46 protein-coding genes (1 of these 46 only partly in view) are annotated in these 57,671 nt (G+C 71.7%); 27 read left to right on the top strand and 19 right to left on the bottom strand.

Annotated elements, in window-relative coordinates; all coding sequences use genetic code 11:
• Nucleotides 1-118: 118 nt before the first annotated feature.
• Both ABT170_RS10795 and ABT170_RS10790 read right to left on the bottom strand, forming a co-directional pair.
• Complete coding sequence (locus ABT170_RS10795) at nucleotides 119-778, bottom strand: LuxR C-terminal-related transcriptional regulator (RefSeq protein ID WP_329942574.1); 660 nt, start codon at nucleotides 776-778, stop codon at nucleotides 119-121.
• Complete coding sequence (locus ABT170_RS10790) at nucleotides 766-1,995, bottom strand: sensor histidine kinase (protein WP_351865897.1); 1,230 nt, start codon at nucleotides 1,993-1,995, stop codon at nucleotides 766-768. The genes ABT170_RS10795 and ABT170_RS10790 overlap by 13 nt, the downstream gene beginning before the upstream one ends.
• 188 nt (nucleotides 1,996-2,183) lie before the next feature.
• On the opposite strand from ABT170_RS10790, the gene ABT170_RS10785 reads away from it, so the two are divergent.
• Together ABT170_RS10785 and ABT170_RS10780 are read left to right on the top strand one after the other, a co-directional pair.
• Entirely contained in the window at nucleotides 2,184-2,882 is a 699-nt protein-coding gene (locus tag ABT170_RS10785; protein ID WP_329942748.1) for an ABC transporter ATP-binding protein, read from the top strand.
• A gap of 206 nt (nucleotides 2,883-3,088) precedes the next feature.
• Complete coding sequence (locus tag ABT170_RS10780) at nucleotides 3,089-5,710, top strand: FtsX-like permease family protein (RefSeq protein ID WP_351865895.1); 2,622 nt, start codon at nucleotides 3,089-3,091, stop codon at nucleotides 5,708-5,710.
• A 173-nt stretch (nucleotides 5,711-5,883) separates the two neighbouring features.
• Here ABT170_RS10780 and ABT170_RS10775 read toward each other — a convergent pair whose 3' ends face one another.
• The 6 genes from ABT170_RS10775 to ABT170_RS10750 form a co-directional block, all read right to left on the bottom strand.
• Entirely contained in the window at nucleotides 5,884-6,792 is a 909-nt protein-coding gene (locus tag ABT170_RS10775) for a LysR family transcriptional regulator (protein WP_351865892.1), read from the bottom strand.
• Nucleotides 6,793-6,996: 204 nt separating this feature from the next.
• The gene (locus ABT170_RS10770) at nucleotides 6,997-8,190 is read right to left on the bottom strand and encodes a glycine C-acetyltransferase (RefSeq protein WP_266924994.1); all 1,194 of its coding nucleotides are present in this window, start codon (nucleotides 8,188-8,190) and stop codon (nucleotides 6,997-6,999) included.
• A 17-nt stretch (nucleotides 8,191-8,207) separates the two neighbouring features.
• Nucleotides 8,208-9,236, bottom strand: a complete 1,029-nt coding sequence (gene tdh, locus ABT170_RS10765; protein WP_329942570.1) for an L-threonine 3-dehydrogenase — start codon at nucleotides 9,234-9,236, stop codon at nucleotides 8,208-8,210.
• 226 nt (nucleotides 9,237-9,462) lie between these two features.
• Entirely contained in the window at nucleotides 9,463-11,670 is a 2,208-nt protein-coding gene (locus ABT170_RS10760) for a bifunctional serine/threonine-protein kinase/ABC transporter substrate-binding protein (RefSeq protein WP_351865887.1), read from the bottom strand.
• A gap of 1 nt (nucleotide 11,671) precedes the next feature.
• On the bottom strand, nucleotides 11,672-14,014 hold the full coding sequence (locus ABT170_RS10755; RefSeq protein ID WP_351865884.1) for a bifunctional serine/threonine-protein kinase/ABC transporter substrate-binding protein: 2,343 nt from the start codon (nucleotides 14,012-14,014) through the stop codon (nucleotides 11,672-11,674).
• 10 nt (nucleotides 14,015-14,024) lie between these two features.
• The gene (locus ABT170_RS10750) at nucleotides 14,025-14,870 is read right to left on the bottom strand and encodes a hypothetical protein (RefSeq protein WP_351865881.1); all 846 of its coding nucleotides are present in this window, start codon (nucleotides 14,868-14,870) and stop codon (nucleotides 14,025-14,027) included.
• A 480-nt stretch (nucleotides 14,871-15,350) separates the two neighbouring features.
• Between ABT170_RS10750 and ABT170_RS10745 the strand changes: the two genes are divergently transcribed.
• Both ABT170_RS10745 and ABT170_RS10740 read left to right on the top strand, forming a co-directional pair.
• Complete coding sequence (locus ABT170_RS10745) at nucleotides 15,351-18,359, top strand: 3-keto-alpha-glucoside-1,2-lyase-like domain-containing protein (protein ID WP_351865878.1); 3,009 nt, start codon at nucleotides 15,351-15,353, stop codon at nucleotides 18,357-18,359.
• 408 nt (nucleotides 18,360-18,767) lie between these two features.
• Nucleotides 18,768-20,102, top strand: coding sequence for an MFS transporter (locus ABT170_RS10740; protein WP_351865875.1), 1,335 nt, complete (start codon nucleotides 18,768-18,770; stop codon nucleotides 20,100-20,102).
• Here the strand turns inward: ABT170_RS10740 and ABT170_RS10735 are convergent.
• Together ABT170_RS10735 and ABT170_RS10730 are read right to left on the bottom strand one after the other, a co-directional pair.
• Nucleotides 20,072-20,692 (bottom strand): nucleotidyltransferase domain-containing protein, encoded by a 621-nt coding sequence (locus ABT170_RS10735; RefSeq protein WP_329942564.1) that lies wholly within the window; start codon nucleotides 20,690-20,692, stop codon nucleotides 20,072-20,074. The two genes, ABT170_RS10740 and ABT170_RS10735, sit on opposite strands and share 31 nt — an antisense overlap.
• 101 nt (nucleotides 20,693-20,793) lie before the next feature.
• Nucleotides 20,794-21,255 (bottom strand): ATP-binding protein, encoded by a 462-nt coding sequence (locus ABT170_RS10730; RefSeq protein ID WP_351865872.1) that lies wholly within the window; start codon nucleotides 21,253-21,255, stop codon nucleotides 20,794-20,796.
• A gap of 506 nt (nucleotides 21,256-21,761) precedes the next feature.
• Here ABT170_RS10730 and ABT170_RS10725 point away from each other — a divergent pair.
• The 9 genes from ABT170_RS10725 (at nucleotide 21,762) to ABT170_RS10685 (ending at nucleotide 33,695) form a co-directional block, all read left to right on the top strand.
• Entirely contained in the window at nucleotides 21,762-22,904 is a 1,143-nt protein-coding gene (locus tag ABT170_RS10725) for a MarR family transcriptional regulator (protein WP_351865869.1), read from the top strand.
• 152 nt (nucleotides 22,905-23,056) lie between these two features.
• Complete coding sequence (locus tag ABT170_RS10720) at nucleotides 23,057-23,923, top strand: helix-turn-helix domain-containing protein (RefSeq protein ID WP_351865866.1); 867 nt, start codon at nucleotides 23,057-23,059, stop codon at nucleotides 23,921-23,923.
• A complete protein-coding gene (locus tag ABT170_RS10715; RefSeq protein ID WP_351865863.1) occupies nucleotides 23,920-24,165 on the top strand; it encodes a DUF397 domain-containing protein in 246 nt (81 codons plus the stop codon). Before ABT170_RS10720 ends, ABT170_RS10715 begins: the two co-directional genes overlap by 4 nt.
• Nucleotides 24,166-24,338: 173 nt before the next feature.
• Nucleotides 24,339-26,762 (top strand): GTPase-associated protein 1-related protein, encoded by a 2,424-nt coding sequence (locus ABT170_RS10710; RefSeq protein WP_351865860.1) that lies wholly within the window; start codon nucleotides 24,339-24,341, stop codon nucleotides 26,760-26,762.
• Between the two features lie 128 nt (nucleotides 26,763-26,890).
• Nucleotides 26,891-29,167: a hypothetical protein gene (locus ABT170_RS10705; protein ID WP_351865858.1), complete on the top strand. Its 2,277-nt coding sequence runs from the start codon at nucleotides 26,891-26,893 to the stop codon at nucleotides 29,165-29,167.
• 153 nt (nucleotides 29,168-29,320) lie between these two features.
• Entirely contained in the window at nucleotides 29,321-29,881 is a 561-nt protein-coding gene (locus ABT170_RS10700; protein ID WP_351865855.1) for a hypothetical protein, read from the top strand.
• A gap of 100 nt (nucleotides 29,882-29,981) precedes the next feature.
• Nucleotides 29,982-30,530 carry a hypothetical protein gene (locus ABT170_RS10695; protein WP_351865853.1) on the top strand — a complete coding sequence of 183 codons (549 nt, stop codon included), beginning with the start codon at nucleotides 29,982-29,984 and terminating at the stop codon, nucleotides 30,528-30,530.
• A 218-nt stretch (nucleotides 30,531-30,748) separates the two neighbouring features.
• Nucleotides 30,749-33,037: a serine/threonine-protein kinase gene (locus ABT170_RS10690; RefSeq protein ID WP_351865850.1), complete on the top strand. Its 2,289-nt coding sequence runs from the start codon at nucleotides 30,749-30,751 to the stop codon at nucleotides 33,035-33,037.
• Between the two features lie 187 nt (nucleotides 33,038-33,224).
• Entirely contained in the window at nucleotides 33,225-33,695 is a 471-nt protein-coding gene (locus ABT170_RS10685) for a hypothetical protein (RefSeq protein WP_329942554.1), read from the top strand.
• Nucleotides 33,696-33,728: 33 nt separating this feature from the next.
• Here the strand turns inward: ABT170_RS10685 and msrB are convergent, their stop codons facing one another.
• From msrB to ABT170_RS10665, 4 genes are all read right to left on the bottom strand, one after another.
• Nucleotides 33,729-34,136 carry a peptide-methionine (R)-S-oxide reductase MsrB gene (gene msrB, locus ABT170_RS10680; RefSeq protein WP_329942553.1) on the bottom strand — a complete coding sequence of 136 codons (408 nt, stop codon included), beginning with the start codon at nucleotides 34,134-34,136 and terminating at the stop codon, nucleotides 33,729-33,731.
• A 10-nt stretch (nucleotides 34,137-34,146) separates the two neighbouring features.
• A complete protein-coding gene (gene murC, locus ABT170_RS10675; RefSeq protein WP_329942552.1) occupies nucleotides 34,147-35,541 on the bottom strand; it encodes a UDP-N-acetylmuramate--L-alanine ligase in 1,395 nt (464 codons plus the stop codon).
• A 73-nt stretch (nucleotides 35,542-35,614) separates the two neighbouring features.
• A complete protein-coding gene (locus ABT170_RS10670) occupies nucleotides 35,615-36,067 on the bottom strand; it encodes an indole-3-glycerol phosphate synthase (RefSeq protein WP_351866245.1) in 453 nt (150 codons plus the stop codon).
• Nucleotides 36,068-36,221: 154 nt separating this feature from the next.
• Nucleotides 36,222-37,007 carry a pyrimidine reductase family protein gene (locus ABT170_RS10665; RefSeq protein WP_351865844.1) on the bottom strand — a complete coding sequence of 262 codons (786 nt, stop codon included), beginning with the start codon at nucleotides 37,005-37,007 and terminating at the stop codon, nucleotides 36,222-36,224.
• Nucleotides 37,008-37,044: 37 nt separating this feature from the next.
• Between ABT170_RS10665 and zapE the strand changes: the two genes are divergently transcribed.
• From zapE to ABT170_RS10645, 4 genes are all read left to right on the top strand, one after another.
• The gene (zapE, locus tag ABT170_RS10660) at nucleotides 37,045-38,136 is read left to right on the top strand and encodes a cell division protein ZapE (RefSeq protein ID WP_329942549.1); all 1,092 of its coding nucleotides are present in this window, start codon (nucleotides 37,045-37,047) and stop codon (nucleotides 38,134-38,136) included.
• A 93-nt stretch (nucleotides 38,137-38,229) separates the two neighbouring features.
• Nucleotides 38,230-38,655 carry an OsmC family protein gene (locus ABT170_RS10655; RefSeq protein WP_351865840.1) on the top strand — a complete coding sequence of 142 codons (426 nt, stop codon included), beginning with the start codon at nucleotides 38,230-38,232 and terminating at the stop codon, nucleotides 38,653-38,655.
• 377 nt (nucleotides 38,656-39,032) lie between these two features.
• Nucleotides 39,033-40,409, top strand: a complete 1,377-nt coding sequence (locus ABT170_RS10650; protein WP_329942547.1) for an alkaline phosphatase PhoX — start codon at nucleotides 39,033-39,035, stop codon at nucleotides 40,407-40,409.
• Nucleotides 40,410-40,566: 157 nt separating this feature from the next.
• Nucleotides 40,567-41,424 carry a polysaccharide deacetylase family protein gene (locus ABT170_RS10645; protein WP_351865837.1) on the top strand — a complete coding sequence of 286 codons (858 nt, stop codon included), beginning with the start codon at nucleotides 40,567-40,569 and terminating at the stop codon, nucleotides 41,422-41,424.
• A gap of 56 nt (nucleotides 41,425-41,480) precedes the next feature.
• Here ABT170_RS10645 and ABT170_RS10640 read toward each other — a convergent pair whose 3' ends face one another.
• Together ABT170_RS10640 and ABT170_RS10635 are read right to left on the bottom strand one after the other, a co-directional pair.
• Complete coding sequence (locus ABT170_RS10640; RefSeq protein WP_351865834.1) at nucleotides 41,481-42,155, bottom strand: AIM24 family protein; 675 nt, start codon at nucleotides 42,153-42,155, stop codon at nucleotides 41,481-41,483.
• 96 nt (nucleotides 42,156-42,251) lie between these two features.
• Nucleotides 42,252-42,824, bottom strand: coding sequence for a CGNR zinc finger domain-containing protein (locus tag ABT170_RS10635; RefSeq protein WP_329942544.1), 573 nt, complete (start codon nucleotides 42,822-42,824; stop codon nucleotides 42,252-42,254).
• A 191-nt stretch (nucleotides 42,825-43,015) separates the two neighbouring features.
• Here ABT170_RS10635 and ABT170_RS10630 point away from each other — a divergent pair, with 191 nt between their 5' ends.
• From ABT170_RS10630 to ABT170_RS10615, 4 genes are all read left to right on the top strand, one after another.
• The gene (locus tag ABT170_RS10630) at nucleotides 43,016-44,599 is read left to right on the top strand and encodes an FAD-dependent monooxygenase (RefSeq protein ID WP_351865831.1); all 1,584 of its coding nucleotides are present in this window, start codon (nucleotides 43,016-43,018) and stop codon (nucleotides 44,597-44,599) included.
• A gap of 30 nt (nucleotides 44,600-44,629) precedes the next feature.
• Entirely contained in the window at nucleotides 44,630-45,415 is a 786-nt protein-coding gene (locus tag ABT170_RS10625) for an aminoacyl-tRNA hydrolase (RefSeq protein WP_351865828.1), read from the top strand.
• Nucleotides 45,416-45,626: 211 nt separating this feature from the next.
• Complete coding sequence (locus tag ABT170_RS10620; protein ID WP_329942541.1) at nucleotides 45,627-46,961, top strand: MbnB/TglH/ChrH family RiPP precursor modification enzyme; 1,335 nt, start codon at nucleotides 45,627-45,629, stop codon at nucleotides 46,959-46,961.
• A gap of 6 nt (nucleotides 46,962-46,967) precedes the next feature.
• A complete protein-coding gene (locus ABT170_RS10615; protein WP_351865825.1) occupies nucleotides 46,968-48,026 on the top strand; it encodes a TIGR04222 domain-containing membrane protein in 1,059 nt (352 codons plus the stop codon).
• 206 nt (nucleotides 48,027-48,232) lie between these two features.
• Here the strand turns inward: ABT170_RS10615 and hemQ are convergent, their stop codons facing one another.
• Both hemQ and hemG read right to left on the bottom strand, forming a co-directional pair.
• Nucleotides 48,233-48,961, bottom strand: coding sequence for a hydrogen peroxide-dependent heme synthase (gene hemQ, locus ABT170_RS10610; RefSeq protein ID WP_266924940.1), 729 nt, complete (start codon nucleotides 48,959-48,961; stop codon nucleotides 48,233-48,235).
• Entirely contained in the window at nucleotides 48,958-50,520 is a 1,563-nt protein-coding gene (gene hemG / locus ABT170_RS10605) for a protoporphyrinogen oxidase (protein ID WP_351865822.1), read from the bottom strand. The genes hemQ and hemG overlap by 4 nt, the downstream gene beginning before the upstream one ends.
• A gap of 127 nt (nucleotides 50,521-50,647) precedes the next feature.
• Here hemG and ABT170_RS10600 point away from each other — a divergent pair, with 127 nt between their 5' ends.
• Nucleotides 50,648-51,640, top strand: coding sequence for a DUF4349 domain-containing protein (locus ABT170_RS10600; protein WP_351865819.1), 993 nt, complete (start codon nucleotides 50,648-50,650; stop codon nucleotides 51,638-51,640).
• A gap of 43 nt (nucleotides 51,641-51,683) precedes the next feature.
• Nucleotides 51,684-53,066 (top strand): FAD-dependent oxidoreductase, encoded by a 1,383-nt coding sequence (locus tag ABT170_RS10595; protein ID WP_351865817.1) that lies wholly within the window; start codon nucleotides 51,684-51,686, stop codon nucleotides 53,064-53,066.
• Between the two features lie 30 nt (nucleotides 53,067-53,096).
• On the opposite strand, the gene hemE is transcribed toward ABT170_RS10595, so the two are convergent.
• Nucleotides 53,097-54,170, bottom strand: coding sequence for a uroporphyrinogen decarboxylase (gene hemE / locus ABT170_RS10590; protein ID WP_329942537.1), 1,074 nt, complete (start codon nucleotides 54,168-54,170; stop codon nucleotides 53,097-53,099).
• A gap of 92 nt (nucleotides 54,171-54,262) precedes the next feature.
• On the opposite strand from hemE, the gene ABT170_RS10585 reads away from it, so the two are divergent.
• From ABT170_RS10585 to ABT170_RS10570, 4 genes are all read left to right on the top strand, one after another.
• Entirely contained in the window at nucleotides 54,263-54,922 is a 660-nt protein-coding gene (locus tag ABT170_RS10585; protein ID WP_266924934.1) for a DUF3000 domain-containing protein, read from the top strand.
• A 208-nt stretch (nucleotides 54,923-55,130) separates the two neighbouring features.
• Nucleotides 55,131-55,793 (top strand): response regulator transcription factor, encoded by a 663-nt coding sequence (locus ABT170_RS10580; protein ID WP_266924933.1) that lies wholly within the window; start codon nucleotides 55,131-55,133, stop codon nucleotides 55,791-55,793.
• 115 nt (nucleotides 55,794-55,908) lie between these two features.
• The gene (locus tag ABT170_RS10575) at nucleotides 55,909-57,183 is read left to right on the top strand and encodes an HRDC domain-containing protein (protein WP_351865812.1); all 1,275 of its coding nucleotides are present in this window, start codon (nucleotides 55,909-55,911) and stop codon (nucleotides 57,181-57,183) included.
• Nucleotides 57,184-57,612: 429 nt separating this feature from the next.
• Nucleotides 57,613-57,671, top strand: partial view of a thiolase family protein gene (locus tag ABT170_RS10570; protein ID WP_266924930.1) — the start only. Its footprint extends 1,171 nt past the window's final position; 59 of the gene's 1,230 nt are visible here — the first part of the coding sequence; its start codon is at nucleotides 57,613-57,615; its stop codon lies off the right edge, out of view.

Genomic DNA, 57,671 nt, shown 5'->3' with positions numbered 1-57,671 from the left:
TCGTCGGCGCCGGCCGCCCGGCGCGCCGCACTGTCGCATGGCGCGCCGCACCGTCGTACGGCCCCGCCGCCCGGTGCGCCCCGGCGTCACCCGCCCCGCCGGCCGGCGCCCCGCCCCGTCAGTTCGCTCCTTTGCTCTCCAGGTACGCCAGGACCGCCAGCACCCGCCGGTGCACCGAGCCGTCGTCCGGTTCCAGGCCGAGCTTGGCGAAGATCGAGCCGATGTGCTTGCTCACCGCACGCTCGGAGACGACCAGTTCGGCGGCGATGGTGGCGTTGGCCTGGCCCTGGGCCATGTGCTCCAGGACTTCGCGCTCCCGCGCGGTGAGGCTCTGGAGAGGGCCCGCCGAGGACTTCCGGGTGAGCAGCTGGGAGACCACTTCCGGGTCGAGGGCCGTGCCTCCGGCGGCCACCCGCTCCAGGGCTTCGAGGAACTGGTCGACGCGTCCCACCCGGTCCTTGAGCAGATAGCCGATGCCCTGGGCGCCCTGGGCGAGCAGCTCGGCGGCGTAGGTCTCCTCGACGTACTGCGAGAGGACCAGGATCGGCAGCTCCGGCAGTTCGGCGCGGGCGGCGAGGGCGGCGCGCAGGCCCTCGTCACGGAAGGTGGGCGGCAGCCGTACATCGAGCACCGCCACGTCCGGCCGGTGTTCGAGCAGTGCGGGCAGCACTTCGGGGCCGGCGGCGGCGTCGCCCACCACGTCATGGCCCGAGCTGGTGAGGAGCAGGATCAGGCCCTCCCGCAACAGGGCGTTGTCCTCGGCGATCACGATCCGCACGGCAGCTCCACTTCGATGTCCGTAGGCCCCCCGGTGGGGCTGCTGATCCGGGTGGTGCCGTCCAGCGCGGCGACCCGCCGCCGGATCCCCACCAGCCCGCTGCCGGCGCGTTCGTCCGCGCCGCCGTGCCCATCGTCGCCGATCACCACCCGCAGGATGTCGGGGCCCCGGTCGATCCGGACACGCGCCGAGGTGGCACCGCTGTGCTTGCTGATGTTGGTGAACGCCTCGGCGACCACGAAGTACGCCGCCGCCTCGATCGCGGCGGGCAGCCGCCGGCCGTCCTCGACGCCGTCCAGGTCGGCCGTCACGGGTACCGCCACATCGGCGGCCAGCGCCCGTACCGCACCGGCCAGTCCGCGGTCCGTCAGGATGGGCGGGTGGATGCCGCGCACCACGTGCCGGAGCTCGGCGAGCGCCTCGTCGGCGCCGTCCTGCGCCTCGCCCAGGCGGGCCCGCGCGGCGTCGGGATCGCGGTCGATGAGCTGCTTGGCCAGGCCGATCCGCATCGACAGGGCGACGATCCTGGCCTGTGCGCCGTCGTGCAGATCCCGTTCGATACGGCGCAGCTCGGCACCGTGCGCCGCGACCGCTCCGGCCCGGCTCTCGGTGAGCTGCTCGATCCGCTCGGCGAGCGCGGCGGACGGCCGGGAGGAGAGCAGGGACAGGGTCCAGTTCGCCGACAGATCCGCGAACACGGGGATCCAGCGCAGCACCCAGCCGCGCCGCTCGGGCAGGGGTGTGCCGTACTCGTCCGCGCTACGCCGGTCCAGGAGACGCACGAGCGGCAGCGCGGCCCCGTCCACGAGGAGGCCGATCGGCCACAGCACCATCGTGAGGTAGCCCAGCCCCATGCCGAAGAGGGTCTGCACCGGCAGCCACAGCACGTCGCGCCAGGTCGTGGGGTCGGTGAGGACGCGTCTGACCCGTTCGGACAACTCCCCGCTGTCCAGCGGCAGATACCGCGTCGGCCGGAACGGGACTCCGAGCCGGGCGGATGCCCTGCGGCGCTCGAACTCCGCGAACGCGCGCAGCAGTTTGGCGGCCTCCGGCAGCGCGGGCAGCCCGATGACGACGACCGCGAACATCAGGACGGCCACCACCAGGAAGCCGCTCAGATAGGTGAGCAGGGCTACGGAGATGCCGAGGAAGAGGTACTGCGACGCTTCCCACGCGCGACGGATGGCGGCCGTCAACGGGCCGGGATCGGGGCTCATGACATGTCACATTACGGGGGTTGGTCCGCCACCGGACGGGTGCGCTCCCCCCGGCCCGTGGTGGAGCAGGCTGTACCCCCGGCCGGGAGCGCGCACCCTCGTCCGAGGATCTTCCCCCTCGTAGCATTTTTGCAGGTCAACGGTACGAGGAGAGGAAAGGTCCGGTGAGGGCAACGGTGAACACGGTCATGACGGCACAGGCGGCCGCGCTCAGTCTGGAGTCGGTGAGCCGGCGCTACGGGCGACGTGGCAGCGGCGATGAGGCGACCGCTCTGGACACGGTCAGCTGTGTGGTCCCGGCCGGGAGCTTCACCGCTGTGGTGGGTCCTTCCGGATCGGGCAAGAGCACCTTCCTCCAGTGCGCGGCGGGGCTGGACCGGCCGACCTCGGGAACGGTGCGGATCGGCGGCACCGATCTCGGCTCGCTGTCCGAGGCCGCGCTGACCCGGCTGCGCCGGGACCGGATCGGATTCGTGTTCCAGTCGCACGCGCTCAACCTGGTGTCCTCGCTCTCCATCGAGGAGAACGTGGTGCTGCCGCTGGTACTGGCGGGCGCGGACCCGGCCGGTGCTGAGGTCCTGGCCCGCGGCCGGCACCTGCTGGCCCGGGTCGGGCTGGCGGGGCGCGGCGGCGACGGTCCCTCGACGCTCTCCGGCGGGCAGCAGCAACGGGTGGCGGTGGCCCGCGCGTTGGTGACCGAGCCGGATGTGATCTTCGCGGACGAGCCCACGGCGTCGCTGGACCCGGAGTCGGCGACGCTGGTGCTGGGACTCCTGCGGGACGCGGTGCGGATCGACGGCCGGACGGTCGTCATGGTCACCCATGACCCGGTCGCGGCGAGCTGGGCGGACAACGTCCTGACGATGGACGGCGGGCGGCTGCGATGAGGCGAGCCGTGCGGGACACGAGGACAAGGAGCGCCGTGCACGACACGGGCCGGACGGGCCCTGACGGGTCTTCCGCCGCCGGGCACCCCGGCCCGGCGGCGGAAGGTCCGCACCGGTCCGGTGCGGGGCACGCGGGCGGCTCGGGCTCCCACGGGCCCGCCGCCGGGCGGCGCGGCGGAAGGAAGGGCACGCGCGAGCCCGCGTCCGTGCGGCACGGCTCGCGGCGGGCGTCCGCGTTCCTCGCCCGGCGCTCGCTGCCCGCCCATCGCCGGGCGTGGGCCGCGGTGATCACGGCGACGGCCGCCGCGGCGGCGCTGATCGGCGCGTTCGCGTTCGTGCTCGGTTCGCTGCTGGTGGCCCAGCCGCCGGTCGAGCGGTACGCGGGCGCCGACGCGGTGGTGGCGGCCGACCAGAAGATCTCCTACACCGCGAAACCCTGGGGCAGCGAACCGCGGACCGTGTCGGCCCACCTTCCGGAACGGGTCCGGCTCGACCGTTCCGTGCTGGCGAGGGCGGCCGGCGCCGAAGGCGTCGCGCGGGCCGTCGCGGACGACTCCGTGCCGGTGACCGTGGGCGGCGGCGGAGCTCCCGCGGTCGGCCGCTCCTGGCCGTCCGCTGTGCTGACCCCGTACGAACTGACCGAGGGCCGGGCCCCGAAGTCCGGGGGCGAAGTCGTCCTGGACACGGCAGTGGCGCCCGCCGGGAGCAGGCCGGGCGACCGGGTCACGCTCCGGGCCGACGGCACCACCGGGTCCTACACCCTCACCGGCATCGCGGACACCGGGCACCGGGGCGACGGCGCCCCGGCCGTGTTCTTCACCGAGCAGCGGCTGACCGGCCTGGCCGGGCACCCCGACACCGTGGACGCGATCGGGATCATGGCGCGGGAGGGCGTCTCCGCCGACGCGCTGCGGGACTCGGTGGCCAAGGTGCTGCCCGAGCGCGCCACGGCCGGGTCGGACCGCGGACTGCGGGTGCTGACCGGGGCGGAGCGGGGCGAGGCCGAGCGGCCGGACGCGCTCGGCGGGCGGGGCGATCAGCTGGCCCTGCTGGGATCGATCGGCGGCAGCGTGCTGATGGTGGCGCTCCTGGTCATCGGCTCCACGCTGTCCCAGGCCGTCCGTCAGCGGTCCGGGGAACTGGCCCTGCTGCGGGCGGTCGGGGCGACCCCCCGCCAGCTCCGGTCCGCGATCGGCCGGGAGGCGGGCCGGGTGTCCGCCGCGGCGGCGGTGCTGGGCGGCATCGGGGCCGTTCCGCTGGGGCTCGCGTTGCGGTCGCTGCTGACGACGGACGCGCTGCCGCTGCCGGTGCCCCTGTGGCTGCCGTTCGCGGCGGGCGGGGCCGCCGCGCTGCTCCTCGCGCTGCTCGTACGTCCGGTGGCGATGCTGTCGGCCCGGGGCATCACCCAGCTGCGGCCCGCCGCGGCCCTGGGGGCGGCGAACGCTCCGGAGCCGAGCGAGCCGGGCCGGTTCCGTACCGTGACCGGGCTGATCCTCGTCTGCGCGGGTCTCAGTTCGGCCGGTGTCGCCACGTCGCAGGGCGGCCAGGCGGCAGCTGCCGCGGCGTCGGGCGCGGCGACCTCGCTGGTCATCGCGGTGGCGCTGCTGGGGCCGTGGATCGCGCGGATCGCGATGCGGGTGCTCGGCGCACCGGTGCGCCGGATGGGCCGGGTCTCCGGATTCCTGGCCGCGCGGACCGCCTCCGCGCACACCCGGCGGCTCGGTGCCGCGCTCACGCCGATCGTGCTGGTGGTCGCGTTCGTCTGCGTACAGCTGGCGGCCGGTTCGACGATGGAGCGGGCCTCGGACCGGCAGGCGTCGGCCGCGCTGAAGGCGGACCTGGTGGCGACGGCCCCGGGCGCCGGGCTGCCGGCCGGGGCGGCGGAGGCGGTGCGCGAGGTACCCGGTGTCACGGCGGCGACGGGCGTGCTGCGCTCCAGCGTCGTCCTCGCCCACCGCGAGGTCGGCGAGCCGAAGCTGGACCGCTTCCCGGTACTGGGGGTGACGGCGTCCCAGTTGTCCGGCACGCTCGACCCGCGGGTGACGGCGGGCGACCTGGACCGGCTCACGGGCCGGGGGACGGTCGCGGTCGGCGCGGACCGCGCGGACGACCTGGGCGTGGGCCCCGGTGACACGGTGGAGCTGCGGCTGGGTGACGGTACGCGGGTGCGGCCGAAGGTGGTCGCGTTGTACGAACGGGCCCTGGGTCTGGGGGAGTTCCTGCTCCCGCGCGAAGCCTTGGCGCCGCATGTCACGGCGGCCCTGGATCAGAGTGTGCTGATCGGGACCGCACAGGGCGCCGGGAAGGAACGGGGTGCCGGGACGGAATCCGGTTCCGGGGCCGCTTCGGCGGCGGACGTACGGAAGGCGCTGGCCCCCTACGGCGGGGTACAGGTCCGGCCCGCGACGGCCGACGACATACGGATCGCCCCGCCCGTGTCGGACGAGGACAACGCCATGATCATCATCGGGGTGGGAGTGGTCGGCGGCTTCGCGCTGCTCTCCGTGATCAGCACCCTCGCCCTGATCACGACCGGCCGGCGCGGTGAGTTCCGGCTGCTCCGGATGGTCGGCACGGGGCGCGGGCAGCTGCGGCGGATGCTGGTGCTGGAGACCGGACTGGTGACGGTCGCGGGTCTGGTGATCGGCACGGTGGTCGCGGCGGTCCCGCTCACCGCGTTCGCGGTGTCGGCGACGGGTACGGCGCCCTACATGCCACCGGTGCAGTACGGGCTGCTGGCGGCGGCGGTGACCGTGTCCGCGCTGGCGGCGACGGTGCTGCCGGGAACCTCCGGGGGCCGCTTCGTCCTCAAGCGGCGCAAGGGCTGAACGGGCTGAGCCGGGGCGCGCGAAGCACGCGGCGCGCCAAGCGCGCGGGCGCAGGGCCACGGGCGCGGTGCGCGCGGAGTACGGGACCGGGCAGGACGGCGCGCAAGGTATACGGGACGGTGGCAGGACGACGCGCGAAGTACGGGGCGGTGGCAGGACCGGGCAGAACGCGGCTACGCGTCCCGCCCCGCCACCGCCCCCAGCGCGTCCAGCACCGGCCGGATGAGCGGATGCCCCTCGGCCCCCTGCCGTACCGCCGCGAAGACGCGCCGTGTCGGGGCGCTGCCCTCCACCGGACGGACGACCACCCCGCTCAGCTCCGTCCCGCGCAGCGCCGACCTCGGTACGAGCGCCACCCCGGCGCCCGCCCCGGCCAGCGCGATCACGGCGCGGAAGTCGTCCGAGGAGTGTTCGAGACTCGGTTCGAAACCGGCCAGCTCGCAGGCCAGGACCACCACGTCGTGGCAGGGGTTGCCGGGGTACGGGCCGATCCACGGGTCCTTGGCGAGGTCGGCGACCGCCACCTGTTCCTGACCGGCCAGCCGGTGCCCGACCGGGAGCACCGCGTCGAACGGCTCCGAGTAGAGCGGCACCCGCGTCAGCCGCCGGTCGTTCTCGGCGGGCGCGCCCCGGTACTCGACGGCGACCGCCACATCGACCTGCCGGTCCAGCACCATCGGCACGCTCGCGTCGCCCTCCGCGTCCTGCACGCGGATCCGGACGCCGGGGGCGGTGCGGGACAGTTCGCGGAGCGCGGGCGCCAGGACCAGGCCGATGCCGGTGGCGAACGCGGCGACCGTGACCGTACCGGCGACACCCGCGCTGTACGCGGCGAGCTCCGCCTCGGCCCGCTCCAGCTGGGCCAGCACCACATTGGTGTGGGTCAGCAGGATCTCCCCCGCCGCCGTCAGCCGGGCGCCGCGCGCGCCGCGCTCGACGAGGTGGTGGCCCGTCTCCTGCTCCAGCGCGGCGAGCTGCTGGGAGACGGCGGAGGGTGTCAGGTACAACGCGGCGGCGGCGGCGGTCACCGTACGGTGGTCCGCCACCGCACGCAGGATTCGCAGCCGCCGTGCATCGATCATGCGCCTATTGTCCCAGCTCGCGAGGGTTCCCCCCGACGCGGAGCGCGTCGGGGGGAACCTCGGCCGGGTGGACCCCCGGGAGCCGGCCGGCAGCCGCGGGCCGAGCGGGACCCACGAGCCGGGCGGTCGCCGCGCGCCGGCCCGTCCCTTCGAGTCGGGGCCGTACCTACGAGTCGGGGGCAGTCCTTACGAGTCGGGCTGTCCCTACGAGTCCAGCGCCGCCCGCGCGTCGACGAAGGCGTCCACGGCACGGTTCACATCGTCCGTGGAGTGGGCGGCGGAGAGCTGGACGCGGATGCGGGCAGCGCCCTGCGGCACCACGGGGTAGGAGAACCCGATCACGTACACACCGCGCTCCAGGAGCAGTTCCGCCATCCTGCCTGCCTTCGCCGCGTCCCCGATCATGACGGGGGCGATGGCGTGGTCACCGGGCAGGATGTCGAAGCCTTCCTCGGTCATCCGGGTACGGAAGAGCGCGGTGTTGGCGTTCAGCTGCTCGCGCAGGTCTCCGGCGGACTCCAGCAGGTCGATGACCTTGAGGGAGGCGGCGGCGATGACCGGGGCGAGGGAGTTGGAGAAGAGGTACGGGCGCGAGCGCTGGCGCAGCAGTGCGACGATCTCGGCGCGGGCCGCGACATAGCCGCCGGAGGCACCGCCGAGTGCCTTGCCGAGGGTGCCGGTGATGATGTCGACCCGGTCCATGACGCCGTGCAGCTCGGGGGTGCCGCGTCCGCCGGGGCCGACGAAGCCGACGGCGTGCGAGTCGTCGACCATGACCATCGCGTCGTAGCGGTCGGCCAGGTCGCAGATCTCGCGCAGCGGGGCGACGTAGCCGTCCATGGAGAACACGCCGTCGGTGACGACGAGCCGGCGCCGGGCTCCGGAGGCCTCCTTGAGCTGCTGCTCCAGGTCGGCCATGTCGCGGTTGGCGTAGCGGAAGCGCTTGGCCTTGGAGAGGCGGATGCCGTCGATGATCGAGGCGTGGTTGAGGGCGTCGGAGATGACCGCGTCCTCGGGGCCGAGCAGGGTCTCGAACACGCCGCCGTTGGCGTCGAAGCAGGAGGAGTAGAGGATCGTGTCCTCCTGGCCGAGGAACGACGACAGCCGTGCTTCGAGCTCCTTGTGGACCTCCTGGGTGCCGCAGATGAAGCGGACGGAGGCGAGCCCGTAGCCCCAGCGGTCCAGCGCCTCATGGGCGGCGGCGACGACCTCGGGGTGGTCGGCGAGGCCCAGGTAGTTGTTGGCGCAGAAGTTGAGCACCTCGCCGGGGCGTCCGCCGGAGGTGACGGACACGGTGGCGGACTGCGGGGTGCCGATCACGCGCTCGGGCTTGTGCAGCCCGGCGGCCTCGATCTCTTCGAGCGTGGTGCGCAGGTCGTCGCGTACGGAGTCGAACATGCGTGAGTCCTTAGGGTTCAGGAGGTCCAGTCGAGGATGACCTTGCCGCCGCGGCCGCTGGCCGCGTCGTCGAAGGCCGCTTCGAAGTCGCGGTGGCCGTACCGTCCGGTGATGACGGGCGCGAGGTCGAGGCCGCCCTCCAGCAGTACGGACATGGCGTACCAGGTCTCGTACATCTCGCGGCCGTAGATGCCCTTGATCGTGATCATCGAGGTGACGACGCGGGCCCAGTCGACGGCGAACTCCTCGGACGGCAGGCCGAGCATCGCGATCCGGCCGCCGTTCGTCATGTTCGCGATCATGTCGCGCATCGCCTCGGGCCGGCCGGACATCTCCAGGCCGATGTCGAAGCCTTCCCGCAGTCCCAGGTGCCGCTGCCCGTCGGCGATGGTCTCCTCGCCGACGTTGAGGGCCAGGCTGACACCGACCTTGCGGGCCAGCTCCAGGCGGGCCTCGCTGACATCGGTGATGACGACGTTGCGGGCGCCGGCGTGCCGGGCGACGGCCGCGGCCATGATTCCGATCGGACCCGCGCCGGTGATCAGGACGTCCTCGCCGACCAGCGGGAAGGACAGCGCGGTGTGCACGGCGTTGCCGAACGGGTCGAAGATCGCGGCGACGTCCAGGTCGACGGGGACCCGGTGCACCCAGACGTTGGAGGCGGGCAGGGCGACGTACTCGGCGAACGCCCCGTCGCGGCCGACGCCGAGGCCGAGGGTGGAGCGGCAGAGGTGACGGCGTCCGGCGAGGCAGTTGCGGCACTTCCCGCAGACCAGGTGGCCCTCGCCGCTGACCAGGTCGCCGACCTTGATGTCGACGACATCGGCGCCGAGTTCCGCGACCTCACCGACGAACTCGTGACCGAGGATGAGCGGGGTGCGCACCGCCTGCTGTGCCCAGCCGTCGTAGGCCCGGATGTGCAGGTCGGTGCCGCAGATTCCGGTACGCAGGACCTTGATGAGTACGTCGGTGGGGCCGATCTCCGGCTCGGGGACGTCCATCAGCCACAGGCCCGGCTCGGCCTTCTGCTTCACGAGTGCCTTCACGGCTGCGGCTCCCTGCACGTGGTACGCGGGTGGTGGATGCCCCGGGCCGGGGCAGCCTTCAGGAAGCCTGCGGCCCGGGGAGTCGAGTGGGACGGCGCAGCGGCAGGGTTGCGGAAAACCCCAGGTGGAAGGGCGCGCACCGGCCTGCAGCCGTCATGGAGAAATCTGCCGCACCATGCGGTCCCAGGTCCATCGAGGATTTCTTAAGCGCGGTCGCAGCTCCGCTTCACACCTCGCCGTAGGGGCCCAGGAACGTGGGCCTGCCGTTCTCGGTGCGGTAGAGGAAGATCCCGTTGTCGAACCGCACCAGCCGGGAGTCGTAGAAGGACAGGTCACGGACGATGCCCCGGTAGCGGGTGCGGAACAGCCGCTGGGCGATCCCGCCCCGGTCCGCTCCGGCGGCGCTGGTGGTCTCGGCCGCCACGGCGATCAGCCCGACCGCGTCGTACGCCTCGGCCGACCAGGTGGCGGGCGGCGCCCCGAAACGTGCGCGGTGCGCGGCGGTGAACTTCTTCGTGGAGGTCAGGGACAGCGGATCGGCGTACGCCTCGGCGAAGACCCATCCTTCGGCCGCCTTCCCCGCCTCCTTCAGGAAGCCGGGTGAGAGAACGGTTCCGGCGCTGAGTCGGGCGCCGGTGAACCCGGCGGCGGCGAGGGCGATGGCGCAGCGCGCTCCCCGGGAGGACGAACCGCCCGCGTACACCACGGCGTCCGCCCGCGCGCCGACGACCGCCCGCGCCACCGGGCCGAAGTCCTGCCCGGCGGCGACGGTGTGGGTGGTGGCGGCGGCTCCGCCGAACCGTACCTCGGTCAAGTCGTTGAGGATGGCCCAACTGCGCCGCGGATCGGCGTCGTCCGCGATGAGATGGGTCCGCTCGGAGGGCCGCGTGTGGACCAGGTAACTGATGAGTCCCACGCTGAGGTCGTCGTCCAGGGCCCGGGTGACGCACAGGACCTGGTGATCGACGAAGTCGGCGGCGGTGGAGCCCGCCGCGACGATGACCACGGCCATCCCGGCCTTCCCGTACCGGGCGACGATGTCCTCGGCGATCACGCCGCCGGTGGGCCCGATGACGGCCAGGACACGGGGGTCGGCGGTCAGCCGGCCGGCGGCCCGCCGCGCGCCGGCCGCGTCCCCGGCGTCGTCCTCGGTGCGCAGGGCGAGGCGGAAGGGCGCGTCGGTACGGGAGTTGTGGTCGGTGACGGCGAGCTGGACGCCCCGCCGGTGGGCGAGGCCGGTGGCGCGGCCGGGTCCGGTGAGGTCGGCGTGCAGCCCGATCGTGTACGTGGGGCGGCTCCCGCCGCCTGTCGCGGTGCCGTTCCCCTTGTCGCGCCGCCCGGCGAGCCACGCCGCGGTGCCGCCGCCCGCGAGGAGTACGCCCCCGGCCGCCGAGGCGGTCAGCAGGCGCCGCCGGGAGGGGCCGGGGCGCCCGGCCTGCCGGGATCCGGGGTCCGCCCCGGGGTCCCCGGCCGATTCCGGCCCGCGCTGTCGTGTCCCGGGACCGGCCGGGGTCCCAGGACCGAACGGCGTTTCGGGGTCGGGCAGCGCGAGGGCCGCGGCCGACCGTTCGGCGATCAGCGCGGGGAGTCCGGCGGGCATCCACCGGTCCGGATCAGCCGCCGGGTCGGTGTGCGCCTCGTCGGCCAGCGCCCGGTACACCTGCTCGGCGGTCGGCCGCGCCGCCGGGTCCTTGGCCAGACACGCGGCGGTCAGGGCCCGCAGTCCGGGCGGCAGCCCCTCCAGGTCCGGCTCCTCGTGCACCGTACGGAACAGCACGCCCGGCCCGGCGCCGTCTCCGAACGGGCGCCGCCCGGTCGCCGCGTACACGAGCACGCAGCCCAGCGAGAAGACGTCGCACGCGGGTCCGACGGGCCCGGCGGACGCCTGCTCGGGCGCGAGGTAGCCGGGCGTGCCGATGACCGCGTCGGTGGCGGTGAGCACGGTGGCGCCTTCCTGCCGCGCGATGCCGAAGTCGATGAGCCGGGGCCCGTCCAGGGCGAGGAGAACGTTGCCGGGTTTGACGTCCCGGTGGATCAGCCCCGCCCCGTGCACCGCTACGAGGGCCGCCGCGAGCCGGGCACCGAGCGCCCGCACGGTGACGGCGGGCAGGGTGCCCTGTACCGCGATCACCTCGGCGAGCGAGGGGCCGGGCACGAATCCGGTGGCCAGCCACGGTTCCCGGGCTTCCGTGTCGGCGCCGACGACCGGGACCACCCACGGCCCGGTGATCCGCGCGGCGGCCTCGGCCTCGCGGCGGAAGCGGGCCCGGAAGCCGGGGTCGGCGGCGTGCTCGGCACGGATCACCTTCACGGCGGCCAGTGCCCCGCCCGGGGACCTCGCCAGGTACACCACGCCCATGCCGCCCACGCCGAGCCGGACCAGGGTGCGGTAGTCACCGATGGTGCGGGGGTCCTCGGAGGTGAGCGGCCGCATGTCAGGAGGCGGGCTTCGGGGCCGGGCCAAGATAGCGGTAGCGGCCGTTCTCGACACGGTAGAGGTGGGCGTCATGGCCCACCAGCGACCGTTCCTCGTCGAAGGCGTAGGTGCGGGAGATCCCCTTGTAGGTCGAGGCGGCGATCTCGGCGACGATCGCGGCCCGGCCCGGCCGCACGACGCGTCCGGAGCGCGCGGTGGGCCGGACGCTCCCGGTGTCCTGGGAGGGTGCGGATCCTGGCGACGCGCTGTTCTCCGGTGACGCCGACCCGTTCTTCCCCTCGGCGCCCCCGGGCTTCCCCGTGGCGTCGTCCTTGTCCCCCTTGACGAGGGCGGCCAGTGCCTGGGCGACGAGCCCGGTCACGTCGTACGCCTCGGCGGCCCAGGCGGCGGGCGCGGAGCCGAACCGTTCGCGGTGCGCGGCGGCGAACGCCTTGGCGGCGGGCGCGGTCGCGTCCGTGTACGGGGTGATGAACTCCCAGCCCGTGGCGGCGTCTCCGGCCTTCGCGAGGAAGTCCGGTCCCATGACGGTGTGCTGGCCGATGCGCGGCCCCTTGAACGGGGTGCCGGCGAGGGCGAGGGCCGTACGCGCGGCTCCGGCCGCGTCACCCGCGTAGAAGAACGCATCGCTCCTGTGGGTGAGCATGTCGGTGATCACCGGTCCCATGTCCGTGATCCCGGCCGGCACCACGCGCGGATAGGTGGTCCCGCTGGTCATCGACGGCGTCAGCAGGTTGGCCGTGTACCCCATCTGGTAGGCGGACTGCCCGCCGGCCCGGTCCAGGAGCACCCCGAGGCGTTCGACGCCGGGGCGCAGGAGCAGGCGGTTGACGATCGGCATGGAGAGGACACCCCACGAGGGGGAGGCCTGGAAGAAGGACTTCTTGGACAGGGAGCCGTAGGTCATCGCCAGTGACGACAGCGTGATCACCGCGAGCATCGCCTCGTCGTAGGCGGACAGCGACGCGCTGGTCGTGGCGTCGTCCGTCGGGCCGATGACGGCGAGGACATCGCGATCACGGGCGAAGCGCTCGGCCACCTGTACGGAGCGGTCGGGCTCCCCCCGGTCGTCGAGGGCCTTCACCGTGAGCGTGAAGGGCTTGTCCTTACGGGAGTTGAACCGGTCGACCGCCAGCCGGACGCCCCTCTCCTGCGCCTTCCCCAACGCCATGTGAGGCCCGCTCAGATCGGCGTGCACACCGATGATCCAGCGCCGCCCGCCAAAGGCGCCCTGTCCGTCGCTGTCGGCGTCCTCGCCCGCCAGCCGCACGGCGGCGAAGGTCCCGCCTGCGAGGGCCACCGCCCCGCCGGCGGCGAGGAGGAGGAAACGCCGCCTGCCGGAACGGGCCGCCGGGGCGCCGGACTCACCGGGCTCACCGGGCTCTGCAGGAGCGTCGGACAGCGCGGGCTCCAGGGGCGTGGCGGGCTCCTCGGCCGCGGTGACGTCGATGTCCGGAAGCGCCAGCATCGCGGCGGAGCGGTCGGCGATCAGCCGTACGACGTCCTCGGGCAGCCACTCCACCGGCCTGCCCGGTACGTCCTCGGTGATGCGCCCGTCGATCTCGGCGGCCGTCGGCCGCTCCCCCGGGTCCTTGGCCAGGCAGGCGGTCAGCAGCGCGCGCAGTCCGGCGTCATCGACCCCGTCGAGGTCCGGTTCGTCGTGCACGGTGCGGTAGAGCAGCGCCTGCACGGCCCCGCTGCCGAACGGGGGCCGTCCGGTGGCGGCGTAGGCGAGGAGGCAGCCCAGCGAGAAGATGTCGCTCGCGGGCCCGGCTGCCGTACCGCCGCCGGAAGCCTGCTCGGGCGAGAGGAAGCCGGGGCTGCCGACGATGAGATCGGTGCTGGTCAGCGCGGTGGCGTCGGTGGCGCGGGCGATCCCGAAGTCGATGAGGCGGGGGCCGTCCGTGGTGAGCAGGACGTTGCCGGGTTTCACGTCACGGTGGACGAGTCCGGCCGTGTGTACGGACGTCAGGGCGCGGGAGAGGAGCCGGCCGAGCACCATGACGCTGCGGGCGGGCAGCGGGCCGCGCCGCGCCACCGCGTCGGAGAGCGCGGGCCCTGGCACGAACGCCGTTGCCAGCCAGGGGCGTTCGCCCTCGGTCTCCGCGCCGGCGACCGGGACGGCCCAGGGGCTGTGCACGCTGCGCGCGGCCTCGACCTCGCGGCGGAACCGGGTCCGGAAGTCGTCGTCCTGCGCGTACTCGGGCAGGATCACCTTGATGGCGGCGAGCGCCCCCGCGTCGGTGCGCCCCAGGTAGACGACGCCCATGCCGCCCGCCCCGAGGCGGCCCAGGAGTCGGTGCCCACCGATCCATGACGGGTCCGACGGCCTCAGTTCGTCCATCAGATATGCCTCAGCTCTGATTCTCGACGGCGGATTCGAGCCGGACCAGCATGGTGGCCAGGCCCTCGACCATCAGGTTGTCGATCTCCTTCTCGGTACGCCCCTTCGCGCCCTTGCCGGTCACCGCCACGGTGAACTGGAGGGTCTGCGCCTGCTGCCAGGTGTAGTGGTACGGGCCACCGAGCTCCGCGCTCTGGAACTGTCCGAACTCGGTCAGCGCGTCCTCGGAGTTCTTCTGGGTGCTCTCACCCTGGAGAAGCGCACCGGAGACCATCGAGCCGACGACTTCCCCCTCCCGCAGCTGCTGCGTGGGACAGCGCATCGTCTCCTCCAGCGACTCGGCCATCTCCCACCGCGCGTCCTCGCGGGTCCGGTGCACGGTGACGACGGCCCCCAGCCGTAGCGGCCCCTTGCCCTTGACGGCGGGCAGTTCGAAGGAGCGGGTGAGGGTGGCCAGAACGCTGTCGGCGGGCTTGCGCTGCTCCCAGGCGCAGTCGGCGCCCAGGACGGGCCAGGTGTCCGGGCCGCTCTCGTACGGACTCCGCTTCACCACCTCGGGGCCGAAACTGTCGGGATCGGCGATGACCTCGCCGATGAAGGCGAGCGCGGCACTTCGGGTCTTCGGCAGGCGGGCCGGGTCGGCGTCGAGGGACGCCGATGCGGACGCGGGTGAGGAGGCGGATGCGGATGAGGCGGGTGAGACGGAGGCTTCGGTGCCGGGGCCGCCCCTCCCCGGTGTCCCCTTCCCCCGGGTGTCCCCCTCCGCGCCGCCACTGGAACAGCCTGCCAGGAGAAGTGGCAGGAGCAGCAGCGGGGCACCGTACCGGAATTTGTTCAACGGCCCCTGAAATGCCACGAGTTATCACCCTCATCTCATCGACGCCGCAGCGATCATACGATCGGGCAACGACCCGGGGCGGGACAGTACCGAACTGTTGCAGCATCAGTACTCGGGGAGACATATGTGGCGGGAACATGACAGTACCGGTGGCCGGAACCGTGTCCGCGTGCCGCCGTCGCCCCTCAGGAACGCCGGCTTGTGCGCGGCGAGCACGAGCGGCTGCCCCTCCGGGATGAACGCGTAACCGTCGGACGCCAGAACCACCTCGAACTTCCGTACGGTTCCCGGCACTTGCCCCTCACGGACTTTGAACACCGCGATGACAAAGTATGGACGGCATGAGCAGAAGCCTCCTACTCTGTCCGGCGCAACCGTCGGAGTTTCGCTCAGGTAAAGCGCTGCTGAACCACTCCAGTCGAACGTTCGCCCCCCGGCGCGGGTGGCTCGCACCCACCGCCGCTAGGTGCTCCTCGCCATGAGGAGCCAGGAGGAAGAATGAATCCACGGCTGTACCGACGCTGTCGTACCCGTCTGGCGGGTCTGCTCGTCGCCTCGTTCCTGGTCGGCACGTTCTCCGCCTCGCCCGTCGCGGCTGCCGGGGAACCGCCCGGCCGGACGGCCGAGCTCCCCCCGCAGGAGCCCGGAGTCACGCTGCGCGTCTTCGATGTGCAGGTGCCGCTCAGCAAGTTGTGCGACATCAAGACCGGGCAGACCCCGAACGTCGACAGGCTGATGCCCGCCATCGACTGGAGTGCGGCGGGGGACTTCGGCTTCGAGGACCACTTCGTCAGCCAGGTGAGCGGGAACATCGACGTCCCGCGGACCGGCGCGTACACCTTCCGGCTGACCAGTGACGACGGATCACGGCTGCTGATCGACGGCAGTCCGGTCATCGACCACGACGGTCTGCACGGTGCGGACCCCAAGGACGGCACGGTCACCCTGGACGCGGGCTACCACTCCCTGCGCATCGATCACTTCGACCGCACCGGCGGCCAGCAGATCACCCTGGCGTGGCGGCCCCCGGGCGCCTCGGACTTCGCGGTCGTCCCGAACGCGGTGCTGAGCACGGACGCCGACGTCGTACGGGTGACGGCGCCGGGCCGCAAGGAGTGCGAGGGTGTCCTCGACTCACCGGGCGACGGACTGCCGCTCAACGCCGTGCACCCGGACTACGCGCTCACCGATCTCCGCCCCCCGGGCTTCGAGCCGCAGGTCACCGCGATGGACTGGCTGCCGGACGGCCGGCTGGCCGTGACCACCTGGGGCGGCAGCACCAAGACGGAGGGCGAGGTACACCTCCTGGACCATGTACGGGGAAACACCGATCCCGGCAAGGTGACCACCAAGAAGATCATCGGCGGCCTCAAGGAACCGATGGGCATCAAGGCCGTCGACGGAAAGCTGTACGTGTCGCAGAAGCATGAGCTGACCGAGCTGACGGACACCGACGGCGACGACGTCATCGACGAACGGAGGACCGTCGCCACCTGGCCCTACGGCGGCAACTTCCACGAGTTCGCCTTCGGCCTGCTCTACAGGAAGGGCTTCTTCTATCTGAACCTGTCCGTCGCGATCAACTACGGCGGCGCGACCACCGATCCACAGCCCGCGAAGAACCGGGGCTCCACGGTCAAGGTGAACCGGAAGACCGGTGAGGTGTCATATATCGCCGGTGGTCTGCGTACCCCGAACGGCATCGGCTGGGGCCCGAAGGGCGACATGTTCGTCCTGGACAACCAGGGCGGCTGGCTGCCCTCGTCGAAGCTGCTCCACATCAAGCAGAACCGCTTCTTCAACCACTACACGAACCCGGACGGCCCGTACGACGCGAATCCGGTCACCAAGCCCGTGCTGTGGCTGCCGCAGAACGAGATAGCGAACTCGCCCAGCACCCCGCTCCAGCTGACCGAGGGCCGCTTCGCCGGGCAGATGCTGTTCGGCGATGTGACATACGGCGGGATCCAGCGCGCGTACCTGGAGAAGGTCAAGGGCGAGTACCAGGGCGCGGTCTTCCGCTTCACCCAGGGCCTGGAAGCCGGGGTGAACCGGATCAGCATGGGGCCGGACGGCGCGATCTACGCGGGTGGCCTGGGCGCGGGCGGCAACTGGGGTCAGGAAGGCAAGCTCACCTACGGACTCCAGAAGCTCTCGCCCAGCGGTGACAAGGCGTTCGACATCCTGGCGATGCGGGCGAAGCCGGGCGGGTTCGAGCTGGAGTACACCCAGCCTCTGTCGGACGGAACGGCGGCCAAGCTCGCCGAGAGCTATCGCGTCAACCAGTGGACCTACGCCCCGACGCCCGGCTACGGCGGCCCGAAGGTCGACGAGGAGACCCTGTCCGTACGGTCGGCCACACTGTCGCCGGACCGCAGGAAGGTCACCCTGGACATCCCCGGCCTGAAGTCCAACCGTGTGGTGCACGTCCGCTCGCCGCGCCCCTTCAGCTCCGCGAGCGGCGAGTCCCTGTGGAGCACCGAGGCGTGGTACACGCTCAACTCCCTGCCCGGGAAGCAGCCTCCGGCCACGCAGTACGAGGCGGAGGAGGCGGCGCTGAACGGCGGCGCGGGCTTCAACACCGACCACCCCGGCTACTCGGGCGGCGGCTTCGTCGACAGGTTCGCCGCCGAGGGCGCGACCGCCGGCTTCGAGGTGGAGGCGCCGAAGTCGGGAACGTACGATGTCGGCCTGCGCTACTCCAACGGGCCGAACCCCTTCACCGGCACCAAGAGCGTGAGCGTCTACGTCAACGGCACCAGGGTCCGGCAGACGAGCCTGCCGCCCACCGTCGACTGGAACAGCTGGTCCACCCGGACCGAACCGCTGAGCCTGCGCGCCGGAAGGAACACCATCACCTACCGGTACGACAGCGGCGACACCGGCCATGTCAATCTCGACCTGATCACCGTCCACCCCAAGGGCGCCCGCATCCCCCTGTTCGACGGATCGGGCCAGGCGGCCTGGCAGCACCCCGACGGACGGACGCCGCAGTGGCCGGTGACCGGTGACGGGTCGATGGAGGTCTCCGGCGGCGATCTCCGCACCAAGCAGGGCTTCCAGGACTTCAGGGCGCACGTCGAGTTCTGGCTCCCGAACCTCCCGCCGGACGTGACCGGCCAGAACCGTGCCAACAGCGGCGTGTATCTCCAGGAGCGTTACGAGGTCCAGATCCTCGATTCGTACGGTGACGCGACACTCGCCGACAACGAGGCCGGGGCGATCTATACGAAGAAGGCACCGGACATCAACGCCGCGACGGCGCCGGAGACCTGGCAGACGTACGACATCACCTTCCGCGCGGCCCGTTTCGACGCCGACGGCAGGAAGACCGCCGACGCCCGGGTCACCGTGGTGTGGAACGGCAGGAAGGTCCACGACGACGTGGCGGTCGACGGTCCGACGGGCGGCGGCGCACCCGAGGCCGCGACGGCGGGGGCGATCCGCCTCCAGGACCACGGCAGCAAGGTGCGCTACCGCAATGTCTGGGTCGAGCCGCTGACGTAGGCGTCGAGCAACCGGGGCCATGGCACGGCGGCCCGTCACACGTGCAATTTCACGTGTGACGGGCCGCCGTTCGCATAACCGCTTCCGTCGCCGGACGACTGACGGTTAGCCTCCCAGCACCGAGTGACTGATGAAGCACGGAGAGACTGAGAAACCCAAAGCCGGAGAAGCCGAAGGCAGAGAAGCCGAAAGGCGGAGGAGCCCAAAGGTGGAGGAGCGGGAATTGCCCGGTTACCCGAGCGCGCGTTGACGCTGTAGGCCGCGACCGGCCTGTCATCGCGTGCTGCCCTTGATCTGCGGCACAGCGAACCTTTCCCCGTCCCACATACCGGTGCGCGCGGGCCCTTCCCGCGTGAGCGCCGAGTGGCGGGCTTCTTCGTCCAGCTCTCAGCAGCTCAAGGGGTTCCCGTGCCGTCCGTTCCTCCTGCTCGCCCCGGCCTGTGGCGTGACGCCGATTTCCGCAGGCTCTGGGTGGGCCAGACCGCCTCACAGCTCGGGGCGCAAGCCGCTCAGATCACCCTGCCGCTGACCGCCGTGGTGACACTCAACGCGGACGCGGGGCAGCTGGGCGCCCTGCGTGCGGCGCAGCAGGTGCCGATCCTGCTGCTCTCGCTCCTCGTCGGGGCGTGGGTGGACCGGTGGCGGTCGTACCAGGTGATGGTGCTGGCCGACTTCGGGCGGGCGGCGCTGCTCGCCGCCGTCCCGACCGCCCATGTCCTCGGCCTGCTCGGCTCTCCGGTGCCGCTCGGCATGCCGGTGCTGCTCGTCGTCGCGTTCCTCGTCGGAGTGCTCACGGTGTTCTTCGATGTGGCCTACCAGGCCTCTCTCGTACGGCTGGTGGAACGCGACCGGTTGTTGCAGGCCAACAGTGCGCTGGAGGGCAGCAGGTCCGCGGCGCAGATCGGCGGCCCGGCCCTCGGCGGAACCATGGTGTCGCTGCTGTCGGCGCCGGTCGCCGTCGCGGCGAGCACGTTCTTCTTCGCTCTGTCGTTCCTGTCGCTCAGGCGCATCCGGTGCGCCGAGCCCCCGCCTCGGCACTTCGAGCGCCCCACCCACGGCGAACGCCCCGACGGCATCTGGCGGCAGATCCGCGAGGGTCTGCGATTCGTGGCCGGCAACCCCTCGCTGCGATCCGTGGGCGTGTGCTCCGCGCTCTTCCAGTTCTCCTTCGCGGGCATGATGACGGTGTATCTGCTCTTCCTGTCACACACGCTGCACCTGTCGGGCGGGGCGGTCGGCCTGGTGCTCGCGGCGATGGGACCGGGGGCAGTGGTGGGTTCGGTCCTGTCCGCCGCACTGCCCAGGAGGTTCGGCCACGGCGTGGTGCTGGTCTCCTCGGCCGTGCTCGCCGACGGGGTGATGCTGTGCGTGCCCGCGCTGAGCGGTTCGGCTCCCGCCACGGTCCCTCTGCTCATGGCGGTCAACTTCGTGTTCGGCGTCTTCAGCCAGCTGCTCGATGTCACGGTCACGGCCGTGCGGCAGTCGCTCACGCCCGTACGGATGCAGGGACGGGTGGTGGCGACGATCGATTTCGTCGGGATGGGGCTGACCCCGCTCGGCTCACTGCTCGGCGGCTTCCTGGCCTCCGAGTGGGGGCTGCGCACCGGCCTGCTGCTGACCGGGATCGGGCTGTGCCTGTCGCCGCTGTTCATGGCCTTCTCACCGCTCGCACGGCTGGGGAGGGAGCTGCCGGCGCCGCGTCCCCCTGCGGATCACCCCAGCAGCCGCTCGGCCCAGGGGTGAGGTCCGTACGTCGTGGTGATCGCGTCGACGAGCCACCGCCGCTGCCGGTCCACCAGCACCGGAAGCGCCGCGTCGAAGTCCACCTCGTCCTTGGGGCGCGGCGTTCCGGCCTTGTAGTAGAGCTGCACTTCAGGGGCCAGAAAGGGGATCCCGTCGCCCGAGGTCAGCCCCAGGGCGCCGAGCGGCCTGCGTACCCGGGAGTCGCGCCTCGACACCCATTCCTCGCCACGGGCCTCGTCGAGCATGACCTGAACGCGCCAGGGGGCACCAGGTCCGGGCCTGCACCAGATGTCGTGAACGCCGAGAGGCAGGTACTCACCCTCAGCCCATGGGCGCAGCATCCCCGGTGGGTCGGCTGCCCACCATTCCCATCCGGCCAGAACCCGCTGAACCGCGAGCTGGTCGCGCCGCAGCACAAGAACATCGATGTCGCCATGGGCCCGGATCCGACGGCCCACCGCGAGCTCGATCGCCAGCCCTCCGGCCACCCACCACGGGAACCGGGTGTCCTTGAGTCCGAAAAAGCTCGCGGCGACGTCGGACAAGGGGGCGGGCTCCCATACGCCGAAGGGAACTTGGGCATGCGTCATGGGTTCATTGTCCGGCTACCGGCCCGGTCCGTGCCGACGCGAACACCTGGGCGCGCCGCGCGCCGGGGCCACGCACGGTCAGGGGCCACAGGGAACGGGCGTCAGTACAGCAGGTCCAGTTCCGCGCGGACCGTCTTGCCGGGAGGCGGGCGGTCGATCACCTCCCACCGGTCGGCCAGCGCCTCGACCAGGATCAGCCCTCGGCCCGAGTCCGCGTCGGCCGAGGGCGGCGCGAGGTGTCCGGGGCCGGGCGGACGGTGTTCGCCCCGGGTGTCGGAGACCTCGATCCGCAGGGTGCTGCGGGCGGGCCCGGACGGGGTGAGGGTCAGCGTCACCTCGAAGTCACGGCCGGGCACGCGGCCGTGCGTCGCGGCGTTGGCGGCCAGCTCGGCGATCAGCAGGGCCGCCGTATCGGATACGTCACCGGCGTACGGGATGCCCCAGCTGTCCAGTGCCTCAAGCGCCAGGCGCCGGGCCAGGCGGGCGCCTCGCGGAGTGGAGCTGAACCGCTGGGTGAACTCGCGGGCGGTCACCGGGTGGGGGGTGGTGGAGGTTGCTTCCATGCGACGAGCGTGACGCCGGCGCGTACCGCCTCACCAGATCGGCAGGGCGTACGCAAGATCCGCGTACGAGTACGCAGGGTGAGCAGTAGGCGCAACAGACCGTAACCATAAGGTGGTTGTGTCGTGCCCTGCACCGGGTACCGGGCCCGAGGCTCGGGGCCCGCGTATCGGGTTCCGAGGCTCGGGGCACGAGCCTCGGGACAACGCCCTCACTCTTTCGTGTGTACGAATTCCAGCGCTTCCCCCGAAGCTTGAGACCCGGGATCCGGGCGCCGGGACTCGGGGTTCGGGATTCGAGACCCTTCTTCAACCGAAGGTAAGAGAAAGGGGGTTGGGGAGATACCCCCCTCCCTCCCCACCCGTCACGGCGAGCAAGTACGACTAATCGGGACCAACTTGCGGAGCCTCATCGCGACTGCTTACGGTGCCGACACAACCAAACAACCCCGACACGGTGTTAGCGCACCGGGCCGGGGTCTCACCCCAAGATCAGAGAAAGTGATCTCGTGGCTTCCGAGAACTTTAGCGCCGTGCTGCCCGCGCCCGCATCCTCGCCCCCGAACCCCGCGTCCTCGCCCTCGAACCTGATGGCCAAGCCCGGTTACGGCAAGCGATCCACCCCCGGCCAGGCGCCCCGCCGCGCCGATGACTTCCTGTTACTGCCGGAGCGGGAGCGCTACATCGCCGCCTTCGTCGACCGGCTGCCGGACGGCGCCGCGATGAACGTCAAGAGCCTCGCCAAACAGCTCCCCCTCTACGGCCAGCAGGCGGTCGGCACCGCGCTCACGGCGCTCTCGGTCGCGGGCCACCTGCGCAGGGTCCGGCGTCCGGTGGGTGAGGGCGAGCAGGTCCGCTGGGTCTTCCGCACCTTCTGGTCCCGCACCGCCCGCGACAACGAGTGGTGGACCGCGTACCTCTCCACGGAGTGCACGCCCGAGGCCGTTCCCGCAGCCGCTCCCCCGCCGCATTGGGTGCCGGTCGAGGAAACACGGGCCGAGGAGCCGCCGGGCGGGGAAACACGGGCCGACGAGACGCCGCCACCCCACCCTCCCGCACACGAAGCACCTCCCACGCAGAAAACCCCGCCCGCAGCCGAAGCTCCGACCGACGACTCACCGGCCCCCAACTCCCCCTCCCCCTCCCCCGCCCCGGAATCCCCCTCGCCCGCGTACGTCGCCCTCGCCCTGCTCGGCCGGACCGAACCCCGGCTCGCTCTCTCCGCCGCCGACTGCGCGGCGCTGGAGGAACCGGCCGCCGCCTGGCTGGCGCGAGGCGTGAGTACGGATCACCTCATCCACGCCCTCACCTCCGGGCTCCCCGACGTGGTCAATGTCCCGCGAGGCTTCGTGCGCCGCCGCCTGCACGACAAGATGCCGCCGCGCCTGCCCGCGACCGCCATGGCCGCCACCACCTCCCCGGCACCGGCGCTGGAAGCGGTACGCCGGACCATGGTCGAGTGCACCGAGTGCGGAGTACCCGGCCGACCCGAAGCCCTCCCCGACGGCCTCTGCCGCGCCTGCCGCTCCGCCCCCTCCGGCGGCCCGGAGAGCGCCCCCGGGCCCGTCCCCGACCCGGCCGCCGAAGCCGTCGCCGCCCGGGATGTCCATGCCCTGGTCGGACACCTGCGCGCTCTGACGAGAACCCCATGACCATGACATCCCGTACCCGCTCTGCCCAGATCAGGAACCCGTACGCTCCGTCAGCGTACGGGTGCACACGGTGGACAGTACGGATCACGCAACGTGACGATGGATCAATCGAGTTGGGTGCGGTTGGGGACAGGCGCGAGAGGTGAACACGTATGACAGACGTCGCGGGCGGTACGGGTGGAATGACCGGCGGGGCCTCGGGGGGAGGCGGGGAGCCTGAAGTCACCGAGGCCCTCAAGGCCTTCGGGGAGGTCGTCAAGGCCTTCCGGAAGCGGGCCGGACTGACACAGGAACAGTTCGCGCCCTTGGTGAGGTATTCGGTGCCGACCATCGCCTCCATCGAACAGGGCCGCCGCTTCCCGCCACCCGCGTTCGTGGACCGCGCGGAATCGGTCCTGGACGCGTTCGGCGCGATCAGGGGCGCGGCCAAACATCTGTCACGGCGTCCGGGGCTGGCGAGCTGGTTCCGCGTGTGGGCACGGCTGGAGGCGGAGGCGGTCAGCCTCAACACGTATGAATGCCGCTTGATCCCGGGACTGTTGCAGACGGAGGCGTACGCCCGGACACTGTTCGTCAACCAGCTCCCGCCACTGGACGACGAACAGATCGAGGCCCAGATGGCAGCGAGGACGCAACGGCAGCGCCTGCTGCACGAGCGGCCCAACACCGCCTACAGCTTCATCGTCGAGGAGCATCTGTTCCGGCGGCAGACGGGCGGACTGGACGTCACCCGTGAACTCATCGACCACGTCATCGACCTCGCCGAACTGCGCCACGTCGAGATTCAGCTGATGCCCCTGGTGCGGCACAGCCACGCGGGTCTGGATGGACCCATGCGGCTCTGCGAGAGTCCGGACAACCGCTGGTTCGGCTACTCCGAAGGCCAGGAGAGCGGGCAGCTCATGTCCGATACCAAAGTGGTCAGCATCTACCTGATGCGGTATGCCAGGATGCGTTCACAGGCTCACTCCCTGGAGTACTCCCTGAGCCTGTTGCGGCAGATGCGAGGAGCGCTATGAGCACGACAGACCTGGCCTGGTTCAAGAGCAGTTACAGCGGCGGTTCCGGCGATTCCTGCGTAGAGGTCGCCCTCTCCTGGCGCAAGTCCAGCTACAGCGGCGGTTCCGGTGACGACTGCGTAGAGGTGGCCGCCTGCCCCGGCACCGTGCACGTCCGGGACTCGAAGGTCACCGAGGGCCCGCAGCTCGCCCTCTCCTCCCCCACCTGGACGACCTTCCTCACGTACGCCACGCAGGGCTGATCCACGCTGGTCCACGGCCCGGTGGGCGAGCGGGTTCCGGGGCAGCGGCGGAAGTCGGCTGCCCCGTTCCCTTGATAGCGTCGCCCCCACGCGGCTGCGGACTTCCCCCCGACCCGGTCGCGGGATGGGTGGGTACGGGGACCGGTCGCGGCAGGGACGATGAGGGCCGACAGATGAGCCTTGAACAGTTGCACTACACCTCCGCCGCGCCGGGGGACGAGGGGGCGAGCGGCCGGTTCACCTCCGTGGGGTCCGGCATTCCGGCGGCGCTGCTCACGGAGATCGAGCCGTACCTCGGGTACGAGCTTCCGGGCGAGGCGCCCTACCTGCCGACCGATGACGAACTTCGCTCGCTGCCCCAGGCCTTCAGCTGCACCCCGCTGTCCGACGGAGGCCGGCTGGTCTGCCGGACGGTGGCGGTACGGGGTACGGGCTCCGTTCCCGTGCGGTTCCACGCGCACGCGGTGCATCTGCCCGCCGGGGCGCGGTTGCCAGGTGACCGGCTGCCCATCGAGGCGTGGCGGTCCCCGCGCTGGGTGTCCGTGACGCCCGGCGGCGCGATACCCGACCCGCTCAGTGCTCTGCCGCCCGGCCCCGGCCCGGTGCGCGAGGGGCTGGACGACTTCGCCGTCTCCCGCAGTCCCTGGCTGGCCGCCGTCTTCGCCGATCTGCGCCGGGTGAGCGAGGAGGGCCCGGGATCGCCGCCGGTCGTCCTCGTGGAGCGGCAGAGTGCCGATGTCGCGCGGTGGGTCGCGCTGGCCGGGGCCGTACTGCCGGGTGAGAGCGCCGAGCGGCTGACGTACACCACGTACACCAGGCGTCCGAGTGCCTCCCCGCATCACGTCATGGGCGTACTGCCGGAGGACGCACGGGGGTTGGAGGCCGGCGGATTGCGGGTCCACACGTGCTTCGGGTCGCGCCCGCCGGTGGTCACGGACGATGCCTGGGCGGAGACCGCCGCCCGGATCTGGCGGAGCCGGGCGCCTGAGCTGTTCCGGGAGGCGAGCGAGCTGCCCGGGGAGCCCTTCGCCGCCGGTCCGCCCGCCGTGATCGCTCTGTGCGCGGGCATAGCGCTCGGCTCGAACGAGCGGGCTGCCGCCGCCGACTGGGCCGCCGAGAGGCCCTACGCGCTGGACGCCAAACGGACGCGGCAGCTCGTGGACGCCCTGACCTCGCCCGGGATCGATGACCGTACCGGGCCCGAATTCGACGCGGCGGGACGGCTGTTCGGCGCACTCGACGGCCGTGCCCCGGTCACCACGACCGCTCCCCTGGCCGCGATGCTGGTCACCGAGGCGGTGCGCGGCGGCAACGGCTCGCTGGAGCTTCCCCGCCGGGCCGCCTTCTCCGGGCCGGAGGGTGAGGCCATCGCCACCGCGCTCGGTCCGGAGATCCTGGCCGAACTGTCCGCTGCCGGTACGGGTGCCGACGGCGATGTGACCCGGACCGTGCAGTTGCTGCGGGTCGCGCGGCTGCTCGACGTGGACTGTGCGGAGCTGCTGCCCACCGTCGTACGCAGGCTGGCTCCCGCGTTGCTGGCCGATGAGCGGTCCCAGGAGTTCGCGCCCACCCTGCTGGAGCTGCTGGACGAGCAGTTCGACGTCCGTACGGCGTTGCTCGGCGCCCTGGACCGGATCGCGCCGGACGACCCGGGGGCGGTGGAACGGCTGCTGGAGCGGGTGGCGCTGCCGTTCACGGGTTCGCAGGCGTTGCCGCACCTGCGGATGTGCGCCGAGGCGGGCGGGGCCCGAGCGACCCTCGGCGGGGACCGGGCGGCCGTGTGGCACCGGGTGCTGCGGGCGGCCGGTATGTCGCCGTTCGCCGAGCCGTTGGTGCTGCGGACCGCCGCGGGGCTGGTGTGGGGGGACCGGGCGCCGACGATCGGTGAGGCCCGGCTGTTGCTGGACGCGGCCACCTCGGACTCCCACCGCGCGGCCGGTACGTGGTCGTGCCTGGTCGACGCGGTGCTGGGGGCGCCCGCCGACGAGGAGGACGCCGCCGCGTTCGCCCATGACCTGTTGCGCGCCTTCCCCCAGGAGATCCAGGGCCGGGTGCGCGGTGCGCTGCTTCTCCTGGACTTCGGGCGCGAGGTGCGCTCCGGCACCGCCGATCCCGGCTGGGCCGAGCGGGCGCGTTCGCTCTGCGCGCTCGCGGAACCGGTGGAACCCGCGGTCCGGGAGAACGCGTTCGGGGCCCTGGTACACCGTCTCCTGGCCTCGGACCGGCCCGAGGCGGAGCTGTACGCCTTCGTCCACAGCAACGACGGCGACCTCATCGCCGCCTACGACCGGGCCGCCCGAGGGGCAACCGTCGGAGCGCGGCTGAGGGCCGACCCCGCGTACGCGGCCGACTGCTTCAACGTCTGGACCTCCCACCCGCACGCGGGCCGCTCCTGGACCACGACCGCGAAGGCCCTCCTGGACGAGGTGCTGCGCCCCGCGGTTCGTGCGCTGTCCACGGCCGGAGTATCGGAGATCGAGGCGGCCGTCGGACGCGCGGGCAGCAGCGGCCGGGCGGACGCGTTCCGCGACTGGAACCGGTCCAGCACCCTCGGACGGCTCGGCCGTCGCATCGCGGGACGCGTCCGCAGGGGCTGATTCCAGCCGGAATCGCCGGGACAGTGGCTGTGACATTGCAATTGCGTATCCCAGGTACCGCGCGTCGCTAGTGTGACGCGTGGCGGCCACGCACCCATTGACCATCAAGCAGGCCGCCGGGGGGATACGTGCTGCAATACGACGACGTCGTCAACGCGCCGGTCGAAAAGCTCAAGGCGGCTGTCGATGACTGGGCGGAAATGCTTTCCAAGCTGGAAAAGCTCGCCGAAGACGCCCGAACCGGAATGAAGGCCAAGGCGGACAAGGCGGAGTGGGAGGGCGTCAACGCGGGCGTCACCAAGTCCTTCATCACCAAGACCGCCACGGAGTTCGAGGACGCGGCGGCCCAGGCACGGGGCATCAGGTCGCTCCTTGCGGACGCACACACATCGTTCAAGTTCGCCAAGGACGAGCTGATCCGGCTCAGGGACGACGAGGCTCCCGCCACAGGTGTCGTCGTGAGCGCGACGGGCAAGGTGTCGCCCCGGTACGACCTGGAGACCGACACGGCGGCGCGCCACGATCCGGACTATCCGGAGGCCCTGCGCAGGCAGAAGACCGCTGTCACGAGCCTGCAGAAGAAGATCGACCACATCGTCGAGGACTGCTCCGACGCGGACGAGTCCCTGAAGCTGGCCCTTGAGGCCAACGTGAAGGACGAACACAACTTCAGCTCGCCGAAGTACACCAGCCTGGACGCGGAGCAGGTCGACCGCGCCGCCGCGCTGCTGAAGCAGGCGACAGGGGAAGGCGGCACCGCCCGCAACGTCGAGGCGCTGCGGAAGCTCGAAGAGGTCATCGACGACAACCGCGACGACCCGGAGTTCGCCACCGGCTTCTACCGGAAGCTGGGCGCGGAAGGGACCCTTGAGGCGTACACACGGATGTCGCTGGACTCCACGTCCCTCGGCCCCGCCGGCCAGGACCGGGCAGCGATGGTGCGCAACATCCAGAGCGACATGGGATCGATGCTCGGCCTCGCCACCACACCATCGGTCCCGAACCATCTGGATGCCACCTGGACCACCCAGCTCATGAAGGCGGGCCGCAAGGAGATCGACGTTTCGAGCTTCGCGGGCAACGCCAAGGTGTACGGCTACCAGGCCCTGGGATCGCTGCTGCGGGAGGGCACGTACGACAAGCAGTTCCTGACCTCGGTCGGCCGCGACATGATCGCCATGGACAAGAAGAACCCGCAGATCTGGTCCGGGAGTCTGCCCTACGACCAGAAGATGTCCCTCAACCTCGGCAGCGAGGGCGGCAGGGGCTTCAATCCGATCACCGGCCTGATGGAAGCCCTCAGCAACAACCCCGGGGCCTCGTCGGAACTCTTCAACGAGAACATGCGCGACGACACCGACAAGGACGGCATCGTCACCCTCGCGGACAAGGAGACCGAGGGCAAGAAGGCGCAGAGCGTGGTCGACTACATGCTCGACAAGAAGCCGACGGCGGACTGGTACGACACCGCGGTCGGCGGCGAGAGCACCCCCGGTCAGACCGCCATCGGCAGTGCCCTGGAAGCAGCCGTCACGGGCCGCGTACCCGGCGACGACGACGCACCGCCGGTGCGGCACACCAAGGACATGAGCCAGGTGATGGAAAAGGTCGTCGAGAAGATCGGCACCAACCCTGAACTGGTCTCGGCCAAGGCCGGCGACCCACCCGGCCCCCTGAGCGCCCTCGCCCCGCGATTCGGCGCCATGGCCGCCGAATACATGCCGGACCTCCAGGCCACCGCCGAGAACGCGGCGGGCCAGATCAAGCCGTTCGGAGTCCCGGCCGAATTCGACAAGGCCCTGATGGCCCGCTTCCTCGGATCGGTCGGCCAGGACCCCCAGGCGTACGGCGCGATCTCACACGCCCAGCAGGCGTACACGACGGCACTGGTGAGCGACGCGTTCCAGCATCCCGAGAAGCATGCCGACATGGGGGAAGCGGTGAGGAATGCGGTCCATCCAGGTGGAGAGATCGCGGGAATGATGACCGAGGCGAGGACACACGCGATTCACGAGCTGAAGACGCACGAGCAGTCTGAGTACAGCAAGGGTGTCGAAGACAACGCCAAGTGGACAAATCGCGTCATTGACCTCGTGGGGGGCAAGTATATCGAGATGGTTCCTGTGGGTGGCGACGTGCTGACCTGGATCCAGGAAGACATCGCCGACTCCGTGGTGGAGAGCGCAGAGCTGGATTCATTGGACGAGGCCGGCCTCGAATCAGGCGCCGAATACGCAACAGGTGAAAGGTCGGCCAAGGCGGCAGCAGCAAACGCTGTTGTCACAGGCGCGAAGGCAGCGGGCCTGACACCCGAGCAGTACAACGAGTACAAGGGTTCCGCCTCCACCGAGACCGCGAGCGCCCACACCGTCGGACGCGATCTGGCGGCCTCGACCCACCCTTAGGAACGTGCGGTCCATTCACCATCCATAAGGATCATGCCGCCTGCCTAAGAATGTCCCGCGAAGAAATCAAGCGCGGCAGTCTGCTGAAACTTCTGGAAAAATTCTCGGCGTTCACGAAAGAAATGAAACGCTCTCGGACCTAGGGGATTAATAGTGCTCAGAATCAAAAGTATCGCCGCAGCAGCCACGACCACCGTCATCGCGGCAACAGCCCTGACCAGCTGCTCCTCTGGCGAGAAGAGTTCCGTTCCGGAACTACCCAAGAATATCTGCTGGGGCGCCCTCGGCTCACAGGACGTAGCGCCCCTCCTCCCTACCGGAAAGAAAGCCCTGGAGCTGACGAAACCGACTGCTCTCCCGAAGCCCATGCCCCCAGGTTCCTCAACACTGTGCACCATCAGTATCGATGGCCTGCCTTCATTCCAGGTGCTGGCCTGGAATAGAAGCTATGAGAAGTGGGTCAAGTGGGATTCCATCGCCGGGAAAAATCCCGACACGATCGACGTGGGAAAGAAGGGCCTCATCTGGCCCAACGGAGCTGCTACGTACTTCGTCTGCGAACCCCCCAAGGACGCTTCCGGGCGCGGCTCGTTCATCGAGTTTCGCCTCACCACATTCAGTACGGAAAATCCGGAGAAGGAGATTCGCCGCATCCTGCCAGAACTGCTGCGCACCCTGGTGGCGTTCGCGGGACCAAAGCTTGGATGCCAGTGATGCCGCCTCCAAAGAAGGGACGGCAGGGGCGCCGTCCTCTCCTGCTTCCTATCGACCGCGACCTGATGGCCTCGAACCTATCGGAAAAGACATACCGTCCATGCGTGAGTTCATAAAGACCGCGTCAACTGCCGCTGCTTCCGTGATCCTGGCTACGGGGACAGCAGGATGCTCCGAAGTTGAGACTGAGCCCGCCCCCCAACTCCCGAAAGAGTTCTGCTGGGGATTTCTGACTCCTCAAGAATTGTCACCGCTCCTTCCCACTGGAGAGACGGCCACCCAGACATCCGACATCTTCTACTTCGCCGATCGCGCACGCCAGGTGAGCTGCAATTTGTACGTCGACGGCAACCAGGGTTTCAGCGCCTACGCAGAACTCCACGAGGATGAGACGCTCATCGAGTGGAGTTCATGGGATTCAGCGAAACCCGACCCCATCGGCGTCGGGAAGAAGGGCATTGTCTGGGACAATGGCGCAGCTACCTACTTCGCATGCAAACCCACTGCTAATTCAGGCCCTTCCGCCGGGAAGTTCCTGGAACTGCGCATCGACGTACGCGCATCCCGCGACAAGGAAGAGCGCGGAACGCTTCCGAAGCTCCTGAAGAAGTTCACGGCATTCGCCCAGAAAGAACTCAAGTGCACCTGACCCGGCCCTTGGGCCGAACCCCCGGTGCGAGCCCGGTGAACCCGGTGAACCCGGTGAACCCCGCAGCGTAGTCGGGGGTTCCGGGCATGCGTCTCGCGCGTGCCCGCCCGGTGGGGTTCTCGTTCTCGCCGGAACTCGGCGGGCTCAGGGGCGTGCCGACCGGGTCTACGATCGACGCTGCCGAGTGAAAACCGCTTACCGCCGGGGGATTTGGGGCTGTGGACGACCGGGATCTGATACTTGCCGACCGCTACCGTCTGGTGCGCCCGCTGGGGCGCGGCGGGATGGGGGAGGTGTGGGAGGCGCAGGACGCCAGTCTGCGGCGGCCGGTCGCTGTCAAGGTGATCTCGGTCCTCGCGGGCGGCGGCAGTCGGGCCGACGAGGCGCGCGCCCGGTTTCTGCGGGAGGCGCGGATCACCGCCGCGCTTCAGCATCCCCATATCGTGACCGTCCACGACCTCGGCGAGGCGGCGACCGGCCAGGGCACGACGCCGTTCCTCGTGATGGAACTGCTCCGCGGCGAGGGCCTGGACGCCGTCGTCCGGCGCGGACCTGCCGGCGAGGAGGATGTGGCGCGTTGGGGGGCGCAGGTGTGCGACGCCCTGGGTGAGGCGCATGCCGCCGGCATCCTCCACCGCGACATCAAGCCCGCGAATCTCTTCGTCGCCGCCTCGGGCAACCTGAAGGTGCTCGACTTCGGGATCGCCCGCGCCGCCGACGCCTCGGCCACCGGTGACCGGCTGACCGACACGGGGTTCATGGTGGGCACGGCCGCGTACATGGCGCCGGAGCAGGCGCGCGGGCGCCCCGAGCAGCGCAGCGACCTGTACTCCCTCGGATGTGTGCTGTTCGAACTGCTCACCGGCCGGCTGCCGTTCGACGCTCCGGACACCCTCGGGTATGTCACGGCGCACCTGCACGATCCGCCACCGGCGCCGAGCAGCGTCGTGCCCGGTGTCCCCGCTGCGTGGGACCGCCTGGTCGGCCGGCTGCTGGCCAAGGACCCGGGTGAGCGATACGAATCGGCCGCCGTTCTTGCCGACGAGCTGCGGCGCCTCGGTGGTACGCGGCCGGTCCAGCCCGCGGGCCGTCACTACACCCCCACCGTTGCCGACCGAGGGGCGCACGGGGCGATCCCACCGCCTTCGGCTGCCTCCGTGTCCGACAGTTTCGCTGCGGCACCCACGGCTCAGGCGCCGGCCGGACCGTCCGGCGGAAGGGGCATGAGCCGGCGCGGCCTGCTCATGAGCGGTGCGGGCCTCGCCGCGGTCACGGTCACCGGAGCGGCAGCGGCCATGTACCTGACCGGCGAACCCGAGCGGGACCCGGTCGCCTGGTCGCAGAAGATCGCGGACGTCGACCTGATCAATTCCGACGGCCCGGACATCGTCCTGGCCGAGGGCCGGTGCCACGTGGCCACCGGCCACTACTACAAGGAGACGGCCGCGCTCCACACGTTCGACCTGGCCACCGGTAAGCGTCTGTGGAAGGTGTCCCTCAACGCGGCCTGGGCCAGGGAAACACGTTTCACGGTCGTCGGCGGCACGCTGCTCGCCCTGACCCAGGACCCCGGCAACAAAGGCGGACAGGTGCACGCCTTCGACGCCGTCACCGGCGATCGCCGGTGGCGGAAGTCGGTCTCCCACAGCGCCATGGGGCTGGATGTGCACCGCCCCAGCGGCTTGCTGATCACCGGAGAGGACGGTCTGGTGACCGGAATCGATCCCCGCACCGGCCACCAGCAATGGGGGATCGACGTGTCCTCCCCGTACGACGCCACGTGGGTCCTGGCAGGCGACCTGATCCTCTGCGGCAACGGAACCGCGGTTCTCGGCAGGACGGGCGGGAAGATGTGGACGCGCCCCGGCCTCCAGCCGAACGGCGGCCTGGCGCGGCCCGTGGGTGAGGGCCTGCTCTTCTACGAGGGCGGCGGTACCGCCGCTGTCGACCTCGTCTGCCGCAGGGCTGCCACGGGCGAGGTGATGTGGCGGAGCCCCTTCCGGCAGACCCTGCCGGATACCCTCACCACCGACACCTTCCAGCCGCTCGGCGAGCTGGTGTCGGGCACCACGGTCCTCCTTCCGCTGGCCGCGGGAACCCGGCGGAAGCCGACCGCGCTGAACGGACTCACCGGCGAGCGGATCTGGACCTACGGCAGTACGTACCAAGAGGTTGGCATGAAGGCCCACGCGACGACGAGTGTGGCGGGCGGGTTCGTCCTGCGAACGAAGTCGGGACCGGTGTGCCTGGCCGCCGCCGACGGCGCGGAACGCTGGCACGCCGAAGCGCCGGGAGCGCGGACCACCGCAAGATACGCCCTGCTCTCCGGGACCGAGCGGGCGCTGCTGTTCCAGCACTGGACCAGTGCGCGAATCGTCGGAGTGGAGCGCGGTCGCACGCTCTGGACAGGCCGGTTCGACAGCACCTCCCTGAGCGATCCCGTCGCGAGCGGCAACTCGGTCGTGTTCCTCGACGGCGGCGGCACACTGTGGGCGGTGACCGTGTGACGGCGGAGGGATCCGCCGCCAGATGCGCGCGCCGGGGCTCACTGCCCGGACGTGGGCACCCCTGAGGCCCCGTCCCGGAGGGACGGGGCCTCACTCCCGGACAGGCCCCGCTGCTGGTGCGGGTACCTTTAGGAGTACCGATCTCGTGGGCCTCCTGGCGGGCTGCGTGAACCCCAGGAGGAGCAGCATGACGACCAACCGCGGACGCAAGGACGTGATCCGGGACCGGATGGCCGCCACCGGCGAGTCGTACAACGTCGCCGCCCGCAATCTCAAGGCCATGAAGGACATGGGCGCCACCCGTGAAGCGGTGCTCGTGCAGCGCTGGCGTCCGGCGGAGTCCCTGGACGTGCCGTGTCCGTGCGGGGGGACCTGTGAGCCGGGCGAGAAGTGCGGCCACTGCCATGCGTGGCATCTGCATGTGAAGCGGTATCCGGGCAGTGTCACGGACGTGGAGGCCTGGGCGGACCGCTACGAGTGCACCGGCTGCTCGTCCTCGTACACCCTGACCGTGCACCTGGCGGGCCGCCCGTGGGGCGTGGCCGAGACGGTGGTGCAGGGCGGGTCGGCGCAGGAGGTCGTCCGGGCGCGGGTGTTCCCCGGCGTCATCCACCCGCTGCTGCGTTCCGAGACGGCGGAGACCGCCGAGGAGGAGTGACCCCGCCTCGGCGGTTCCGGCTGCCCGAAGGCGTCAGCTCTCGTCCGGCGCCAGGGTGAGCGAGATCGAGTTGATGCAGTAGCGCTGGTCCGTGGGAGTGGGGTAGCCCTCGCCCTCGAAGACGTGTCCGAGGTGGGAGCCGCAGCGGGCGCAGCGCACCTCGGTGCGGACCATGCCGTGGCTGCGGTCCTGGATCAGCTCGACCGCGTCCGTGTCCTTCGGGTCGTAGAAGGACGGCCAGCCGCAGTGCGACTCGAATTTGGTGTCGGAGCGGAACAGCTCCGCTCCGCAGGCCCGGCAGGAGTAGACGCCCGCCGTCTTGGTGTCGGTGTACTCACCCACGAAGGCGGGCTCGGTGCCGGCCTGGCGCAGCACCGCGTACTCGGAGGGCGAGAGTTCCGCCCGCCATTGCTCGTCCGGCTTCTCGACGTCGTACGGCACGTCTGTCTCCTCAGCTCGACAGGTGGTCCAGAATCCGCGGGCCGAGGTCCGTGACATCGCCCGCCCCCATGGTGAGAACGAGATCGCCGGGCTTGGCCATTCCCGCGATGACCTCGGGGACCGTGGCCTTGTCATGGGCGGCGGCGACGTCGGCGCCCGCTGCCCTGGCGGCGTCGATGATCAGGGTGCTGGTGATGCCGGGGATCGGGTCCTCGCGGGCCGGGTAGATGTCCAGGACCACGGAGGCGTCGGCCAGCGCCAGCGCCTGGCCCATCTCCGTGCCCAGCTCCTGGGTGCGGGAGAAGAGGTGGGGCTGGAAGACGACCAGGAGGCGGGCGTCCGACGCGGCGCCCCGCATGGCTTCCAGGTCGGCGGTCATCTCGGTGGGGTGGTGCGCGTAGCTGTCGATGACCTGGACGCCCGCGGCCTCGCCCTTGAGCTGGAGGCGGCGCTTGACCCCGGTGTACTTGCCGAGCGCGGACGCGAGGTTGTGGGCGGGGATGCCCAGTGCGACTCCGGCGGCCAGCGCGGCGACGGCGTTGTGGGCGTAGTGGCGGCCGGGTACGGAGACGGTGAACGTGAGGAACTTCCCGTTCAGGACGACCGTGACCTCGCTGGTCAGCCCGCGCGGGGTGACCTTGTGGACGCGTACGTCGGCGGTCTCGGACTCCCCGTAGGTGACGACGTTGAGCGAGGAGAGGTCGCGGACCCGCCGGGTGAGCTCGACCGCGCCGGGCTGGTCGGCGGCGATCACCAGGGTGCCGCCGGGGACGACCTTGCCGACGAAGGTCTCGAAGGACTCGTAGATCTCGTCCATCGAGGCGTAGTTCGCGTGGTGGTCCAGCTCGACGTTGAGGACGATGGCGACCTCGGGGTCGTACTTCTGGAAGCTGCGGTCGCTCTCGTCCGCCTCGGCGACGAAGATGTTCCCGCTGCCGTGGGTGGCGTTGGTGCCGGGGCCCTCCAGGTCGCCGCCGATGGCGTACGAGGGGTCGAGGGACAGCTCGGACAGGGCGACGGCGAGCATCGACGTGGCGGTCGTCTTGCCGTGGGTGCCCGCCACCGCGATGGCCCTGAGGCCCGTCATCAGGGCGGCCAGGGCGTCGGAGCGGTGCACCACCGGGATGTCCAGCTCGGCCGCGCGGACCAGCTCGGGGTTGTCGGCCCGGATGGCGCTGGAGACGACCACGCAGGACGCGTCGTCCGCCAGGTGGGCGGCGGCGTGCCCGATGTGGACGGTCGCCCCCAGCGCGCGCAGTGCCTCGGCGGTGGGTGACTCCTTGGCGTCGCTGCCCGCCACCGCAGCTCCCCGCTGGGCCAGGATCTTCGCGATGCCCGACATTCCGGCGCCGCCGATGCCGATGAAGTGCGGCCGTTCCATGGCGGCAGGAATACCGGGTGCCATGCGCGTGTCTCCCAGGGTCGGTACGAGTCGGCGCCGGTTCGGTGCGAACCCGGCCGAGTGACGGTCCCCCAGCCTATTCGCTGTGCGCGAAGAGCTTGAGCACCGGTACGCCGACCTTGTGACGGGCCCGGGAGGCCCAGTCCCGGTGGAAGAACTCCTCCACGTAGTGCGGGGCGGTCAGCACGATGACCTCGTCCGCTCTCGCGTCCTCCACCACGGACTTCAGCTTGTTCAGGGGGTGGTCCTCGATCACCTGTCCGACCGCTTCGGATCCGGCCTCGCGCAGGGCCCGCAGCGAGTATTCCAGCGCCAGTTCGGCGGGTTCCAGGGCGTCCTTGCCTTCCGGTTCCTCGCCCTCACGGGCCGCGTCCTTCAGCTCCCCCATGGCCACGTCGTCGATCGCGCGCAGCAGTACATCGGCCTGGTCGCCGCGCGGCTGCATCAGGACCACGAACGAGATCTGCTCGTCGCCGTGCAGGGTGGTGACGAAGTCCACGTCCTCGGGGGTGAGGGGCTTCTCGATCATCAAAACGCTGGTGAACACGTCAGGCGCCCTTCCGCTCCATCTCATCGACCGTCGTCGGCCGCTGCTGAAACCATCCTTCCCCGCGTCAGCACGGGGTCTGCTGGATTAAGTGTGCCCATCCGAAGCTAACCGGAACGGGAAATTCCGTTAAGTATCAGATCCGACGGTATCGAGTGAACAGGAACCCGGCCTCCTCCAGCACGGACGCCAAGGCGAATCGTTCCGGCACCGCTACCGAGGGGCCGCCCGCGATCCGCTGGGCATCCCCCGCGGTCAGCATCGGGGAGACCGTCAGACACAGTTCGTCCAGCACGCCGGCCGCCACGAACTGCCCGAGCAGCCGGGGCCCGCCCTCCGTCAGCAGCCGGGTCAGGCCGCGGTCCGCGAGCTCGCGTACGGCCCTGGCGGGATCCACCCGGGTCCCCTCCCCCGCGATCACCACCTCGGCGCCCGCCCCGCGGGCCGCGTCGATCCTGGCCGGCGGCGCCCCCGCACCGGTCACCACCAGGGTCGGCACCAGCGGCTCGGTGAAGAGCGGCAGCGAGAAGTCCAGGTCCAGGCTTCCGCTCACCACGGCGATCGCGGGCGCGGGCCCCTGCCCGGCGGCTGCCCGGCGCGCCGCGAAGGCCTCCCGGGCGCGGGCGGGCCGGTAGCCCTCCAGCCGTACGGTCTCCGCACCCGCGATCACCACGTCGGCGAGACCCCGCAGGGTGCCGAAGATCCGCATGTCGGAGGCGCAGGAGATGCCCTGCGAACGGCCGTCGTGCTGGGCGGCACCGTCGAGCGTGGAAACCATGTTGGCTCGCAGCCAGGGGACGTCCCCCCGGGGGTAGGCGTAGGCGTCGGCCAGCTCGTCCAGGCTCCACTCGCCGTCGGGCCGGGCGCCGGTCCCGGCGTTCTCGCTGGTTGTCAGGTCCGTCACAGGGAACAGGCTTCGCATACCGTGCAGTCTGGCATGGCGCTTAAGGTGGAGAGTTGTGTCGTCCTCCACCGCCGTTCCGGGGCAGAGCCCCATAGCTGAAACGGCCCCGCTGTCCCTGTGCGCCCGCGAGCCGCACGTCCCCGCCGACCGGCTGGTCGCCGAGATGGTGCCGCCGCCGCGCTTCGACTCGGTGCGCTTCGATACGTACGTACCCGACCCGAACCAGCCGAGCCAGACCGAGGCGGTCACGGTGCTCGCCGAGTTCGCCGCCGGGCTCGGCGGGGCGCACGCCACGGGCGCGGGGAAGCGCAAGTGGTTCAGCAAGAAGCCTGTTGCGCCGACCGGGCCACGCGGGGTGTACCTCGACGGCGGCTACGGCGTCGGCAAGACCCATCTGCTGGCCTCCCTCTGGCACGCCACGCCCGCGGCTCCCTCGCTCAAGGCCTTCGGTACGTTCGTGGAGCTGACGAACCTGGTCGGCGCGCTGGGCTTCCAGCAGACCGTGCGAACGCTCAGCGGGCACCGGCTGCTGTGCATCGACGAGTTCGAGCTGGACGACCCGGGCGACACGGTGCTGGTGTCCTCGCTGCTCAGCAGGCTGGTGGAGGCGGGGGTCGCGCTGGCCGCGACCTCCAACACGCTGCCGGGCAAGCTCGGCGAGGGCCGGTTCGCCGCCGCCGACTTCCTGCGCGAGATCCAGGGGCTGTCCTCGCACTTCCGCCCGCTGCGCATCGACGGCGAGGACTACCGGCACCGGGGGCTGCCCGACGCCCCGCCGCCGTACACCGACGAGCAGGTCACCGCTGCCGCGTACGCCGCGCCGGGCGCCTCCCTCGACGACTTCCCCGGGCTCCTGGACCATCTGGCGCGGGTCCATCCGAGCCGGTACGGCGCACTGACCGACGGGATCTCCGCGGTCTGCCTCACCGATGTGCAGCCGGTGCCCGACCAGTCGACCGCGCTGCGTCTGGTGGTGCTCGCGGACCGGCTGTACGACCGGGAGGTTCCGGTGCTCGCCTCCGGACTGCCGTTCGACCGGCTGTTCAGCGAAGAAATGCTGAACGGCGGGTACCGGAAGAAGTACTTCCGAGCCATCTCCCGGCTGACGGCGCTGGCACGTGACGCGAAGGGGCTGGTGGCGCAGTAGGTTCGGGGAGCGTAACGGCGTAACAACCGTGAGGCACGAGGGCGTGCCTCGTACACCCCGTACAACCGCGCACACCGTTTGAAGGGATCCAGCATGGCTACCACGCGTCAGGCGCACACGGTCTGGGAAGGCAACCTGATCGAGGGCAAGGGCGTCGTCACCTTCGACTCCTCCGGCATCGGCGAGTACGAGGTCTCCTGGCCCTCACGCGCGGAGAAGGCGAACGGCAGGACGAGCCCCGAGGAGCTGATCGCGGCCGCGCACTCCAGCTGCTTCTCGATGGCGCTGTCCAACGGTCTGGCCAAGGCCGGCACCCCGCCGACCCGGCTGAACACCAAGGCCGAGGTCACCTTCCAGCCCGGCACCGGTATCACCGGTATCCACCTCACCGTCGAGGGCGAGGTACCCGGTCTCGACGAGGAGGGCTTCGTGAAGGCGGCCGAGGACGCCAAGGCGAACTGCCCGGTCAGCCAGGCGCTGACGGGCACGACGATCACCCTCACGGCCTCCCTGGCCTGACCCCGGGGCCTCCCGGGCCCGGCAGCCGGTGTCCGCCGCCGGGGCCGGGAGGCCTGCCCCGGCGGCGGCACCGCTCCCGGGGCCGCGCGGGGCCTGCCAGGGGCCGCGCGGGGCCCGGCGGCCAGGCAGCTCTGCGGCCACGCGGTCCGTCGTGGCCACTCGGTCCTGCGGCACCGGCCACGCGGTCCCGGGGGGCCACGCGGTCCTGCGCACCAACCACGCATCACCCGCACCTCCACGCACCTCACACGCACCTGCGGGCACATCGGTACTCGGCGACACCACAGGCCACGGTGGTCCGCGTGGTTCCCGTGCGGCATTACCCGTGGTACACACATGCGGGTCACTTCACCTGTCCGCCAACAGGGAGTTGCCTCATGTCCTCAGCACCACGACGACTCGCCACACGACGACAGGTCCTGGCCGGCAGCGGCGCGACCGCCGCCTCGATCGCCTTCGCCGGGGCCTTCTCCGAACTCTTCGCGGGCACCGCCGCCGCCCGTGGCCACAGCGGCTACGGCCCCCTGGTCACCGACCCGGACGGCCTGCTCGACCTGCCGAAGGGATTCCGCTACCGGGTGCTGTCCCGGGAGGGCGAACCGCTGCGCTCCGGCGAAGGCCCGGTACCCAGCAACCACGACGGGATGGCCGCCTTCGCTGGCCGGCACGGCCGCGTCCATCTCGTCCGCAACCACGAGAACCGGGTCACCGGGAAGATCGGCGTCCCGACCGTGGACGGGCTCACCTACGACCCGATGGGCAAGGGCGGCTGTACGGCGCTCGAACTGGACGGCCGCGGCAGAGTGCTCGGTGAACGCGTCGCCATCGCCGGTACGGCGGTGAACTGCGCGGGCGGGCCCACCCCCTGGCGCACCTGGCTGACCTGCGAGGAGACCGAGGACAAGGCCGGGACCAACGGCTACACCAAGGACCACGGCTTCATCTTCGAGGTGGACGGCGCCGATCCGCACCGCACCGGGGCCGTCCCGCTGACCGCGATGGGCCGCTTCCAGCACGAGGCCGTCGCGGTCGATCCGAAGAACGGGATCGTGTACGAGACGGAGGACGCGTTCGAGAAGCCGTTCGGGCTCTTCTACCGCTTCCTGCCGGAGAAGCCGCTCGGCGGTACCGGTTCGCTGCGGGCCGGCGGCGCCCTGGAGGCGATGCGGGTACCGGGCCTGCCCGACCTCTCCGTCGTCCAGGAGACCGGTGCGAGCTTCGACCGGGTCGAGTGGGTTCCCGTACCCGATCCGCTGGCAGCCGGGACACCGATCAGGCTCCAGGACTTCGGGCCGAAGGGCATCACCCACGCCCAGAAGCTGGAGGGCTGTTACTGGGGCGGCTCGTCCGTCTACTTCGTCTCCAGTTTCGCCCACCGCTCGGAGGGCTCGGCCGCCGACCACTTCGGCCAGGTGTGGCGCTACGAGCCGAGGAAGCGCCGGCTCACGCTGGTCGTGGTCTTCGGCCCCGACACCGATGTCCAGCTGCCCGGCGAGTCCCCGGACAACATCTGCCTGGCCGCCGACGGAGGGCTGATGGTGTGTGAGGACGGCGGCGGCGCACAGCATGTGCTCGGTGTGACGCGCCGCGGCGAGGTGTACGCGATGGCGCGCGGCCGGCAGAACATCGGGACGCCCGAGGAGCCGGAGTGGGGCGAGTTCGCGGGGGTCACGTTCTCACCGGACGGCGGCACGATGTTCCTCAACTGCTATACGCCGGGGACGACGTTCGCCGTGACCGGCCCATGGCGCTGATCCACTGAACCGCTCCGGGGGTGGTGCGGGCGGCCCGCGCCATCCCCGGAGCGGTCGGGGTCGGCCGAACGGACCATCCGGAGCGCCGTGAACATTTACTGATCTTCATATCGGTTACTTTCCGTCAGTGAACCTATCTGCACGGAAAGTTTCATATTTGTCCGCTCTGACCCTCCTGGGGGTGCTCGCCGGGTGCGGATCCCCCGTAGGCACCCTCACGGAGCCGGTCCCGTCGCGCGCCCCGTCCACCGCTCCCCCGACCGCCCCCTCCCCCTCCCCCTCCCAGCAGAGCGCCCCGGCCGCGAGGAAGGCGCCGACGATGGCACCGGGGCCGGCCGGCCGCACCCCGGTCTTCACCCGGGCTGCGGCCGGCGGGCCCGGCGGCAAGGTGGTGGCGCTCACCTTCGACGCCGACATGACGGCCGATCAGGGAGCGCGGGCGGCGGCGGGCGAGCACTTCGACAATCCCCGGCTGATCGCGCTGCTGCGCCGGCTGAAGGTCCCCTCGACCGTCTTCATGACCGGGCGCTGGGCGGAGGAGTACCCGGCGCAGGCGCGGTCCATCGGTACGGATCCGCTGTTCGAGATCGCCAACCACTCGTACAGCCACTACGCCTTCACGACGCCCTGCTACGGCCTGCCGGTGGTGGACAGGGCCGGGATGCGCGGCGAGGTGGAACGGGCCTTCGCCGCCTTCCGCGAGGCGGGGGCGCGCCATGTGGTGCCGTACTTCCGTTTCCCGGGCGGCTGCTACGACGACGCGTCGCTGCGCGCCCTGGCACCGGCGAAGGTGACGGCGGTGCAGTGGGACGTCGTCAGCGGTGACGCCTTCGCCACGGACGCCGACGCGGTGGCCGCCCAGGTGCTGGACGGGGTGCGGCCGGGCTCGCTGGTGGTGATGCACTGCACGCGCAGCGCCGCACCGGTCACCGAGGAGGCGGTACGGCAGGTCGTCCCGGAACTGCGCAGGCGCGGCTACCGCTTCGTGAAGGTCTCCGACCTGATGCGGCAGTGAGACGGGAGAGCCGGTACGGAGACCCGGGGCCGTACCGGCGGCCGGGGCCCCTCGGTTCAGTTGGCCGTCTTCTCGGGCTTCAGCTCGCTGGGCCGCACGATCACGAATCCCTCGCCCTGGAGCATCAGCTGGACGGCCTCGCCGGAACCGCCGCGCACCATCGAGCCGAAGCTCTGCGAACGGTGCAGGGAGGTGGAGAGCTGTTCGCTCCAGCCGACGACCGCGTCCGTGTCCACGTACACCGGCTGCTGCGCGGTGACGGGGATCACTATGGGGTGTCCCTCGCACATCAGGCCCAGCTTGCCGTAGCCGCTGAAGACGCTGTTGAAGAGGCCGCCGCCGGTCATCCCGGCGCCCTTCACGGTCTTGATCTCGTACGTCAGCGTGGGATCGAAGCACAGGACGTTGCGGCCGTTGATGGTCAGGACGTCGCCCTGCTCCATGTCCACGATGAAGCAGTTGGCCGCCTCGTGGGCGAACCAGGCCTCCCCCTGGCCGCGGACCGCCATGAGAGGCAGCCCCTCGCCGGTGACCGCGCGCTTGAGCATGCCGCCCAGGCCCTGGCCCTTGCGCTCGAACTGAAGGTTGCCGCGGAAGGCGATCATCGATCCCTGACGCGCGTGCATCTCCCCGTTGACGGCGTACTTGATGGACTTGGCGTTCTGCAGGGTCATACCGGGGGCGGTGGCCTGCTGGGCCATGTGCTCGCTGGAAAAGAGGTCGCTCTTCATACGAGGCATCCTCACCCGGAGCATGTCATTCCGCCAAGAAGTTCCCGGGGTCTCGGGAGCGGGTGATCGGCCCCACGCGTCGCGCACCGGTGCGCCTCACCCGTCGGCCGGGCCCATCTCCCCCGGCTTCCCGTTGCGTTGGGCCCGGTGCGCGGCGACGCGCACGCGGGTGCCGCAGCGGGGTGTGCAGTAGCGCTGCGGCGAGCGGCGGCCGGTGTCGATGAAGTAGTCGTCGCAGCCGGGTGCCGCGCACCGCCCCCAGGCGCAGTGGCCGCGCTCACTGAGCCAGAGCCCGAGGGCGAGCGCGGCGGTGGACAGGAGCCAGTACGCGGGTTCCGCGTCCGCCGGCGCCTGGGCGTGGAGCGACCAGGGGCGCCCGGGAAGCCGGACCAGGCGGGGCCGGGCGGGGTGGCGGTCGAGCAGGGTGTTGATGGCTTCCGCCGCCCGGTCCACGTCGTCCGTGTCCAGGACGCGGGCGAGGGACAGGGCCGCCTCCCGCAGGTCCCGCACATGGCCGGCGGTCAGCACCAGGGACGGTCCCCGGTGCCGGTCCAGCACCCGCTGGATCTCCGCCGCTCCGGCCCGCGAGCCGCCCTGGACGGTGTTGACCAGGTCGACCAGGAAGTACAGGCCGCGGGGATTGCTGTCGTCGAGTGCGCTGTCACTCATCGCTCATCACGCCTCCGTCATACATCAGGCCCCCGTCTGGCCCACATCGGGCACACATCCGGCACACATCGGGCCCACGTCGGGCGTACGCAGGCTTCGTCATGCGATCCGATGAACGAATGGTAACGTCTAAATCGAACTTAGCCGTTACGTCTCTGGCCTTTGAGGCGTTCGTGGTCACCAGGAGGGTCATGTCCGTCCCGTCGAGAACGTCTGTCCTGATCGCCGGGGGCGGTCCGGTCGGTCTGACCCTGTCGGCCCTGCTGTCCCGGTACGGGGTCGACCACTTCCTGGTCGAGGCCCGCCCCACGACCTCCCGCCACCCCAAGGCGCGCGGGATCTCCGCCCGTTCCATGGAGATCTTCCGGCGGATGGGCCTGGAGGACGCCGTCCGCGAGGCCGGGCTGCCCGCCTCACAGGTCTTCTTCTACCGGGGCCGCGATCTCGTGGACCCGGACTTCGTCCGTACCGGGCTCGCGCACCGGCCGTCCGACGGAGAACCGGAGCACACACCGTCACCGGGACTCATCTGCTCCCAGGACGTCCTGGAACCCCTGCTGCTGCGGCACGCCCGGGAACTGGCCGGGGACCGCGTCCGGTCCGGCACGCGTCTGGTGTCCTTCACCGACGACGGCCGAGGCACCGACGCCGTCGTCGAGGACGTCGCCTCCGGCTCCCGGCACCGCGTGCGCGCCGACTGGCTCGTCGGATGCGACGGGACGGGCAGCACCGTGCGGACGGGAGCGGGCATCGCCATGGAGGGCCCCACGGGCCTGGGCCGCTTTCTGAGCGTCCGGTTCGAGGCGCCCCTGGGTGCGACGGTGGCCGACCGCGCCAGCGCCTCGTACTTCCTCACCGCCCCCGGCAGTGGCGGCTTCATGGCCGTCGACAACGACCGCCACTGGATCTACCAGCACCCCCTCGCCCCGGACGCCGAACCGGCACCGGACCTCACCGACCGGGACCACCTGATCCGGCTCGTCCGCGAGGCCGCCGGCATCCCGGACCTGGACGTGACGGTGCGCGACACCATGACCTGGCGGATGGACGCCCGGCTCGCGGACACCTACCGCCGGTCGCACGTGCTCCTCGCGGGCGACGCGGCACACGCGATCCCGCCGACCGGCGGACACGGCATGAACACGGGCATCGGCGACGCGGACAACCTCGCCTGGAAGCTCGCGGCGGTCACCGCCGGGTACGCCTCCGAGGCCCTCCTCGACAGTTACGGAGCCGAACGCCGCCCCCTCGCGCGCCGGATCATCGACATCTCCACCGACAACGCCCGCCACCGCACCGCGTACCGCATCGACGACGAACTCCTCCTGACCGCCGACTACCGGTCCACCGCCGTCCTCGCCGGACCCGATGCGGACGCGGCCGGCCCGAGCACGCTCGACCCCACCGGGTACCACCCGGGCTGCGCCCCGGGCAGGCGCGCACCGCATGTACGCCTGACCGGCGGTGAACCGGGTACGGCCTCCACCCTCGATCTCATCGGCCCCGGCTTCACCCTGCTCACCACGGCGGACAGCCCGGCCTGGCGTCAGCAGGCCGAAACCGCCGCCCGCGCGGGAATCCCCGTCGTCGCCCGTGCCCTCGTCACCGGCACACGGCAGGAGGCCGACCCGGGGCGGTGGGACCGGCTGTGCGGTACGCCGGAGCCGCGGGCCGCCGTTCTGGTCCGCCCCGACGGCCACATCGCCTGGTGCGCCTCCGACCCCGGGGACACGCCCCTGCTGCCCGTACTGCGGAGCCTGCTCTCCGCGCCATGACCCCGCCGAGGGCCCTGGCAGACTGGACGGGTGAGCAGCAACGACACCCCCGCGAACCCGTCCGCCGCACCCCGGCCCGCCGCACCCCCGTCCGGCGGGTCCGGATCTGCCGGGTCCGGACCGGACAGCCCGTTCCGGACGGAACCGACCCACCGTGACGAGGCGCCGCAGTTCGTGCTGCCGCTCGTGCTGCACCTGGAGAAGACGGACCCCCCGGCCCGTACCGACGCCCTGCGGACCGCCGCCCGCGCGGTGCTGACGATGCTGTCCGACGAACGCTCCCTGGACGAGGGCGAGTGGGCGCAGCTGATGCGGGACTGGCAGGACGCCCGGATCCGCAAGGTCGTGCGCCGGGCGCGCGGCGCTGAGTGGCGCAAGGCGTCCGCGCTGCCCGGGATCACGGTGACGGGCGGGAGCGCCGAGGTCCGGGTGTTTCCGCCGGTGCCCCTGGACGGCTGGCCCAAGGAGCTGGCCAAGCTCCAGGTGTCGGGCACCGACCTGGACGACCCGCGTCCCCCGGCCGCGCCCGATCCGGCCGGTCCGGTGCTGTGGCTCAACCCGGACCTGGACATGTCGGCGGGCAAGACCATGGCACAGGCCGGGCACGGGGCGCAGCTCGCCTGGTGGGAGCTGTCGGACCAGGAGCGCAAGGCGTGGCGCGAGGCCGGTTTCCCGCTCGCCGTGGCCACCGCGGACCCCGGGCGCTGGCGCGACCTGACCGTGAGCGGCCTGCCGGTGGTGCGCGACGCCGGGTTCACGGAGATCGCCCCGGGGTCCTGCACGGTGGTCGCCGACCACCCGGCGCTGCGCCGCTGACCGGGGCGCCGCGAGGCGGGGATCAGGACGAGGACCACCGATCACCGACCACCGACCACCGACCGGCGGCAGTGTCCGAGGGCAGTGCGCGGTGCGCGACCGCAGGTGAGGCGCGGTGGAACCTCAAGTCCACCTCTGAACGTCCCCCTGTTCGGATTCACCACCGCCTGCCGGGGCCATGACTCCTGCACGGAGGACGAGGGGGGACACCATGAAGCTGGGAATCGGGATCGGCTGGCGGCCGGAGATCGCCGACGCGGTGGAGGCGCTGCCCGGGATCGACTGGGTCGAGGCGGTCGCGGAGAACCTCTGCGCCGACCATCTGCCGGACTCGCTGGTACGGCTCCGGGCACGTGGCATCACCGTCGTACCGCACGGTGTGTCGCTGGGCCTGGGCGGCGCCGACCGCCCGGACGCGGGCAGGCTCGCGGACCTGGCCGCACGGGCGGAGCTGCTCGGTACGCCGCTGGTGACGGAGCACATCGCGTTCGTACGCGCCGGAGGGCCGCTCACCGCGTCGCCCCGGCTGGAGGCGGGCCATCTGCTGCCGGTGCCGCGCACCTGGGACGCGCTGGAGGTGCTGTGCGAGAACGTACGGATCGCCCAGGACTCGCTGCCCGTGCCGCTGGCCCTGGAGAACATCGCGGCGCTGGTCTCCTGGCCCGGCGAGGAGCTGACCGAGGGACAGTTCCTGGCGGAACTGGTCGAGCGCACCGGGGTGCGGCTGCTGATCGATGTGGCCAATCTGCACACCAACCACGTCAACCGCGGTGAGGATCCCGCCAAGGCACTCGACGAACTGCCGGTGGAGGCCATCGCGTACGTGCATGTGGCCGGAGGCGTCGAGCGGGACGGCGTCTGGCACGACACGCACGCCCATCCCGTGACCCGGCCCGTCCTGGACGTGCTGGCCGAGCTGCGCTCGCGGGTCGATCCGCCCGGTGTGCTGCTGGAGCGCGACGACGACTTCCCGCCCGCGGCGGAGCTGGCGGGCGAACTGACCACGATCCGCGCCACGCTGGACTCGGCGGCCTCCAAGGCCTCCAAGGCCTCAAGGATCCCGGCAGCCCCGGAGTCCCCGGCAGTCCCGAAGACCCCGGCAGGGCTCGTAGCCCCCGCGGACCCGGCGGTACGGGCCGACGTCCGGGAACGTCTCGCCGCCGGCCAGACCGCGCTGCTCGCCGCGCTCGTCGCGGGCACCGAGGCCCCCGAGGGCTTCGACCGCCGGCGCCTGGAGGTGCAGAGCCGGGCGCTGGCCGCCAAGCGCGCCGGGGTGGTGGCCAAGGTGGCGCCGGAGCTGCCGGAGATCCTCGGCGCCGGCTACCGGACCGCCTACCTCGCGTACGCCATGGCCCGGCCGCTGTCCGCCGGATACCGCCGAGACGCGCTCGACTTCGCCGAGCACCTGCTGATCGCGGGGCTGCCGGAGGACACGGCAGCCAGGAGGCGGCTCACCCACTGGTGGCAGGACCGGGCGGCCCCGCGGCCCCCGCGTCGTACGACCCGTCTCGTCCGGGCGGCCCGTGCCGTCCTCGTGGGGAAGTGATCCGTCATGAACGTTCTCGCGACTCTGCTGACGTTCGCGGTGGTCCTCTCCTCGGTGCTGCTGCTCATCCAGGTCGGCGCGGCCCGTGCGGGCAGGCGGACCGCGCGGACGCGCCCGCTCGTTCACGACCTCTATGAGGCGGCCTTCCTCAACGGCGGCCCGGCCAGGGTGGTGGACACCGCGCTGACCGGCCTCCACGCGGACGGGCGCCTGGTCATCGGCGGCCCCGGCATCGTCGCCGTACAGCGGCCGGAGGCGCGTGACCCGGTGGAGCGGGCCGTGCTCCAGGCGCTGGCCGCCGCCCCGAACGGGGCGCTGCACACCCTGCGGGAGGCCGTGATGCGGCATCCGGCGGTACAGGAGATCGGCGACGGTCTCGCCGCCCGCGGGCTGCTGGTCTCCCCGCAGGAGACCCGGCCGCGCCGCCGCTGGGCGCTGATCCAGGGGCTGTTCTGCCTCGTGGCCTTCCCCCTCTCCCTGGTCCTGACCTTCATGCAGTACACGCTGCACGAGGGATACGCGGACATGCCGTTCCCGTTCATCATCAAGATGCTGCCCGCGATCGTGATCGGCGGCCTGACGGGCCTGATCGTCATGACGGCCACCGGGATCCGGATCACGAGGGAGGGGCGGCACGCGGTCCAGGAGTACCGGACCGCCCACGCCTACGCGATGGCGCCGGCCCAGCTGGTGGCCACGCTGGGGCTGGGCGCGCTGCCCGACCCCGTGCTCCGGGGGCAGTTGACGGCGGCGGCGCGGTTCCGCAGCGGGAACGGCCGGTCGAGGGCGTTCCGTTCCGCTTCGTCCGCGGACCCGTACGCCTCGTCCTCCTCCACGGCGGACGTGTACGCCGCGACGGTGTGGTGCGCGGGGGCGAGCCCCGGCGGTGCGAGCTGCGGGGGATCGTCCGGGGGCGGCGGGGGCTCCGGTTCCGGTTGCAGTTCCGGTTCCAGTTGCAGTTCCGGTTCCGGCTGCGGTGGCGCTTCGGGCGGGTCGAGCTGCGGCAGTTCCGGCGGTTCCAGCTGTGGCAGCTCCGGCGGGTCGGGCTGCGGCAGCAGTTCCTGAGCCGGACGGCAAGCCGTCCGCATGCCGAACAGGGAGGTCCGAGTCATGCCCGCGGGCATTCGGTGGCTCACCGGTCCCGGGAACGCCGCAGGCCGGAGCCTGCGGCGAACCCGGAGCCGAACCCGGTGTCGCTGGACGGCGGGCGGCACACACGGTGCCGGTGCCCGCCGTCTGATCTTCCGGGTTGGATGGCCGGGGAACGCTGGCTATGCGAGCCCGGCCACCAGGTCTGCGAGGGACTTCCTGCGCCCCGTGTAGAACGGCACCTCTTCGCGGACGTGGAGCCGCGCCTCGGAGGCCCGCAGATGACGCATCAGGTCGACGATGCGGTACAGCTCGTCCGCCTCGAAGGCGAGGACCCACTCGTAGTCGCCGAGCGAGAAGCTGGCGACGGTGTTGGCGCGGACGTCGGGGTAGCCGCGGGCCATCTTGCCGTGGTCCGCGAGCATACGGCGGCGGTCCTCGTCCGGCAGCAGGTACCAGTCGTAGGAGCGCACGAAAGGATAGACGCTGATGTAGTTGCGCGGCGTCTCGTCGGCCAGGAACGCCGGGATGTGCGACTTGTTGAACTCGGCGGGGCGGTGCAGCGCCATGTTCGACCAGACCGGCTCCAGCGCGCGGCCCAGCTTGGTGCGCCGGAAGAGGTTGTACGCCTCCTGGAGCTCGTCGGCGGTCTCGGCGTGCCACCAGATCATGAGGTCGGCGTCGGCCCGCAGCCCGGACACGTCGTACGTGCCCCGCACGGTGATGTCCTTGGCGGCGAGCTGGTCGAACAGCTCCTGGACCTCGTCGGCGTAACCGGCGCGGTCCAGCGGCAGCACGTCGCGCAGCTTGAAGACGGACCAGAGCGTGTAGCGGATGACCTCGTTGAGGTCCTTGGCCTTCTTGCCGGCGTTCGGACCCTTGCTTGATGTCACAGTCTCAGGAGCACTCATACGGCTATTGTCCCGCCTCGCTCCGAGTGCCCCGAACCAGGGTCGGAGTGGCGATGATCTCCCTCTCGGTCCTCGTGGTCCAGGTCCCGGTCCCGGTCTCCCCCATGACCGCCCTCGCGGCCTCCGCCGACCGCTCCCGCTCCCGTCAGGTCGTGGACGATCTCGTCCGCGGCCCGGTGCGCGCTCGCGATGCAGGCCGGGATGCCGACCCCGTCGTACGCCGCTCCGCAGACCCGCAGCGCCGGCAGTGCGGCGACCTCGTCGCGGATGCGGGCGACCCGGCCGAGGTGGCCGACCGGGTACTGCGGGAGTCCGCCGATCCACCGGGTCACCTCGGTGTCGACGGGCCGGGCGGTGAGCCCGGTCGCCTCGGCGAGGTCGCGCAGCGACACATCGACCAGTTCGGCGTCCTCGCGGTGCAGATGGTCCTCCTCGCCGTAGCGGCCGACGGAGGTACGCAGGACGAAGAGGCCGGGCGCGGCGTCGGCCACCCACTGCCACTTGTTGGTGGAGAAGGTGGAGGCCTTGATCGTGCGGCCGTCGACCGGCGGGACGAGGAAGCCGGAGCGTCCGTGCAGGGCGCTCGTCGCCTCGGTGCCGGAGCTCCGGAACGCCATGGTGACCAGGGCCATCGAGGCGTACTCGACCCCCGCCAGCTCGGCGGAGGCGGCCGGGGACTCGGCGGCGAGGAGTGTGGAGGCGGACCAGGCGGGGGCGGCCATGACGATGCCGTCGGCGGCGATCACCCGGGTGTCGGTACGGACGTTCCAGCCCGCGTCGGTACGGGTCAGCCCGAGGACGGGGGTGGCGGTGAGGATCTCGCCGCCGCCCTCGCGTACGGCGGTGGCGACGGCGTCCGGCAGGGTGCCGATGCCGCCGTCGATGCCCTGGAAGACCGGACCGGTCTGCTGCCGGGCGGCGGCCCGCTCCTGGATGCGCCGCACCCCGTCGAGGAGGGAGCCGCCCTCCTTCACGACGTCGAAGAGCTGGGGTACGGCGGCCCGCATCGAGATGCGGTAGGCGTCACCCGCGTACACCCCGCCGAGCAGCGGTTCCACGAGCCGGTCCACGACCTCGCGGCCGAGCCGGTCGGCGACGTAACTGCCGACCGCGACATCGTCGCCGACGGCGGTGGGCGTGAGGTCGCGCTCCTGGGCGATCCTGGCGAGGCCCTCCGGGGAGAGCACCCCGCTGAGGGCGGCCGGATCAGCGGGCACGCCCATGACATGGCCCTTGGGCATCGGCCGCAGGGCATCGCGCGTCCATACCGAGGCGGCGGCGGTGGCGGGCGGCTGGAGCCGGTCGCCGAGGCCGACGGAACGGGCCAGGTCGACCGCCTCGGGGCGCCGCGCGAGCATCGACTCCGCGCCGAGATCGACCCGGGTGCCCGCGATCTCTCCGGTCAGGAGCTTGCCGCCGAGCCGCTCCGTGGCCTCCAGGAGCGTGACCCGCAGACCGGCCCGCACCAGCCGGTGGGCGGCGGACAGACCGGCGATGCCACCGCCGATGACGACGACATGACCCGTACGCGTGTTCACGCGCTGATGAGAACGCTGCATGGGTCCACTCTCTCAAACCCGTTCCGAGTCATGACCGTGACCACTTCGAAACCGCTGTTGGGCAACCCGCCCATGGGTCCCGTACGTCGAACCGGCACCATTGGCCAACGTCCTGGGGGGACCCGTCATGAACAACACGAACAGCACCGCCCGTCCACGCGCCCGCGGTTCCCGCGCGGCCCTCGCCACCGGGGCGCTGCTCGCCCTCCTCGCCGTCGGGGGCTGCGGCGCGGGCGACAGCAGTTCCTCCGACAGCAGCGCGGCGGGGCTGAACGCACCGGCCGGGGACAACAAGCCCGCCGGGGAGCGGGCCGGAGCCGGCAGGGCGGCGGACGGGGCGAAGTCCGACGGCGGCGCCTCCGCGGCTCCGAAGGCGAGGGCCTCGGCCACCCATGTGATCCGTACGGCGACCCTGTCCGTCGAGGTCGAGAGCGTGCCGAAGGCCGTGGCCGCCGCCCGCGGTGCCACGGAGGACAGCGGCGGCCTGGTGGCGAACGAGACCACCGAGCGGGTGGACGACACGCACGAGGTGTCACACCTCGTCCTGCGCGTCCCGCAGGACCGGTACCAGGCGGTCCTGCGGGAACTCGCCGGGTCCGGGAAGCTGCTGTCCCGCTCGTCGAACGCGAAGGACGTCACCGACCAGGTGGTCGACGTGGAGAGCCGGATCGCCACCCAGCGGGCGAGCGTGGCGCGGGTGCGGGAGCTGATGGACCAGGCCGGGAAGCTGAGTGACGTGGTCACGCTGGAGGGCGAACTGAGCTCCCGTCAGGCCGCGTTGGAGTCGCTGCTCGCCCAGCAGGCGAGTCTTGAGGACCGCACCTCGCTGGCGACGATCACCCTGGACCTCAACGAGCCGGAGGGGCCGGCCGGGAAGGCGGACGACGAGGGCCCCGGCTTCCTGGACGCGCTGGGCGGCGGCTGGGACGCGTTCGTGACGATGCTCCGGTGGATCGCGATGGCGATCGGTGCGGCGGCCCCGTTCCTGGCCGTCGCCGCGGTGCTGCTGCTGGTGTGGCGGCGGGTGCGCGCCCTCCGGGCCCGCCGGAGCGCTCCGTCGGGCCCGGCGCGGCCCGTGCCGGCCGCGGCGCCGGAGACGGAGTCCGCACCGGCTCCCTGAGCGCCGTAGCGTGGGGTCCCGGACACGGCGAAAGGGACCCGGCATGGCAGCGGCGCGACTGGTGGTCATCGGCGGCGACGCGGCGGGCATGTCCGCCGCGTCGCAGGCCCGCAGGCTCAAGGGGCCGGACGAACTGGAGATCGTCGCCTTCGAGCGCGGCCACTTCTCCTCGTACTCCGCCTGCGGCATCCCGTACTGGGTCGGCGGCGACGTCGAGCGGCGCGACGACCTGATCGCCCGTACCCCCCAGGAGCACCGGGAGCGCGACATCGATCTGCGGATGCGCACCGAGGTGACGGAGATCGACGTGGCCGGGCGGCGGGTACGCGCGCTGGACCGGGAGAGCGGCGACACCTACTGGACGGGCTACGACAAGCTGGTGATCGCCACCGGGGCCCGTCCGGTGCGCCCGGCGCTGCCCGGTATGGACGCGGCGGGGGTGCACGGGGTGCAGACCCTGGACGACGGCCAGGCGCTCCTGGACTCCCTGGACCGGGCCACCGGGCGGCGCGCGGTCGTCGTCGGCGCGGGGTACATCGGCGTCGAGATGGCGGAGGCGATGCTGAACCGGGGCTTCGAGGTGACGGTGCTCAACCGCGGCGAGCAGCCGATGGCGACGCTCGACCCGGACATGGGCGCGCTCGTCCATGAGGCGATGGACGGTCTGGGCATCACGACGGTCAACGGCGCTGCGGTCACCGGGATCCGCACGGGCCCGGACGGCCGGGTGGACGCGGTGGTGACGGACGCGCGGACCTACCCGGCGGATGTGGTGGTGCTCGGCATCGGCGTCGAGCCGGAGACCGCGCTGGCCGGGGCGGCGGGGCTGCCGCTCGGCCCGCACGGCGGGCTGCTGACGGATCTGTCGATGCGGGTCGTGGGCCACGACGACATCTGGGCGGGCGGCGACTGCGTGGAGGTCCTGGACCTGGTGGCGGGCCGCACCCGGCACATCGCGCTGGGCACCCACGCCAACAAGCACGGCCAGATCATCGGGTCCAACGCCGGCGGCGGTTACGGCACGTTCCCGGGCGTGGTCGGTACGGCGGTGAGCAAGGTCTGCGACCTGGAGATCGCCAGGACCGGGCTGCGCGAGAAGGACGCGCGGGCGGTGGGGCTGCGGTACGTCACGGCGACGATCGAGTCGACGGGCCGGGCGGGCTATTACCCGGGGGCCAGGCCGATGACCGTGAAGATGCTCGCGGAGTACCGCACGGGCCGGCTGCTCGGCGTGCAGATCGTGGGCCGGGACGGGGCGGCCAAGCGGGTGGACATCGCGGCGGTGGCGCTGACGGCCGGGATGACGGTCGATCAGATGACCATGCTCGACCTGGGGTACGCCCCGCCGTTCTCCCCGGTCTGGGACCCGGTCCTGGTGGCGGCCCGCAGGGCGAGCGCGGCGGTCCGCAGGGCCGGGACCGGCTGAGGGGTCCCGGCCTCGCGTGCTCCGGTGCGCCTACCGGGCGGTCCGCGTGTGCACGTACTCCACGAGACGGGTCAGCGCGTCCGGGTCCATCGTCGGCATCACACCGTGGCCCAGGTTGAAGATGTGGCCCTCCAGCCCCGCGGCCGCGTCCAGCACCTCCTGGGTCTTCTCCTCGACCGCGGCGGTCGGCGCGAACAGCACCGCCGGGTCGAGGTTGCCCTGGAGCGCCTTGCCCGGACCGACGCGGCGCGCGGCCTCGTCCAGCGGGACGCGCCAGTCGACGCCGACGACGTCCGCGCCCGCCTCGCCCATCAGGCCGAGCAGTTCGCCGGTGCCGACACCGAAGTGGATGCGCGGGACCCCGTGTCCGGCGACGGCGTCGAACACCTTCGCGGAGGCGGGCAGCACCGAGCGGCGGTAGTCGGCGGGGGCCAGGGCGCCCACCCAGGAGTCGAAGAGCTGGACGGCGGAGGCACCGGCCCGGATCTGGACGTCCAGGAAGGCGCCGGTGATCTCCGCGAGGCGGTCCAGCAGGTCGGCCCAGAGCTGCGGGTCGCCGTACATCATGGCCTTGGTGCGCTCGTGGTTGCGGGACGGGCCGCCCTCCACGAGGTAGCTGGCGAGCGTGAACGGCGCCCCGGCGAAGCCGATGAGCGGGGTGGCGCCCAGCTCGGCGGTGAGCATCCCGATGGCCTCGGTGACGTACGGGACGTCCTCGGGGGTGAGGTCGCGCAGCCGGGCGAGGTCGGCACGGGTGCGGATCGGCTCGGCGATGACCGGGCCGACGCCGGGCTTGATGTCGAGGTCGATCCCGATGGCCTTGAGCGGTACGACGATGTCGCTGAAGTAGATCGCGGCGTCGACCTTGTGACGGCGCACCGGCTGCAGCGTGATCTCGGTGACCAGCTCCGGCATCATGCAGGAGTCGAGCATCGCGATGCCCTCACGGACCTTCAGGTACTCCGGCAGCGAGCGTCCCGCCTGCCGCATGAACCAGACCGGGGTGTGCGGCACGGGCTCGCGCCGGCACGCCTTGAGGAACGCCGACCCATGGGTGGCGGAGGTCGTCGTCTGCTGGCCCGAAGGGCGGTCGTTGGCACTCACACACAGAATCTTCGCACGCACGCGGAAGGAGCCGGGCCCCGCACGGGTGTCCCTCCCTGCGCCGGGCTCCGGTTCCGCCTACTCTTCCCCGCATGGCTCCGGCTCAGGGACAATTTTCCGATCATTCCGATGGCGCTGACAGCAAGGACGGTGCGGAGGGGAGTTCCGTCCCGCCCGCGTTCCGGTCGGCGGTGGACGGGCTGCGCTCCGCGCGGCTGCGCCCAGAACTGGAGGTGGAGCCGACCCGGCCGCCCCAGCGGCTGGCCCCGCACGCGTACGCGCTGGAGGCGGCGGTCGTCGACGGCGAGGACGATCTGGCCGACGGCCGCCTCGTGCTGCTGCACGATCCGGCGGGGCACGACGCCTGGCAGGGCACGTTCCGCCTGGTGACGCTCGTTCGCGCGGAGCTGGAGCCGGAGATGGCGGCCGATCCGCTGCTGCCCGAGGTGTGCTGGTCCTGGCTGACGGGTGCGCTCGACGCGCGGGGCCTTTCGTACGGGGAGGCCGGGGGGACCGTGACGCGCGCCGGCTCGCACTACTTCGGCGCGCTGTCCACGCGCCGCCCCGCGACGCAGATCGAGATCCGCGCCTCGTGGACCCCGCGCGAGGGCCGCGGCGGGGTGCCGGACGCGGCGGCGCACCTGATGGCATGGGGTGATCTGCTCTGTCAGATCGCGGGACTGCCGCCCTCGGGTCCCACGGACGCCTCGGTGGTGACGCTGCCGCAGCGGCGCGGACCCCAGGTTCCGTGACGCTCCGTCACTCGGCTCGCACATGCACCGGCTCTCTTTTCGTACAATCGATCGCATGTCTTATTTGCCCGAATTGTTACTCACCAAATCGTGATCTTCCTCTAAAGGAGGACGGGTCTGCTGCCGAAGAGGTCAATGACCCTTCAAGCACGGTTCGCCCCGGCTTCATCCCCGAGCCGGCCCGTCCCGCCACTCCCCAGGAGGCCTGGTGTCCGTTCTCCTAGAGCAGCCCGCAAGCCTGGTCGCCTACCGCCCGACCAAGCCGACGGCCATGGTCGTCGTGGCCGACCCGCGCGTCCGTTCCACCGTCACCCGCCATCTGTGGGCACTCGGAGTTCGTGACGTCATCGAGGCGTCGTCCATCGCGGAGGCACGCCCCCGCGTCGGCAACCCGCGCGACATCTGCATTGCCGACGTCCACCTGCCCGACGGTTCCGGGCTGACCCTGCTCTCCGAGACCCGGGCCGCAGGCTGGCCCAACGGTCTCGCCCTCTCCGCCGCCGATGACATCGGCGCCGTTCGCAACGCCCTCGCGGGCGGCGTGAAGGGCTACGTCGTCACCGGGACGCGGACCAACATCGGCCACCCCACCCGCCCCGGCGTCGCCCCGATCGGCGCCAATGCCGCCCGTATGCACCGCAGGCCCCCCGGTTCCCCGAGCCACCCGGGCGGCTACCGCGAACTGTCCGGCCGTGAGGTGGAGGTGCTCCGCCTGGTCGCCGAAGGCCAGTCCAACAAGGCCATCGGCGTCTCGATGGGCCTCTCCGCCCTCACCGTCAAGTCCCACCTCGCCCGCATCGCCCGCAAGCTCGGCACCGGAGACCGCGCAGGAATGGTCGCCGTCGCCCTGCGAACGGGCATCATCCACTGACCCGCCCCGCGCCGGGACGTGCGCGGATGCGCCCCCGGCTGGAATACGTGCATCGGCACCCGTCGACGGAAGGTTCCGTCGACGGGTGCCGTGCTTGCACGGATACCCTTGACAGGTGACCGACGCCCAAGAGACCGCAGCAGACACTTCACTGCGAACCACCGGGGGCGCCCCCCCGGACGACGTCGCCCCGGCGCCGATCCCCTTGCTCGAACCGCGCGAGGGCATTCCCCCGGTGGTGGCGTCCGACGACGACCTCGCGGAGGTGGTCGCGGCCTTCGCCGCGGGCACCGGCCCCGTGGCCGTCGATGCCGAGCGCGCCTCCGGCTACCGCTACGGCCAGCGCGCCTACCTCGTACAGCTGCGCCGGGCCGGCGCGGGCAGCGCACTCATCGACCCGGTCGGCTGCCCGGACCTGTCGGGCCTGGGCGAGGCCCTCGCCGACAGCGAGTGGATCCTGCACGCCGCCACCCAGGACCTGCCCTGCCTGCGCGAAATAGGCATGATCCCCACCGGGCTCTTCGACACCGAGCTCGCCGGGCGCCTCGCGGGTTTCCCCCGCGTGGGGCTGGGCGCCATGGTCGAGAACGTGCTGGGCTACGCACTGGAGAAGGGCCACTCCGCGGTCGACTGGTCCACCCGCCCGCTGCCCGACCCCTGGCTGCGCTACGCCGCGCTCGACGTCGAGCTGCTGATCGATCTGCGCGACGCCCTGGAGGAGGAGCTGGACCGGCAGGGCAAGCTGGAGTGGGCCCGGGAGGAGTTCGACGCGATCGCCTCGGCGCCGCCCGCTCCCCCGCGCAAGGACCCCTGGCGCCGTACCTCGGGCATGCACAAGGTCCGCCGCCGCCGCCAGATGGCGGTGGTGCGGGAGCTGTGGAACACCCGTGACCAGGTCGCACAGCGCCGTGACATCTCACCCGGCAAGGTGCTCGGCGACGGTGCGATCGTGGAGGCGGCCCTCGCGCTGCCGGTGAATGTGCAGGCGCTCACCGCGCTGCCCGGATTCGGCCACCGCATGGGCCGGCGCCAGCTGGAGCAGTGGCAGGCGGCCGTGGACCGGGCGAAGGCGCTGCCGGACGCCGAGCTCCCGCAGCCCGGCCAGCAGCTCGCCGGACCACCGCCGCCGCGTTCCTGGGCGGACAAGGACCCGGCGGCGGCGGCCCGGCTCTCGGCGGCCCGCGCGGCGGTGTCGGAGCTGGCCGAGCGGCTGCACATGCCCCAGGAGAATCTGATCACCCCGGACACCGTGCGCCGGGTGTGCTGGGAGCCCCCCAGGATTCACACCCCGGGCGCCGTCGAGGACGCGCTCGCCGGGTACGGGGCACGGCACTGGCAGATCGAACAGGTCGGCCCGGTCCTGCTCCGGGCGCTCGACGCCACCGGCTGACCGCCCGCCCCGCACACCGCACGCACCACCGCGCCCCCCGGCCCTCGGCCGGGGGGCGCTTCCCGTACGGCGATTCCCGGTCGACCAGGACGGCAACGGGGCCGGTCCGGTCACCGGAACGGACACCGCCGACGCCGCTGAGCACGGATCCGCCCGCCGAATGCCCGTCGAGGAGGGGCGAAATCACGCCAGGTTGCGCCACCCTGCCGCGAGGGCCCGCGGAGCGCCCGTGACCCCCTCTCGCGGGCCCGCCCGGGTCCTCGTGGACGCCCCCGGCAGCGCCTGGCCGCCCGTCGGCCGGTGTGACCTTCGACGCTCCGGCCACGAGGGGTGGGCAGTCTGGTTACCCACAAGTAGCATGATGGCAGGCGGCGCGCCCGTGGGCGCGCCCCGCAGCAGTGCCATCCCGCACCCTGGAGGAGAGCCATCGTGCCTCGTACCATCCGGGACGTCGTCTTCGTCGACGGCGTCCGCACCCCGTTCGGCAA

This window comes from Streptomyces sp. NPDC001787, from assembly GCF_040297465.1.
Classification (GTDB): Bacteria; Actinomycetota; Actinomycetes; order Streptomycetales; family Streptomycetaceae; genus Streptomyces.
This window is presented reverse-complemented; position numbering and strand designations above follow the sequence as displayed.

What these genes read in the sequence shown, in the direction of transcription:
- hemQ (WP_266924940.1), bottom strand. Translation starts at nt 48,961, where the DNA reads ATGAGTGCTCCTGAGACTGTGACATCAAGCAAGGGTCCGAACGCCGGC.
- ABT170_RS10790 (WP_351865897.1), bottom strand. Translation starts at nt 1,995, where the DNA reads ATGAGCCCCGATCCCGGCCCGTTGACGGCCGCCATCCGTCGCGCGTGG.
- ABT170_RS10670 (WP_351866245.1), bottom strand. Translation starts at nt 36,067, where the DNA reads ATGATCGAGAAGCCCCTCACCCCCGAGGACGTGGACTTCGTCACCACC.
- ABT170_RS10665 (WP_351865844.1), bottom strand. Translation starts at nt 37,007, where the DNA reads ATGCGAAGCCTGTTCCCTGTGACGGACCTGACAACCAGCGAGAACGCC.
- ABT170_RS10585 (WP_266924934.1), top strand. Translation starts at nt 54,263, where the DNA reads ATGGCTCCGGCTCAGGGACAATTTTCCGATCATTCCGATGGCGCTGAC.
- ABT170_RS10730 (WP_351865872.1), bottom strand. Translation starts at nt 21,255, where the DNA reads ATGGAAGCAACCTCCACCACCCCCCACCCGGTGACCGCCCGCGAGTTC.
- ABT170_RS10755 (WP_351865884.1), bottom strand. Translation starts at nt 14,014, where the DNA reads ATGGACGAACTGAGGCCGTCGGACCCGTCATGGATCGGTGGGCACCGA.
- ABT170_RS10620 (WP_329942541.1), top strand. Translation starts at nt 45,627, where the DNA reads ATGAAGCTGGGAATCGGGATCGGCTGGCGGCCGGAGATCGCCGACGCG.
- ABT170_RS10710 (WP_351865860.1), top strand. Translation starts at nt 24,339, where the DNA reads ATGAGCCTTGAACAGTTGCACTACACCTCCGCCGCGCCGGGGGACGAG.
- ABT170_RS10630 (WP_351865831.1), top strand. Translation starts at nt 43,016, where the DNA reads ATGTCCGTCCCGTCGAGAACGTCTGTCCTGATCGCCGGGGGCGGTCCG.
- ABT170_RS10685 (WP_329942554.1), top strand. Translation starts at nt 33,225, where the DNA reads ATGACGACCAACCGCGGACGCAAGGACGTGATCCGGGACCGGATGGCC.
- ABT170_RS10640 (WP_351865834.1), bottom strand. Translation starts at nt 42,155, where the DNA reads ATGAAGAGCGACCTCTTTTCCAGCGAGCACATGGCCCAGCAGGCCACC.
- ABT170_RS10785 (WP_329942748.1), top strand. Translation starts at nt 2,184, where the DNA reads ATGACGGCACAGGCGGCCGCGCTCAGTCTGGAGTCGGTGAGCCGGCGC.
- ABT170_RS10760 (WP_351865887.1), bottom strand. Translation starts at nt 11,670, where the DNA reads ATGCGGCCGCTCACCTCCGAGGACCCCCGCACCATCGGTGACTACCGC.
- ABT170_RS10695 (WP_351865853.1), top strand. Translation starts at nt 29,982, where the DNA reads ATGCGTGAGTTCATAAAGACCGCGTCAACTGCCGCTGCTTCCGTGATC.
- ABT170_RS10770 (WP_266924994.1), bottom strand. Translation starts at nt 8,190, where the DNA reads ATGTTCGACTCCGTACGCGACGACCTGCGCACCACGCTCGAAGAGATC.
- ABT170_RS10595 (WP_351865817.1), top strand. Translation starts at nt 51,684, where the DNA reads ATGGCAGCGGCGCGACTGGTGGTCATCGGCGGCGACGCGGCGGGCATG.
- ABT170_RS10650 (WP_329942547.1), top strand. Translation starts at nt 39,033, where the DNA reads ATGTCCTCAGCACCACGACGACTCGCCACACGACGACAGGTCCTGGCC.
- hemG (WP_351865822.1), bottom strand. Translation starts at nt 50,520, where the DNA reads ATGCAGCGTTCTCATCAGCGCGTGAACACGCGTACGGGTCATGTCGTC.
- ABT170_RS10735 (WP_329942564.1), bottom strand. Translation starts at nt 20,692, where the DNA reads ATGACGCATGCCCAAGTTCCCTTCGGCGTATGGGAGCCCGCCCCCTTG.
- ABT170_RS10655 (WP_351865840.1), top strand. Translation starts at nt 38,230, where the DNA reads ATGGCTACCACGCGTCAGGCGCACACGGTCTGGGAAGGCAACCTGATC.
- ABT170_RS10720 (WP_351865866.1), top strand. Translation starts at nt 23,057, where the DNA reads ATGACAGACGTCGCGGGCGGTACGGGTGGAATGACCGGCGGGGCCTCG.
- ABT170_RS10715 (WP_351865863.1), top strand. Translation starts at nt 23,920, where the DNA reads ATGAGCACGACAGACCTGGCCTGGTTCAAGAGCAGTTACAGCGGCGGT.
- ABT170_RS10745 (WP_351865878.1), top strand. Translation starts at nt 15,351, where the DNA reads ATGAATCCACGGCTGTACCGACGCTGTCGTACCCGTCTGGCGGGTCTG.
- ABT170_RS10600 (WP_351865819.1), top strand. Translation starts at nt 50,648, where the DNA reads ATGAACAACACGAACAGCACCGCCCGTCCACGCGCCCGCGGTTCCCGC.
- ABT170_RS10635 (WP_329942544.1), bottom strand. Translation starts at nt 42,824, where the DNA reads ATGAGTGACAGCGCACTCGACGACAGCAATCCCCGCGGCCTGTACTTC.
- ABT170_RS10615 (WP_351865825.1), top strand. Translation starts at nt 46,968, where the DNA reads ATGAACGTTCTCGCGACTCTGCTGACGTTCGCGGTGGTCCTCTCCTCG.
- murC (WP_329942552.1), bottom strand. Translation starts at nt 35,541, where the DNA reads ATGGCACCCGGTATTCCTGCCGCCATGGAACGGCCGCACTTCATCGGC.
- ABT170_RS10775 (WP_351865892.1), bottom strand. Translation starts at nt 6,792, where the DNA reads ATGATCGATGCACGGCGGCTGCGAATCCTGCGTGCGGTGGCGGACCAC.